Source organism: Pseudomonas sp. xss_2 (assembly GCF_043104195.1).
Lineage (GTDB): Bacteria > Pseudomonadota > Gammaproteobacteria > Pseudomonadales > Pseudomonadaceae > Aquipseudomonas > Aquipseudomonas urmiensis.
Genome location: NZ_JBICKL010000045.1, coordinates 218,602 through 273,595 on the forward strand (window position 1 = coordinate 218,602; position 54,994 = coordinate 273,595).

At 62.9% G+C, this 54,994-nt stretch carries 54 protein-coding genes (2 of these 54 running past the window's edge); 22 read left to right on the forward strand and 32 right to left on the reverse strand.

Annotation, left to right across the window (positions count from 1 at the left end; genetic code table 11):
• Positions 1-650: the 3' portion of a CDP-diacylglycerol--serine O-phosphatidyltransferase gene (gene pssA, locus ACF8K2_RS08850; RefSeq protein ID WP_392464386.1), read on the forward strand. It extends 688 nt beyond the left edge of the window; only the last 650 of its 1,338 coding nucleotides appear in the window; the start codon falls outside the window, past its left edge; it ends in the stop codon at positions 648-650.
• Between the two features lie 36 nt (positions 651-686).
• On the opposite strand, the gene ACF8K2_RS08855 is transcribed toward pssA, so the two are convergent.
• From ACF8K2_RS08855 to ACF8K2_RS08865, 3 genes are all read right to left on the reverse strand, one after another.
• Positions 687-1,193, reverse strand: coding sequence for a DoxX family protein (locus tag ACF8K2_RS08855; protein ID WP_392464388.1), 507 nt, complete (start codon positions 1,191-1,193; stop codon positions 687-689).
• Positions 1,194-1,313: 120 nt separating this feature from the next.
• On the reverse strand, positions 1,314-2,600 hold the full coding sequence (locus ACF8K2_RS08860) for a sensor histidine kinase (RefSeq protein ID WP_392464389.1): 1,287 nt from the start codon (positions 2,598-2,600) through the stop codon (positions 1,314-1,316).
• Positions 2,597-3,337 carry a response regulator gene (locus ACF8K2_RS08865; RefSeq protein ID WP_392464390.1) on the reverse strand — a complete coding sequence of 247 codons (741 nt, stop codon included), beginning with the start codon at positions 3,335-3,337 and terminating at the stop codon, positions 2,597-2,599. The genes ACF8K2_RS08860 and ACF8K2_RS08865 overlap by 4 nt, the downstream gene beginning before the upstream one ends.
• A 221-nt stretch (positions 3,338-3,558) precedes the next feature.
• Here ACF8K2_RS08865 and ACF8K2_RS08870 point away from each other — a divergent pair, with 221 nt between their 5' ends.
• On the forward strand, positions 3,559-3,834 hold the full coding sequence (locus tag ACF8K2_RS08870) for a DUF2790 domain-containing protein (RefSeq protein WP_392464391.1): 276 nt from the start codon (positions 3,559-3,561) through the stop codon (positions 3,832-3,834).
• Between the two features lie 10 nt (positions 3,835-3,844).
• Entirely contained in the window at positions 3,845-4,360 is a 516-nt protein-coding gene (locus ACF8K2_RS08875) for a thioredoxin family protein (RefSeq protein WP_392464496.1), read from the forward strand.
• Positions 4,361-4,440: 80 nt separating this feature from the next.
• Here ACF8K2_RS08875 and ACF8K2_RS08880 read toward each other — a convergent pair whose 3' ends face one another.
• Together ACF8K2_RS08880 and aroQ are read right to left on the reverse strand one after the other, a co-directional pair.
• Complete coding sequence (locus ACF8K2_RS08880) at positions 4,441-5,289, reverse strand: shikimate dehydrogenase (protein WP_186553554.1); 849 nt, start codon at positions 5,287-5,289, stop codon at positions 4,441-4,443.
• Positions 5,286-5,735 carry a type II 3-dehydroquinate dehydratase gene (gene aroQ, locus ACF8K2_RS08885; protein ID WP_392464392.1) on the reverse strand — a complete coding sequence of 150 codons (450 nt, stop codon included), beginning with the start codon at positions 5,733-5,735 and terminating at the stop codon, positions 5,286-5,288. Before aroQ ends, ACF8K2_RS08880 begins: the two co-directional genes overlap by 4 nt.
• Positions 5,736-6,032: 297 nt before the next feature.
• On the opposite strand from aroQ, the gene ACF8K2_RS08890 reads away from it, so the two are divergent.
• A complete protein-coding gene (locus ACF8K2_RS08890; protein ID WP_392464393.1) occupies positions 6,033-6,410 on the forward strand; it encodes a glucose starvation-inducible protein B in 378 nt (125 codons plus the stop codon).
• A gap of 168 nt (positions 6,411-6,578) precedes the next feature.
• Here the strand turns inward: ACF8K2_RS08890 and ACF8K2_RS08895 are convergent, their stop codons facing one another.
• The 4 genes from ACF8K2_RS08895 to ACF8K2_RS08910 form a co-directional block, all read right to left on the reverse strand.
• Complete coding sequence (locus tag ACF8K2_RS08895) at positions 6,579-7,265, reverse strand: Crp/Fnr family transcriptional regulator (protein ID WP_392464395.1); 687 nt, start codon at positions 7,263-7,265, stop codon at positions 6,579-6,581.
• Positions 7,265-15,874 (reverse strand): GH36-type glycosyl hydrolase domain-containing protein, encoded by an 8,610-nt coding sequence (locus ACF8K2_RS08900; protein WP_392464397.1) that lies wholly within the window; start codon positions 15,872-15,874, stop codon positions 7,265-7,267. The genes ACF8K2_RS08895 and ACF8K2_RS08900 overlap by 1 nt, the downstream gene beginning before the upstream one ends.
• Positions 15,875-16,515: 641 nt before the next feature.
• Complete coding sequence (locus ACF8K2_RS08905) at positions 16,516-16,812, reverse strand: hypothetical protein (RefSeq protein WP_392464398.1); 297 nt, start codon at positions 16,810-16,812, stop codon at positions 16,516-16,518.
• A 66-nt stretch (positions 16,813-16,878) separates the two neighbouring features.
• Positions 16,879-18,360: a toxin-antitoxin system YwqK family antitoxin gene (locus ACF8K2_RS08910; protein WP_392464399.1), complete on the reverse strand. Its 1,482-nt coding sequence runs from the start codon at positions 18,358-18,360 to the stop codon at positions 16,879-16,881.
• A 305-nt stretch (positions 18,361-18,665) separates the two neighbouring features.
• Here ACF8K2_RS08910 and ACF8K2_RS08915 point away from each other — a divergent pair, with 305 nt between their 5' ends.
• The 3 genes from ACF8K2_RS08915 to ACF8K2_RS08925 all read left to right on the forward strand — a co-directional run bounded on the left by ACF8K2_RS08915 (position 18,666) and on the right by ACF8K2_RS08925 (position 22,901).
• The gene (locus ACF8K2_RS08915) at positions 18,666-19,331 is read left to right on the forward strand and encodes an ABC transporter ATP-binding protein (RefSeq protein ID WP_392464402.1); all 666 of its coding nucleotides are present in this window, start codon (positions 18,666-18,668) and stop codon (positions 19,329-19,331) included.
• Complete coding sequence (locus ACF8K2_RS08920) at positions 19,331-21,784, forward strand: FtsX-like permease family protein (protein WP_392464404.1); 2,454 nt, start codon at positions 19,331-19,333, stop codon at positions 21,782-21,784. The genes ACF8K2_RS08915 and ACF8K2_RS08920 overlap by 1 nt, the downstream gene beginning before the upstream one ends.
• Positions 21,785-21,854: 70 nt before the next feature.
• Positions 21,855-22,901 (forward strand): lipocalin-like domain-containing protein, encoded by a 1,047-nt coding sequence (locus ACF8K2_RS08925; protein ID WP_392464406.1) that lies wholly within the window; start codon positions 21,855-21,857, stop codon positions 22,899-22,901.
• A 47-nt stretch (positions 22,902-22,948) separates the two neighbouring features.
• On the opposite strand, the gene ACF8K2_RS08930 is transcribed toward ACF8K2_RS08925, so the two are convergent.
• Complete coding sequence (locus tag ACF8K2_RS08930; protein WP_392464408.1) at positions 22,949-24,571, reverse strand: methyl-accepting chemotaxis protein; 1,623 nt, start codon at positions 24,569-24,571, stop codon at positions 22,949-22,951.
• A gap of 234 nt (positions 24,572-24,805) precedes the next feature.
• A complete protein-coding gene (locus ACF8K2_RS08935) occupies positions 24,806-26,008 on the reverse strand; it encodes an NAD(P)/FAD-dependent oxidoreductase (protein ID WP_392464409.1) in 1,203 nt (400 codons plus the stop codon).
• 278 nt (positions 26,009-26,286) lie between these two features.
• Here ACF8K2_RS08935 and ACF8K2_RS08940 point away from each other — a divergent pair, with 278 nt between their 5' ends.
• Positions 26,287-26,829: an Rrf2 family transcriptional regulator gene (locus ACF8K2_RS08940; protein ID WP_186553543.1), complete on the forward strand. Its 543-nt coding sequence runs from the start codon at positions 26,287-26,289 to the stop codon at positions 26,827-26,829.
• Positions 26,830-26,927: 98 nt separating this feature from the next.
• Here the strand turns inward: ACF8K2_RS08940 and ACF8K2_RS08945 are convergent, their stop codons facing one another.
• A complete protein-coding gene (locus ACF8K2_RS08945) occupies positions 26,928-27,614 on the reverse strand; it encodes a GNAT family N-acetyltransferase (protein WP_186553542.1) in 687 nt (228 codons plus the stop codon).
• 61 nt (positions 27,615-27,675) lie between these two features.
• A complete protein-coding gene (argC, locus tag ACF8K2_RS08950; RefSeq protein ID WP_392464411.1) occupies positions 27,676-28,635 on the reverse strand; it encodes an N-acetyl-gamma-glutamyl-phosphate reductase in 960 nt (319 codons plus the stop codon).
• Between the two features lie 106 nt (positions 28,636-28,741).
• Here argC and ACF8K2_RS08955 point away from each other — a divergent pair, with 106 nt between their 5' ends.
• Positions 28,742-29,623, forward strand: a complete 882-nt coding sequence (locus tag ACF8K2_RS08955; protein WP_392464413.1) for a LysR family transcriptional regulator — start codon at positions 28,742-28,744, stop codon at positions 29,621-29,623.
• Between the two features lie 29 nt (positions 29,624-29,652).
• Here ACF8K2_RS08955 and ACF8K2_RS08960 read toward each other — a convergent pair whose 3' ends face one another.
• Both ACF8K2_RS08960 and ACF8K2_RS08965 read right to left on the reverse strand, forming a co-directional pair.
• Positions 29,653-29,859, reverse strand: a complete 207-nt coding sequence (locus tag ACF8K2_RS08960; RefSeq protein WP_392464415.1) for a 4-oxalocrotonate tautomerase family protein — start codon at positions 29,857-29,859, stop codon at positions 29,653-29,655.
• A 22-nt stretch (positions 29,860-29,881) separates the two neighbouring features.
• Positions 29,882-30,616 (reverse strand): SDR family NAD(P)-dependent oxidoreductase, encoded by a 735-nt coding sequence (locus tag ACF8K2_RS08965; RefSeq protein ID WP_392464416.1) that lies wholly within the window; start codon positions 30,614-30,616, stop codon positions 29,882-29,884.
• A 124-nt stretch (positions 30,617-30,740) separates the two neighbouring features.
• Between ACF8K2_RS08965 and ACF8K2_RS08970 the strand changes: the two genes are divergently transcribed.
• The 4 genes from ACF8K2_RS08970 (at position 30,741) to ACF8K2_RS08985 (ending at position 33,888) form a co-directional block, all read left to right on the forward strand.
• Entirely contained in the window at positions 30,741-31,652 is a 912-nt protein-coding gene (locus tag ACF8K2_RS08970) for a LysR family transcriptional regulator (protein WP_392464418.1), read from the forward strand.
• A gap of 141 nt (positions 31,653-31,793) precedes the next feature.
• A complete protein-coding gene (locus ACF8K2_RS08975) occupies positions 31,794-32,063 on the forward strand; it encodes a hypothetical protein (protein WP_264234371.1) in 270 nt (89 codons plus the stop codon).
• 89 nt (positions 32,064-32,152) lie between these two features.
• Positions 32,153-32,851 (forward strand): MOSC domain-containing protein, encoded by a 699-nt coding sequence (locus ACF8K2_RS08980; RefSeq protein ID WP_392464420.1) that lies wholly within the window; start codon positions 32,153-32,155, stop codon positions 32,849-32,851.
• A 35-nt stretch (positions 32,852-32,886) separates the two neighbouring features.
• Positions 32,887-33,888 carry a 5'-nucleotidase gene (locus ACF8K2_RS08985; RefSeq protein WP_392464422.1) on the forward strand — a complete coding sequence of 334 codons (1,002 nt, stop codon included), beginning with the start codon at positions 32,887-32,889 and terminating at the stop codon, positions 33,886-33,888.
• On the opposite strand, the gene ACF8K2_RS08990 is transcribed toward ACF8K2_RS08985, so the two are convergent.
• The 3 genes from ACF8K2_RS08990 to ACF8K2_RS09000 form a co-directional block, all read right to left on the reverse strand.
• Complete coding sequence (locus tag ACF8K2_RS08990) at positions 33,826-34,476, reverse strand: TIGR04211 family SH3 domain-containing protein (RefSeq protein ID WP_392464423.1); 651 nt, start codon at positions 34,474-34,476, stop codon at positions 33,826-33,828. The two genes, ACF8K2_RS08985 and ACF8K2_RS08990, sit on opposite strands and share 63 nt — an antisense overlap.
• Positions 34,477-34,694: 218 nt before the next feature.
• Positions 34,695-36,068, reverse strand: a complete 1,374-nt coding sequence (gene ppnN, locus ACF8K2_RS08995) for a nucleotide 5'-monophosphate nucleosidase PpnN (RefSeq protein ID WP_186553532.1) — start codon at positions 36,066-36,068, stop codon at positions 34,695-34,697.
• Between the two features lie 100 nt (positions 36,069-36,168).
• The gene (locus ACF8K2_RS09000) at positions 36,169-37,230 is read right to left on the reverse strand and encodes a YeiH family protein (RefSeq protein WP_392464424.1); all 1,062 of its coding nucleotides are present in this window, start codon (positions 37,228-37,230) and stop codon (positions 36,169-36,171) included.
• A gap of 115 nt (positions 37,231-37,345) precedes the next feature.
• On the opposite strand from ACF8K2_RS09000, the gene ACF8K2_RS09005 reads away from it, so the two are divergent.
• Both ACF8K2_RS09005 and ACF8K2_RS09010 read left to right on the forward strand, forming a co-directional pair.
• Positions 37,346-38,224, forward strand: a complete 879-nt coding sequence (locus ACF8K2_RS09005) for a LysR substrate-binding domain-containing protein (RefSeq protein ID WP_392464426.1) — start codon at positions 37,346-37,348, stop codon at positions 38,222-38,224.
• Between the two features lie 49 nt (positions 38,225-38,273).
• Complete coding sequence (locus tag ACF8K2_RS09010; RefSeq protein ID WP_186553529.1) at positions 38,274-38,672, forward strand: hypothetical protein; 399 nt, start codon at positions 38,274-38,276, stop codon at positions 38,670-38,672.
• On the opposite strand, the gene ACF8K2_RS09015 is transcribed toward ACF8K2_RS09010, so the two are convergent.
• Complete coding sequence (locus ACF8K2_RS09015; RefSeq protein WP_186553528.1) at positions 38,669-39,286, reverse strand: LysE family transporter; 618 nt, start codon at positions 39,284-39,286, stop codon at positions 38,669-38,671. The two genes, ACF8K2_RS09010 and ACF8K2_RS09015, sit on opposite strands and share 4 nt — an antisense overlap.
• A gap of 179 nt (positions 39,287-39,465) precedes the next feature.
• On the opposite strand from ACF8K2_RS09015, the gene ACF8K2_RS09020 reads away from it, so the two are divergent.
• The 4 genes from ACF8K2_RS09020 to ACF8K2_RS09035 are packed head-to-tail and all read left to right on the forward strand — an operon-like array spanning position 39,466 to position 42,105.
• On the forward strand, positions 39,466-39,687 hold the full coding sequence (locus tag ACF8K2_RS09020) for an MbtH family protein (protein ID WP_392464427.1): 222 nt from the start codon (positions 39,466-39,468) through the stop codon (positions 39,685-39,687).
• 10 nt (positions 39,688-39,697) lie between these two features.
• Positions 39,698-40,417 (forward strand): thioesterase II family protein, encoded by a 720-nt coding sequence (locus ACF8K2_RS09025; RefSeq protein WP_392464429.1) that lies wholly within the window; start codon positions 39,698-39,700, stop codon positions 40,415-40,417.
• A gap of 57 nt (positions 40,418-40,474) precedes the next feature.
• Positions 40,475-41,026 carry a hydrolase gene (locus ACF8K2_RS09030; protein ID WP_186553525.1) on the forward strand — a complete coding sequence of 184 codons (552 nt, stop codon included), beginning with the start codon at positions 40,475-40,477 and terminating at the stop codon, positions 41,024-41,026.
• A gap of 26 nt (positions 41,027-41,052) precedes the next feature.
• Positions 41,053-42,105 (forward strand): DUF1615 domain-containing protein, encoded by a 1,053-nt coding sequence (locus ACF8K2_RS09035; protein ID WP_392464431.1) that lies wholly within the window; start codon positions 41,053-41,055, stop codon positions 42,103-42,105.
• Between the two features lie 74 nt (positions 42,106-42,179).
• On the opposite strand, the gene ACF8K2_RS09040 is transcribed toward ACF8K2_RS09035, so the two are convergent.
• From ACF8K2_RS09040 to ACF8K2_RS09080, 9 genes are all read right to left on the reverse strand, one after another.
• Positions 42,180-43,085: a metal ABC transporter substrate-binding protein gene (locus tag ACF8K2_RS09040; RefSeq protein ID WP_392464497.1), complete on the reverse strand. Its 906-nt coding sequence runs from the start codon at positions 43,083-43,085 to the stop codon at positions 42,180-42,182.
• Positions 43,086-43,087: 2 nt separating this feature from the next.
• A complete protein-coding gene (locus ACF8K2_RS09045) occupies positions 43,088-43,987 on the reverse strand; it encodes a metal ABC transporter permease (protein WP_392464432.1) in 900 nt (299 codons plus the stop codon).
• A complete protein-coding gene (locus ACF8K2_RS09050; RefSeq protein WP_392464434.1) occupies positions 43,987-44,733 on the reverse strand; it encodes a metal ABC transporter ATP-binding protein in 747 nt (248 codons plus the stop codon). Before ACF8K2_RS09050 ends, ACF8K2_RS09045 begins: the two co-directional genes overlap by 1 nt.
• Positions 44,730-45,647, reverse strand: a complete 918-nt coding sequence (locus ACF8K2_RS09055; protein WP_392464436.1) for a metal ABC transporter substrate-binding protein — start codon at positions 45,645-45,647, stop codon at positions 44,730-44,732. Before ACF8K2_RS09055 ends, ACF8K2_RS09050 begins: the two co-directional genes overlap by 4 nt.
• Positions 45,648-45,663: 16 nt before the next feature.
• The gene (locus ACF8K2_RS09060; RefSeq protein ID WP_392464438.1) at positions 45,664-46,233 is read right to left on the reverse strand and encodes a DUF6162 family protein; all 570 of its coding nucleotides are present in this window, start codon (positions 46,231-46,233) and stop codon (positions 45,664-45,666) included.
• Positions 46,230-46,550, reverse strand: a complete 321-nt coding sequence (locus ACF8K2_RS09065; RefSeq protein WP_186553519.1) for a hypothetical protein — start codon at positions 46,548-46,550, stop codon at positions 46,230-46,232. Before ACF8K2_RS09065 ends, ACF8K2_RS09060 begins: the two co-directional genes overlap by 4 nt.
• A complete protein-coding gene (locus ACF8K2_RS09070) occupies positions 46,547-47,086 on the reverse strand; it encodes a thiamine pyrophosphate-binding protein (RefSeq protein ID WP_186553518.1) in 540 nt (179 codons plus the stop codon). The genes ACF8K2_RS09065 and ACF8K2_RS09070 overlap by 4 nt, the downstream gene beginning before the upstream one ends.
• Positions 47,083-48,288: a PepSY domain-containing protein gene (locus ACF8K2_RS09075; protein WP_186553517.1), complete on the reverse strand. Its 1,206-nt coding sequence runs from the start codon at positions 48,286-48,288 to the stop codon at positions 47,083-47,085. Before ACF8K2_RS09075 ends, ACF8K2_RS09070 begins: the two co-directional genes overlap by 4 nt.
• A 175-nt stretch (positions 48,289-48,463) precedes the next feature.
• A complete protein-coding gene (locus tag ACF8K2_RS09080) occupies positions 48,464-49,789 on the reverse strand; it encodes a lysine N(6)-hydroxylase/L-ornithine N(5)-oxygenase family protein (protein ID WP_186553516.1) in 1,326 nt (441 codons plus the stop codon).
• A 196-nt stretch (positions 49,790-49,985) separates the two neighbouring features.
• Between ACF8K2_RS09080 and ACF8K2_RS09085 the strand changes: the two genes are divergently transcribed.
• A complete protein-coding gene (locus tag ACF8K2_RS09085) occupies positions 49,986-50,420 on the forward strand; it encodes a hypothetical protein (RefSeq protein WP_392464440.1) in 435 nt (144 codons plus the stop codon).
• 50 nt (positions 50,421-50,470) lie between these two features.
• On the opposite strand, the gene pbpG is transcribed toward ACF8K2_RS09085, so the two are convergent.
• Positions 50,471-51,391 (reverse strand): D-alanyl-D-alanine endopeptidase, encoded by a 921-nt coding sequence (gene pbpG, locus ACF8K2_RS09090; protein WP_186553514.1) that lies wholly within the window; start codon positions 51,389-51,391, stop codon positions 50,471-50,473.
• 331 nt (positions 51,392-51,722) lie between these two features.
• Between pbpG and ACF8K2_RS09095 the strand changes: the two genes are divergently transcribed.
• The gene (locus tag ACF8K2_RS09095; RefSeq protein WP_392464499.1) at positions 51,723-52,544 is read left to right on the forward strand and encodes a shikimate 5-dehydrogenase; all 822 of its coding nucleotides are present in this window, start codon (positions 51,723-51,725) and stop codon (positions 52,542-52,544) included.
• Positions 52,545-52,596: 52 nt separating this feature from the next.
• Here the strand turns inward: ACF8K2_RS09095 and ACF8K2_RS09100 are convergent, their stop codons facing one another.
• The 3 genes from ACF8K2_RS09100 to ACF8K2_RS09110 form a co-directional block, all read right to left on the reverse strand.
• Positions 52,597-52,845 carry a hypothetical protein gene (locus ACF8K2_RS09100; protein ID WP_264234388.1) on the reverse strand — a complete coding sequence of 83 codons (249 nt, stop codon included), beginning with the start codon at positions 52,843-52,845 and terminating at the stop codon, positions 52,597-52,599.
• A gap of 101 nt (positions 52,846-52,946) precedes the next feature.
• Positions 52,947-53,468, reverse strand: a complete 522-nt coding sequence (gloA, locus tag ACF8K2_RS09105) for a lactoylglutathione lyase (RefSeq protein ID WP_186553512.1) — start codon at positions 53,466-53,468, stop codon at positions 52,947-52,949.
• Positions 53,469-53,706: 238 nt separating this feature from the next.
• Positions 53,707-54,081: a histone-like nucleoid-structuring protein, MvaT/MvaU family gene (locus ACF8K2_RS09110; RefSeq protein WP_186553511.1), complete on the reverse strand. Its 375-nt coding sequence runs from the start codon at positions 54,079-54,081 to the stop codon at positions 53,707-53,709.
• A 361-nt stretch (positions 54,082-54,442) separates the two neighbouring features.
• Between ACF8K2_RS09110 and ACF8K2_RS09115 the strand changes: the two genes are divergently transcribed.
• Positions 54,443-54,994, forward strand: the 5' portion of a protein-coding gene (locus ACF8K2_RS09115; RefSeq protein ID WP_392464442.1) for an OprD family porin. 738 nt of this gene lie beyond the right edge of the window; 552 of the gene's 1,290 nt are visible here — the first part of the coding sequence; its start codon is at positions 54,443-54,445; its stop codon lies beyond the right edge, outside the window.

A 54,994-nucleotide genomic window follows, 5' to 3' on the forward strand; every position in this document is an offset into this window, starting at 1 on the left:
ATGGCCTGCGGGTCATTCCGCTGTTGGGCATCGGCCGCGGCAACCCGCTCAACCACGCCATCTGCTCGCTGCTGGCGGCGGCGCGCGCGCAGATCATCATCAGTACCCCGTACTTCAATCCACCCCGCGTGGTGATGAGCGAAATCGACCGGGCCTTGGCCCGCGGCATTGGCGTCGAGATCATCGTCGGTCATCGTACCGCCAATGATTTCTACGTCGAGCCAGGAAAGCCTTTCAGTGCTAGCGGGGTGTTGCCCTATTTGTACGAAGACAACCTGCGGGCCTTCGCCCGACGTCGTCAGGCGGCCATCGACAGCGGCCAGTTGGTGTTGCGCATCTGGAATGATCCGGGGCATACCTTTCACGCCAAAGGCTTGTGGATCGACCAGCGTTATAGCCTGCTCACGGGTAACAACCTCAACCCACGCGGATTTAACCTGGACCTTGAAAATGGTTTGTTGATCGACGACCCACACGGGCAGTGGCTGATACCTCGCGAGGCTGAACTGCAGGGGATCAGGCAGCATGCGCCTGTACTGCGTTCGGCCAGCGAGTTGGGCGAGCCCGGCGAGCATCCGCAACAGGTGCGCAAGTTCCTCAAGAGGCTGCGCTTGAGCCGTCTGGAGCCGTTGATCAAACGCGTCCTGTAGACACGTCGACGGCCCCTTTAGCAGGGGCCGCGATGTTTACCGAGCGTTGAGCGGGCAGTAACCGAGCTTATGCCACAGCCAATGGTCCAGGCTCAGCCAGCCCGCGCCCTTGAGCGCCAGCGGCAGCAAGGCGACCAGATAGATAAGCGGAAGCTTGAAGTTGCCATAGCCCTGGTCAGTGATCGCATAGCCCCGGGCCAGTTCCGCCAGCCCCGACCATTCTGCCGGCCAATGCACTGCCGCCGTGGCCACCACTGTCACGCCGATCAATACCAGCGAAGCGAAACGGGTGCCTAGCCCGAGCAGCAGCAACAGTGGGCAGATCAGCTCCGCCCACATCGACAACTGCCAGTTCAGACTGGCGGGTAGCAGGTTGAAAGGCAGGGGAAAGTTGGATTGGATGTCGGCAAACCAATTGCTGCCATTGAATTTTTCCAGGCCTGATTCAAAAAACTCCCAGGCCAGGAAAAGTCGCAGAGGCAGATCTGCGCTCCAGTCGCCGAAGCGGTTGAGCGCGGGCAGGGCACGGGTCAGGCTGGTCATTGGGGGTGGCTCCGGTCAGCGAAAAGACTGACTCGGAGTTTGCGCGGGCGGGGTATCTGCAGTGTGTCGAGGCGCTGCAGTTATGTATCGCAGTGTAGGTATGCGCTTGTAACCCAGCGGTCAACGCAATTCGATCTGGGCGCAGAGCCCGCCATTTTCGCGGTTACTCAACGTCAATGTACCGCCCATGGCCTGCACCAGTTGCTGGGCGATGGCCAAGCCCAACCCAGTGCCACCGGTGCCACGATTGCGCGAGCCCTCTACCCGGTAGAACGGTTTGAGTACGTCATTGAGCTCCTCGGCAGGAATTCCGGGGCCCTCATCGAGTATCCGAATCACCGTGGCATTGGCGTGTTGAGTGACCTCCAGCTGAGCGGCACCGGCAAATTTCAGGGCGTTGTCCAGCAGATTGACCAGGACTCGGCGCAGGGCGTGCGGGCGGGTTTGCAAGGTCGTCTCGGTGCTGCCCAGGCGCTCAACCTTGGCCCCGCTGTCCTGATAGTCGAACACCACGCTGTCGAGAAAGGCATCCAGGTCGATCCGGCACGGCGCTTCGGTGCCCACGTCCATGCTGCGGGCGTAGGCGACGCCTTCGCGTACCAGGTGCTCCATGGCGCTCAGGTCGCTCCACAGCTTGTCCTTCTCGACCCCGTCGTCCATCACTTCAACCCGCAGCTTCATCCGCGTGATGGGCGTCTGCAAATCATGGGAGATTGCCGCCAGCAGCTGCATGCGCTCCTTGAGGTAGGCAGCGATGCGCGCTTGCAGGGCATTGAAGGCTGCGGCGGCGTACCTGACTTCGCGCGGCCCGCTTTCATCCAACTGCGGCCCGGGCGTGTTCGGATCGAGATTGTCCACGGCCTGGGACAGCCGGGTCAGCGGGCCAATCGCCAGACGCACCGCCAGCCAGGTGCACAGCAGCAACACTGCCAGCTGGATCAGCAACACTACTGGCAACCAGCTGGCCACCGGAACGGTGGCAGGGGTGACGTCGATGGTCAGCGGCGCGCCGTCAGCCAGGCGCAGATGTGCCTGGAAGTGCGTGAGCGGGCCGGGGATTTCCAGAAACGTCAGGCGGTAGTCCTTGCCGATGGCCTTGACGATCGACTCGGCCGCCATCGGCGGGTCTTCGCTGGGCATGGCCGATCCGGTTTGGCCAGAGTCGAGCCTATAGCGGTAGGTGCGCCGCTCCAGTCGCGGTAGCCAGGCCGGGCGCTCGGCAGCCGGGAGGCGATTGAGGATGGCGACTGAGGTGGCGACGTCCAGCTCAAGGTTGCTGAGCATCATCGAACGGCTGCTGATGTAGCGCTCGTACGCCTGCAAACCGAATGACAGTCCGTAGGCCAATACCAGCCCGGTGAAAAATATCAGTGCAAGGCGCGAGGCGAGGGTGCGCGGCCACTTCATGAGGGCGACTCAAGCAATTGCACCGCTAGCGAGAACACGTAGCCTTCGCTGCGCACGGTCTTGATGCAGGTCGGCTCTCGCGCATCGTCACCCAGCCGCTGGCGCAGGCGGCTGACCAACAGGTCGATGGAGCGGTCGAAGATGTCCGCCTCGCGGCCTTGGGTCAGGTTGAGTAACTGTTCGCGGCTGAGCACTCGCTGCGGATGGTCGAGAAACACCCGCAACAGGCGGTATTCGGCGCCACTGAGGGCCACCAGGGTGCCTTGGTCATCAAGCAGGTGACGCGCCGTGGTGTCCAGGCGCCACGGGCCGAAACGCAACATGCGGCTGCTTTCGCTGATGGTCAGGTTCGGCGGCAGCATGCGCGTGCGGCGTAGCACGGCATTGATCCGCGCCAGTAGCTCTCGGGCGGAGAAGGGTTTGGTCAGGTAGTCATCGGCGCCCATTTCCAGGCCGACGATGCGGTCGGTCTCGTCGTCGCGGGCGGTGAGCATCAGTACCGGCACATTGCGATGCTTGCCCGCGCGCAACTCGCGGCACAGCAACAGGCCGTCATCGCCGGGCATCATGATGTCGAGCACGATCAGGTCCACTGCATCGGCCTCAAGGAAGGCGCGCATCTGCCGGCCGTCGGCGGCGATGCTGGTGCGCAGACCATTTTTCTTCAGGTAATTGCCGACCAACTCACGGATCTCGCGGTCGTCGTCGACGATCAGGATGTGATCGACGTGTTCCATCGTGCGGGCCCTGCCTTAGTTTGAGTAAGCCAAGTGTACTGGCCGTCGGCGCGCTTGCCTGCCGAGGATTGTATTGCAGTGTATCTGGCTTGCTGCTTGATACAGGTGCATGCACGTCTCGCGCTTGGCCGACACATCCGCGATACCTCGCAGGCATGAAATGGCTCTCGACTGAAGGGGAAACACCTCCCCATCAGCAAACCGCGTGTAGGAGAGATGCCATGAACTTCAAGACTCTGATTAATGCCAGCTTGGTCGCACTGCTCGGTTTTGCGGCCATCAGCGCTCAAGCAAACACCCAGCAGATGGACGATAGCAGCGTGATGCAGTATCGCTATGGTGACCGGCTCGATGTGAAGAAAGTCCTGTCGGTCATGGATGACCAGAGCAATGCCTGCGGGGTAGTCAACACACGTATGGTCTACCTCGACTCTCACGGTCAGCAGCAAACCCTGCAGTACCGCACCTATGCCAGCGGCGGCTGCCATGAAAGTTAATCCAGGCGTGCTGCTCAAAGCCGGTGCGGTGGTGCTGGCCTTGACCGGCCTGGGGCTGGCGGGTCATCTGCTGGCCAAGGACAGCTACGGGGCGATGCCATCATTGAGTGGCGCCAGCCAATGGCTCAATTCGCCTCCGCTGGACGCACCTGCGCTCAAGGGCAAGGTGGTGCTGGTCGACTTCTGGACCTGGGACTGTATCAACTGCCAGCGCAGCCTGCCCTATGTCAACGACTGGGCCAGGCGCTACGCCGACCAGGGCTTGGTGGTGATCGGTGTGCACACCCCTGAGTACGACTACGAGCATGATGTCGGCACGTTGCGCGAGAAGCTCGCCAAATTAGGCATCGGCTACCCGGTCGCGGTGGACAACAGCTATCAGGTGTGGAATGCCTGGGGCAACCAGTTCTGGCCGGCGCATTACTTTGTCGACCGGCAAGGTCAGGTACGCCATGCGCATTTCGGCGAAGGCGACTATGCGGGGCAGGAGAAGGTGATACAGGCGTTGCTCGATGAGAAAAACTGACGCTTCAGTTACCGGCCATTCGCGGGACGGTTGCACGCTCGGCAAGCCGTGGGCGTGGACCTATCCCGCGACATGGCGCGTCAGGCAAAGCTGGCGAAATGCGCCTGCATCCGGTCGGCATTGGCCACTTGGCCGCTGAACAGCTCAAAGGCTTTCACTGCCTGGAAGACCGCCATGTTACCGCCGTCCAGGGTACGGCAACCCAGCGCTCGCGCGTGGCGCAGCAGGGCGGTTTCCAGTGGGAAGTAGATGATCTCCGCTACCCACAGCCGCGCATGCAGCAGTTCCACCGGCAGCGGCGTTCCGGGTAGTTTGGCCATACCCACCGGTGTGGTATTGACCAGCCCATCGGCCATCGCCAGCGCAGTGGGCAGATCTGTACCAAGGCGGGCCCGGCCTGCGCCGAAATGCTGATTGAGGTTATCTACCAGCGCCTGGCCGCGCGCTGCATCGACCTCGAACAGCACCAGATGCTCGACCCCTTCACCCAATAAGGCATGCGCCACAGCAGCCCCAGCGCCGCCAGCACCCATCTGCACCACGTGGGCGCGTGGCACGTCGGGCAAGCCGCGCCGCAAGCCTTCAGCGAAGCCCAGGCAATCGGTGTTATGGCCGATTCGCTTGCCATCTTTGAGCACCACCGTGTTGACCGCGCCGATACCGCGCGCTTCATCGGACAGCTCATCGAGCAGTGGCAAAATCGCCTGCTTGAATGGGTAGGTGATGTTCAGCCCGGTGAAGCCGGTACGCTGCGCGGCATCGAGCAGACCGGGCAGGGCGCTGTCGTCCAGGCCAAGCTGGTCTGCATCGATCAACCGGTACAAGTAGCGCAATGACTGCGCGTCACCTTCGCGCTCGTGCAGCGCTGGCGTGCGTGAGGCCTGGATACCACGGCCGATCAAACCGGCAAGAACACTCTGCTGGCTCATGCCGCGCGCTCCCCGAGCAGCTCTGCGAAGTGTGCCAGGGCCAGGCGATAGCCTTGGCTGCCAAGGCCGCAGATCACCCCGACCGCAATCGAGGAGACGAACGAGATATGGCGGAACGGTTCGCGCTTGTGCACGTTGGACAAATGCACTTCGATCACGGGCAGTTCACAGGCCACCAAGGCATCACGAATGGCCACCGAAGTATGGGTCCAGGCACCGGGGTTGATCAGGATGCCATTGCAGCGACCGCGGGCGGCATGGATCCAGTCGATCAGTTCGCCTTCATGATTGGTCTGGCGAAATTCGATTTCCATATCCAGCTGGCGAGCGGTGTCGGCGCAGCCGTTGGCAAGCTCGGCAAGGGTCTCGCGGCCATACTGCTCGGGTTCTCGGGTGCCGAGTAGATTGAGGTTAGGGCCGTTGAGCACGAGGATTCGGGGCGTCATGGCGGGCATCGCTTTGTTGTTGTTGGATGTCTCGATATTTGTACTATCTAGTTAATTCGTCAATCTTGAAAATGCATCTGCTGTTTAAAATGGGCGATTATCGAACCCCCGAAAGGGTTGAATCATCGGCACATCCTGATGACCTGCGCTCTCGATACTCGCGCGCAAAAGTCCCTGCACCGCGGCATTTGCGGCCTTTCGTCTGCGCACGCAAAGATAAATAGGATTACCCGGATCGACGCCGAGTCTCAGCTGTACACACAGGTTTATCTGTGTTCCTGAACGAGGTACACCATCATGGCTGGTAATCAAGGCAACAAAGGTGGCGACATGGGCAAAGGCGCCCAGGGCAATCAAGGTGACTGGGCCAAGGATCAGGACAAGGCCTCGCAAGCGGGCCGTCAGGGTGGCCAGATGTCCGAAGGGGGAGCGGGTAACGATCCTCAACGTCAGTCGGACATGGGCAAGCAGGGCGGTAAACAGAGCGGTGGCGACTGGTCCAAGGACGCTGACCGTCCAGCTGACGCAGGGCGTCAAGGTGGCCAAGGTTCGGGTGGCGGTATGGCCGATGACCCGAACCAAGGTACTCACCGTGACCGCGATGCTGGCCGTGAGCGCGATGCTGGCCAGCAAGGCAATGCTGACCGCAACATGGATAAAGATCAGGAACGTTGATCTTCAGTTCTGCGACCGGGGCTGTTTTGCGTCTCGGTCGCAGAGTGACGCGTTAGCCGCAGGCCCTTTGCCGGGCTAGCTCGTTCCTGCGGGGTAAATATCGGATGCAGTCCATGTATCCGGTAAGGGCCACGCAGGTGCGGGCTATCCCGCCAAGGGGCTTTCACGTCAAGGCGGGTCGGTTATTGCACGCTGCGGCAGATAGGGCAGTAGGCGCTCGGTTTCTTTCCTCACCACCTCGTAGCACTCGCAGCTCAGCGCTTCGAGCCGGGCACGGTCCACTACTTTGATATGGCCGCGGCTGTACTCGATGATGCCCAGACGCTGCAGTTTTCCCGCAGCATCGGTTACCCCTTCACGGCGCACCCCCAGCATGTTGGCAATCAATTCCTGGGTCATGCGTACCTGATCACTCTGCAGGCGATCCAGCGACAGCAGCAACCAGCGGCACAGTTGCTGGTCGATGGAGTGATGACGATTGCACACCGCGGTCTGCGCCATCTGGGTAATCAGTGCCTGGGTATAACGCAACATCAACAGCAGCAGTTCGCCGTGACGGTTGAATTCGTCCTTCAGGCGCTGCCCGGGCAAGCGGTAGGCGTGGCCGGCGCTTTGAACGATTGCGCGGCTGGGCGTGCTTTCTCCACCCATGAACACCGCGATGCCCACCAGGCCTTCGTTACCCACCACAGAAATTTCCGCTGAGGCGCCATTTTCCATCACGTACAACAATGAAACGATCGAGTCTGTGGGAAAGTAGACATGGCGCAGGGCATCGCCCGACTCGTACAGCGACTTGCCCAAAGGCAACGTCACGAGCTGAGCAAGATTAACCCAACGCAGGTCAGCAGGCATTACAGATCAAGAGGCTGGGTCGATGGCTGGCACTGGACAATCACTTGATGCAGCCCTGCATCATCCACCAAGTGCAGCGTGTTGACGGCCAGCGGCTGGCCATCAAGGCTCAAGCTCAGTTCAGCGCCGCTAACGTTGTTGCGCACCTCGATGCGATAGTCGGTGGCGCCGAAGCGGTAATGCACCGTGTAACCCGGCCAGTCGGCAGGCAGCAGGGGACGGATGTGCAAGGTATCGCCCGCGCGCTGCAGGCCGAGCAGGCTTTCCACAAGCAAACGGTACATCCAGCCGGCAGAGCCGGTGTACCAACTCCAGCCGCCGCGGCCGGCATGTGGCGCCACCGCGTAGACATCGGCCGCCATGACATACGGCTCGACCTTGTAGGTATCGATCCGTGCAGTGCTACCTTGCCCAACTGGGTTGATCAGGCGCAGCAGCTCCCAGGCCTTGGCTCTGTCGCCCAACTGGGCAAACGCCATGCTGGCCCAGATGGCGGCATGGGTATATTGCCCGCCGTTCTCGCGTACCCCAGGCACATAGCCCTTGATATAGCCGGGGTCCAGGGTGCCTTGGTCGAACGGCGGGTCGAGCAACTGCACTAAACCGAGGTCGCGGCGCACCAGCAGTCGATCAACGGCGCCCATGGCAATACGCGCACGTTCCGCCGAGGCCACGCCGCTGAGTACGGCCCAGCTTTGTGACAGCGAATCGATGCGGCACTCCTGATTGGTCGCCGAGCCCAACAGTTGGCCATCATCGAACCAGGCACGACGATACCAACCGCCATCCCAGGCGTGTGCTTCAAGGTTGCTGGTCAGGGCAGCGGCCTGCTTGGCACACTGCTCGGCGAAATGCCGGTCACCCTGGCGCTGGGCAATCCGGGCGAAGGCTTGCAGCACATGATGGCCGAAGAAGCCCAACCAGACACTTTCTCCCAGGCCTTGCTCGCCAACCCGGTTCATGCCGTCGTTCCAGTCGCCGCTGCCCATTAGCGGCAAGCCGTGGGCGCCACACTGCAGGGCTTGGCCGAGGGCGCGTTGGCAGTGTTGGTAGAGGCTTTCGACCAAGGCGGATCGAGCCGGCAAGTCGTAATAGGACTCTTCACCGGGGTTGAGCGGGCGGCCCTCGATGTAGCCCACCGCTTCGTCCAGCACGCTACGGTCGCCCGTCACCTCGACGTAGCGGCTGGTGGCCAGGGGCAGCCACAGCAGGTCATCGGAACAGCGTGTGCGCACCCCACGTTGCAGCGGTGGGTGCCACCAGTGTTGGACATCGCCTTCGACGTACTGATGGGCCGCGCAGGTCAGCAGGTGCTGGCGCGCAGCGGCGGGGGCGGCCTGCAGCATGGCCATGCTGTCCTGCAATTGGTCGCGAAAGCCGATAGCGCCGCCCGACTGATAAAAGCCGCTGCGCGCCCAGAAGCGGCAGGCGATCACCTGGTACATCAGCCAGCCGTTGACCAGTACATCGAGCGCAGGCTCTGGTGTCTTCACCTGTAACGTGCCCAAGGTCTGGCGCCAATAGGCTTGCACCTTGTCCAGCTCAGCCATGGCGGTGCGCAGGCCGCGGTACTGCAATATCCGTTGGGTGGCAGCGGTTGCGTCCGGCTCCGCGCCGAGGCGAAACACCAGTTCGCGGCTTTCGCCGGCTTGCAGTTCCACGCTGACCTGTAGTGCCGCACAAGGGTCCAGCGCGCCGCCGATGCGCCCTGACAAGCGCGCTTGACGCAGCCCGGCAGGTGCTCGCAGATGGCCGTTGCGGCCGAGAAATTCGCTGCGATCACAGGTGATGCTGAGGTAGGGCAGGTCGCAATCCAGATACGCCACATGCCGGCAAAACTCGATCGAAAACGCATTGCGGGCAAACAGCGCGCCACTGATCGGATCGGTTTCGCTGACCACGTGCATGGCTGACTTGCTGGGCAGATCGCCCAGCACCCATTCGACAAAACAGGTGACGGTAAGCCGCCGCGGCCGGTCGGCGTCGTTATGCAGTTTGAGGTGGGAGAATTTGACCGCGGCATCCAGGGCAACATATACCCACAATTCGCTGCGCAGGTCTTGCTCGACGTACTCGAACACACTGTAGCCAAAGCCATGGCGGGTGCGGTAACTGCCGGGGCCGGGGCTGGGCTGGGGGGTGGCTGACCAGACTTTGCCGCTGTCTTCGTCACGCACGTACAAAGCCTCGCCGCTTGGGTCGCTGACCGGATCGTTGTGCCAAGGCGTAAGCCGGTATTCATGGGCGTTCTCGCGCCAGGTGTAGGCGCTGCCGGATTCCGAGATCACGCTACCCAATTGTGGGTTCGCCAGGATGTTGACCCACGGCGCCGGGGTAGGCCGATCGGGCAATATGGGAATGATGTATTCGCGACCATCGCTGCTGAAACCACCATAGCTATTCGCTAGCAGCAGCGGCGCAGGGTTTGCGCGGCTTGGGCGGCTAGCGGGCTGTTGCCTAGGTGCTGAAGTGGCCACCAGGCCTGCGGGGGTAGCTGGCGCCCGTCGACGGTGCATCTGTTCTGCCAAGCTGCCATGACTGTCACTGAGTACCAGTCGCGCCACCGACAGCAGCAAGGTGCGGTCTTCATCGCTGAGCTGCTGCGCCGGGCGCACGAAGATCCCCCCCGAGCGTTCGAGCAGGGCCGCCTCGCTGCCGGAGGCGACCACGCCCATGATCAAGTCTTGCAGTTGTTGGCGGTAGCCTGCCTGGTCTTCATTCCAGATCACCAAGTCCAACGCCAGGCCCTTCTGCCGCCAATAGGCGTGGGCGTGGACCATCTGCTTGACCAGCTGGATGTTGGCAGGATCGGCAATCTGTACCAGCACGATCGGCAGGTCACCGGAGATGCCCTGGCCCCACAGCCCAGACTGATTGCGCCGGTTGCTGGCCACTAACGCGCTGTTGGCGCGCAGCGTGGCGTGGGCGTAGATCACCGAGGCGGCCATTTGTTCGAACAGGCGGGCATCGGCCAGCGAGCCGTTGAGCTGGCGCAGCAGCACTTGGCTGTGCGGCCAGGCCAGGTCGAAGACCCGGTCGGCCAAGTGCCGGTCGCGGTACTTGGTGATCAATTGCAGGCAGGCTTCGCGGCTATTGGCGAGCCCTGTGGCGAGGTCGAGAGTGGCGCTTTGGCCGGGCCCCAGGGAAATCCGGCAGCGAATCGCGACGATCGGGTCAAGCACCGCGCCGGCGCTGCCGGACAGCTGCTCGACATCTGCTTGCAAGGCGGCCGGGGCGATCAGCGAGCGGCCACGGCCAATGAAACGGGCGCGGTCGGTTTCATATGAGATCGCTGTAATATCAGCGCCGTGCACCGCCAACACGTGGCACATCCAGGGGACGGCCTCCTGTTGCGAGCGTGGTCTACGGCTACAGACGATGGCCTGCAGCGGGCGGATCAGCTCGGTCTGGACGAACAATTTGCTGAAGGCTGGGTGCAGTGCATCGCTGATCGCCGGCGCCAGCACCACTTCTGCATAGCTGGTCAGCTCCAGGGTGCGCCGTACTGACGCATGATTGGTCAGGTGCAGGCGACGCAATTCGATGTCGTCCTCAGGCGACACGGCCATTTCGGTATGGCAGTCGAAATCCATTTCGCGCAGGCGAAACTCGGCCCGACCATCGCTGAAGATCGCTTCCTGACTGTGTGGCTTGTGCAGGGTTGGCTGAAACGTCGTGGACCAGAAGCTCTGGGTGGCGACATCACGCAGGTAGCAGAAGCTGCCCAGGCTATCGTGGCTGATATCTTCGCGCCAACGGGTGACGGCCAGCTCGTTGCAGCGGCTGTAGCCACCGCCGGCGGTGTTGACCATGACATGGTAGCGACCGTTGGACAGCAGTTGCACGGCGGGGTAGCGCCGGTTCGGGTCGCTGAATACGCGCAGGCGCGACTCGCTGGCACTACCGGTGTCATCCAGGGCTGGGGCTTGTGAAGTGTGCAGGTACTGCGCAGCGGTTTTCGGCACGCGCTCCTGTAACAGCAGCATGCTGGCCAAAAACTGCGGATCGCTGGCAAAGCGCCGCTGCATGGGCTGGTCCAACAGCAGCGAGGTCAGAGCAAGCAAACTCATGCCCTGGTGGTGGGCCATGAACGAGCGAATCACCACCGCCTCCTGCCCCGGTGGCAGTCGCGCCGGGGTAAAGTCGACCGCCTCGAACAGTCCGAAGCGGCCGGCCAGGCCGGTTTGCGACAGGTGCATCAAGTTGCGGCAAGCGGCCGCCGGCGCCACCATCAGGGCCAGGGCACTGGCGTATGGGGCGACTACCCGCTCTTCGCCCAGCCCACGTTTGAGGCCCAAGCCAGGAACGCCGAAAGCGCGATATTGATAATTCAGATGGCTATCCAGTGCATTGTAGGCCGACTCCGAGACTCCCCAGGGCAGGCCCAACTGCTTGCCGTGATCGATCTGCCGGGTGACCGCCGCCTGGCAGCTCTGGTCGAGCAGGGTGCCTGGGTAGTTGGGCATCACCAGCATGGGCATCAGGTACTCGAACATCGAGCCTGACCAGGACAGCAGCACTGGCACCCCGGCATTGCTGGTCAACAGGCGGCCTAAGGCCAACCAGCTATCTTGGGGGACTTGGCCCTGGGCGATGGCGACGAAATTGGTTAGGCGCATTTCTGAGGCCAGCAGGTCATAGAACCCCGCGTCCGGGCGGTGCTCAGTGGCGTTGTAGCCAATCGTGAACAGGTCGCGTTGGTGGTCGTAGAGAAAGCGCAAATCCATGTTTGCCAAGGCATCGATGCGCCTGGCTAGCTGCCCAGCCTGGGTCATGCGTGCGCGGGCCAGGGCTTGCACGCTGGCCACGCCAGGCTGTTCGGCAATTGGCCAATGGGCGACGGGCAAGTCTGCCAGCTGGCGCCAGCTGCCTGGCAGCGACAACGGCGGGTCATGGCTTTGCGGCAAGGCAACGCATTGCAGCTCGCTCATCACATCCAGGCATTGCGCCTGCAGCGTCGCCAACCAGAAGCTGCAGTCGCTGGCGTCGCCGGTTTCAAGCCTGGCGGCGGCGAATTGGCTGACGCGTTGCAGCAGCTGAGCCTGTTGCGCCGGCGTCGATTGCAGGTGCAACTGCAAGGCTTGCTCGCGCAGCACGTTGACTTCATCCGTCGCGCGGCCAGCGCTGGCCAAGGTGCTGCTGAGCACGTCGAGGGTATCCACCAGGCCTTGGCTCAGACGCCGCTCCAGCAACGGCGCGTCAGCCAAGGCCAACAGTCCTGCACGCAAGGTCAGCAGGAGCCCTGCGAGGTTGCCGCTGTCCACCGTGGAGATATACAGCGGCGCCAGTGGGCGTAGGGTCTGGGTGTCGTACCAGTTGTAGAAGTGACCCTTGTAGCGCTCCAGGCGCTCCATGCTGTCAAGCATCAGTGACAGCCGCACAAGCAGGCGCCCCGCGCTGAGGTAGCCAAAATCGTGAGCTGCCATGTGCGCAAGCAATGCCATGCCCAGATTGGTCGGTGAAGTGCGGTGAGCGATGCTGGCGTAGGGCGCTTGCTGGATGTTGTCAGGCACCAGCCAGTTGTCTTCGCTGCCGACATGCTGGTCGAAAAACGCCCACGTGCTGCGGGCCAGGCGATGCAGAAATCGTAGCTCATCGGCCGATGGGCTGAACCCACTACGAGTAGGGCTGCGGCTGAGCCACCAGGCCAGCGCCGGGCCAAGCAGCCACAAGCTGAGGATCGGTGTGGCGACCAGCAGCGCCTGTAGGTTCGCCAGCAGGGCGACGGCCAGCAGCACAGCGATGGCCGGAGAGATCCACTGGTCCTGGTAGAGTGCGCGCAGGCTGTTGACGCTGCCCCGTGCATCCTCCCGGGAGGGGTTCCATTGCAGCAGGCGGCGCTTGCTGACCAGCAGGCGCCACAGGGTGCGCACGATCGCATCCAGGCTGTAATAGGCTTCGAAGGGCAGCCATGCCAGGCCCAGCGCGCAACGTATGAAATGCGCTCGCGAGGCACGCAATGCGGCTTGCAGGTGCTGCCCTAGCGGCACATCGGTAGTTTTGCCCAGCACTTCCAGCAGGGTGTCGAGCAGCGGCCGGGTCAGCAGCAACGCCAGCACCGCCAGGGTCCACAGGGCTGGCGCCGAAGAGGCCAGCCAACCCCACAGCAACACACTGACAAAGGCCGCAGGCTCCAAGCTGCGGCGCAGGTTGTCGGCAATTTTCCAGCGCGACAGTGCACTCAGCGCAGCGCGCCTGGGCCACGGCAGCAGCCACGGCAACAACTGCCAGTCGCCGCGGATCCAGCGATGGCGGCGTTTGACGTCAGTGCTGTAATGCGGCGGATACTCTTCGTACAGTTGCACATCGCTGAGCAGGCCCGAATGGGCATAGCAGCCTTCGATCAGGTCGTGGCTAAGCACCCGGTTGTCGGCAAAGCAGCCCTCCAATGCTTGCTCGAACGCGTCCACGGCATAGATTCCTTTGCCGATGAACGAGCCACTGAGAAACAGGTCCTGATAGACATCGGAAACCGCCTGGGTGTACGGATCGACACCAGCGTCGCTGCCGAACAATCGGGCATAGGCCGAACGCGACGCGCTGGGCAGGCTGATACCGACCCGGGGCTGCAAGATGGCGTAACCTGAGCGGATACGCCGGCTGTGGCGCTCGAAACGGGGATGGTTGAGGGGGTGTTGCAGGGTGGCGATGAACTGCCTGGCGGCATTGCGCGGCAGTTGGGTGTCGGTGTCCAGGGTAATCACATAGCGCACGTCGCACAGTTTGGCGATATCGCCGACGATCAGGACAAAGTGTTCGCGCCCCTGGCCGCGCAACAAGGCATTGAGCACCATCAGCTTGCCACGCTTGCGCTCGTAACCCATCCACAGTCGCTCGCTGGCGTTCCACACCCGGGGGCGATGCAGGAGCAGGAAGCGCTCGCTGCCAGTACTGGGATACTTGCGGTTCAAGGCGTCGATGGCTGCACTGGCTGACGCCAGCAGGCCGGCGTCTTCGGGCAAGTTCTGCTGCTGGCCATCGAGAAAGTCCGTCAGCAGCGCAAAGTGCAGGTGCTCGTCGCGATTGGCCAGAAATCGAACTTCCAGGCCCTCGAGCAACTCTTGCACATCGTCTTCATTGGCCAGCAGGCTAGGGATCACCACTAGCGTTCGAGCCTGCGCCGGTATCCCGTCTTTGTAATCCAGTCGCGGCAGGAAGGACGGCTTGACGGTCAGCGTGACCAGCCAGTTGACTAGTCCGATGGCCAGGCGACTGGTCATCAGCAGGATGGGCATGGCCAGCAAGGCCAGCACCCAAGTGGGCCAGCCGTCCTGATCAATGGCCTGCAGGAATACCCAGGCCAACAGCCCTGAGAGCAGCGCCGAGGGCACCAGGTAAAACGCCAGCGGCGCCCGGTGCAGCAGCCGTTGCCAGCGCTCGGCAAGTGCTACCCGGGCAGCGACGCGCTGCTCTAACAGCGCACGCCCAGGACCGAGTAGATAGAAACCGACATGATCGGTTGGATCGTCGGCGCTGGCGTCTGGCACATGCGACAGGTCGATGGCCGTCTGCGCCACAACTGCTTCGCTGGAGGAGCTATGGCGGGCGAGCTGCTCGATGACATGCCGGTAATGGTCTCGGCTGGCAAAGTCCATGGCGCTGTACACTGCGGCGCGATCCTGGCTGAGAATGCGTTCAACCAGGCTCAGTTGCTCGACGAACGCCCGCCAGTCAGTGGTCGACAGCAAGCGCAGGCTGCCGATACTGTTGCTGATCGAGACCTGATCCATGGCTTGCTGTTGGGCATCGAGTTGCACCTGGCGCTCGATGCTCAATGCCGACTCGCTGAGCATCTGTTCAATCCAGGCCAGCGGCTGGGTCAGGGTGGCGCTCTGCCCGTGCAGACGCCTGGCTAACTCGGCGACAAACGCTGCGCTCAACACCGGCCCGGATCGAACCATGTCGGCTACCACCAGCACCACACTCTTGGTGTCGCGCTCAGCCATCTCGCTGAGGCGATCAGCCCAGCTGTTGGCCAGGTCACGGTCGGCCCAATTGGCCATGACCCTGGCTGCGACCCTGCGCAAATTCTCGATCAGTGCCAGGCGCAGCATGATCGGGATCGCCCACAGCTCACCCAGGGTCAAGGGCGTGACGGTCTGATAAGCCTCGACAAAGCCGCTCAGGCTTTCTCTGTCGAACCGCCCATCACCGTGGGAGATGGTTTGCAGGGCAATGTCATAGACCCGCGGTAGACCGCTGGATGCACCGTTATCCAGACGCGGCAGCTGCCGACTGTAGCCGGGGGGGAGGTGGCTTTTGGCTATGCGGATGTGCGCTTCGACCAGGTAGAAATTGTCCAGCAGCCACTGCGCGGCCGGCATGTCCCGCCGTGACGCCGGCAATGTGCTGGCCAGCGCGGCGCAGCTGCTGGAAAGGGTTCGCTCGTTGTCACTCAGGCGCACAAGCAAGGCATCATCGGCCGGCAATTGGCTCACTCGGTGCAGCTTGGCCAGGACGCAGCCGTGGTCGGCCATCTGCTCGGCGCTAAACAGCTCCGAGCGCAGCAGACTTTCAGAGCTGAACACGCGAGGCACCGCGCGCCAACGCTGCAAGGCGAACGGCATGCGCTGGAGCAGACGGGTTGCGCGAAGCCAGGGATTAGCCATGGAGTCCTTGCTGACACAGGTTCAATCGCTCGTGGCCATTGTGCTGCTGAGCCCCAGCGGGGTCTGTTCGGTAGCGAACATACCCGCATGCTTATAGCGCTCAACCTAGAGCTGTACTCACTGGCCACTGTTGGCCGCGGAGCTGCTCATGGTCGTTTCACGCCAAGTGCCCTGCGTCATCGATGCTGGATTCCGGCCCCGCGAGCGCACCGGACACGACGCCGATGCTGCGCAGCGCACCCTGCTGGCCGAACAGACGTTGGGCAACGTCGCGCATGATCTGGCCTATTCATCGTTCGGCAGATAGCCAGGGCTCATCAGGGCGAGGTGACGGTGCAGTCTTCTTGGCGTGGCGGGACTGCCTTCACTTTCAGCTTTCCACGTTGCTGCCGCCGCTCAATGGATGAATCGGACTTTCCTGATTGCCCTTGGCGCGGTGAGGCAACATCCTCCATCGCCTGTCAGCCGATACCGCGAGTCTTTAAGCCTGCGGCATCCCAGGCAGCACTCTACAGTTATCTAAACACCTGGTTGTTTCAATGGTAGCTGCGTGCGGGTGGCCCTCCGGCCAGCCGGGTAACTGACCTCATAGCCCGGTCTAGCAGGCTCGTACGTAGCCGCCGCCTATCCTCAGCGCTGCATCATTTGCACTTGGCCATCACCACCTGGCAAGTGCGTGGCTCGCCGCCTGAGCGACCGGCATAGCGGATGCAGCTGTCCATGGATTTTTTCCGCGCCATGCTCAAGGTGTCACCGAAGGCAAGGCCACCTTCACCGCTGGTGGGCACTGCCTTGGCGAAGCAACTAGAGCCGACGTTGGCAGTGGCATACCGGGTGGCTGTGTGCTTGCTCGAGCAGCCAGCACTGAGCGCCAGGCTGCCCAGTAGCAGGGGCGCGAGCCACCATGACAAGCGAGGCAATGTTGCAGAGCGGGTCATGGTGGGTTCCTGTCTGAGCGCCAAGAGGCGCAGCGGGTTATGGTTTCTTCAGTCTAGCCCCATTGCCTACAGGCAGTCCTGCTCGAACTCCTCAAGCATGTCGGCGCGAATCAAGGCATCCGGGTCTTCAGCGTGTACAGCATCTACCTTGCGTTGTACGCAGCTGTCCTGATCATTGCTGGCGGCAGCGACAGGGGCGGCAGCGGCTTGGGCGCTGGCAGGTACGTTGCTGGCCTGCATCGGCTGGCCAGGGGCGGGGATATCCACCAACTGCTCGTAGCGGGTGGCGAAACCTGCGTTGTAGCGACTCGGTTTACTGAAATCAGGGTCGGCTTGTACCGGGCTCCCCCAAAACTCGTTGCCGTCGAACAGACCCATCTTGCCAGGGTATTGATTGCGCTGATCGGCCGGCAGGCTCACCAGGATCTGATTGACTGAGCCTGCGTTCCAGAAGATCACTGCCTGCAGTTCGCCGTTATCACTGAACAGGCGCTCCTGGCCATGTTTGAGTACGTCCTGTTGCGTCGGCTCGTAACTGTCGCGGCCAATGCCCTGGAACTGGCTTTCCTGGCGGCCAGCCACCCACACCGTGGCAGTTGCGCTTAGCAGCTGGCCATTGCGCCATTGCAGTTGGCGAATCAGATTGCCTTGGTCATCCCAGTATTGCTCCTCGCCATCATTGCTCAGATCGCTGGCGATGAAGCGGTTGACGTCTTCCTTGAGTGCCACCCGGCTGACGTGATGGACATGCTGGCCGCTGTAGTTGTATTCATCGACGGTGCGAGTACGCAGCTTGTCATGCTCGAATACGCTCAACTCCGTGACGTTGCCGCGTGCGTCGATGCGCTTCTGCACGCCGTGCATTACACCATTGTCGTAGTTTTCTTCACGGGCCACGTAGAAGCGACTGCCGTCGATGCTGTATTCCTTCTGCGGCCCGTGCTGCTTGCCGTCAAGGTAGGTACGGTGCTGGGTGCCACGGTTGTCGAAACCGCTTTGCAGGCCGTTGTCCCATTCCAGCTCGGCGATCAGTTGGTCCCCCTGGTTGTCCCAGGCGCGCTCGCGGCCCTGTTTCTTGCCTGCGCTGTAGTGCACCTCGAGCACGCGCTCGCCGTTCTGCGGGTTGAACTGCTCTTGTACGCCGTCCTGCAGGCCGTTTTTCCAGTGGCCGACGGCAGTTTTCTTGCCGGTCTTGGCATCGAACTTCTCTTCTTTGCCGTCGCGCTTACCCGCTTTGAACTCGCCGCTGGCGATCAAGGTGCCGGCGTTGTCCGAGCAGCGCATTTCGCCGTCAGGCAAACCCTTCTTGAAATCGGCTGCACAGGTGCCGACATTGAACAACCCCAGTACCGAGATTGGGTAGTTGAGTACCCGTCCAGTAAACGGATCTTCGGCGTGGATCTTGTACAGCAGACCCTGTATTTCATGGGTCTGACGGGCATCGATCTCTTCGCTGAAGCATCCGGCGAGGTTGAGGCAGGCCAAGGTGATCGCACTCAGTGCGAGGCAGCGGCGGGCGTTGGAAGACACCAGAATCTCCTTATTCACGGGCCGGCACCTGCCGGTCTAGAAAGCGTGAAGAACGCGCAGTGTAGGCAAATGAGCGCAGTGATTCCAATTTGATATTGCCAGCTGCCGAGGCCCCTGTTGCAGCGCGGGGCTGCGGCCCACCTTGGGCGTGCAAAGGTTGGCAGGGCTGCTATGCCTATTGGTTGAAGCATTCGTGGTGAGCGTGCTCAGCCGGGCTGAACCCCGTGCGCAGCAGGCATCCACGTGCGGCCTGCGCCACCCCGCAGATGGGGTGCTGGCCCGGTGCCGATCCTCCTCCTGCCTTGCCAAAGGAATTGCCTTAGATGCTGGTCGTCGCGCAGCTCCGCAAGTCGTTCAGCACTGCCCAAGGCGAGTTGGCGGTGCTCCAGGGTGTCGATTTGCGCCTGGCACGTGGCAGCAGTCTGGCCCTGATGGGCGAGTCGGGCAGCGGCAAAAGCACCTTGCTGCATCTGGTCGCCGGCCTTGATCGCGCTGACAGCGGCCAGATCCTGATTGACGGTGAACCGCTCGCGGGGCGCTCCGAGGCGGCCATGGCCCGTTGGCGGCGTGAGGGGATCGGGCTGGTGTTTCAACAGTACAACCTGATCAGCAGCCTGGATGTGGCCGCCAATCTTGCCTTCCAGGCGCGCCTGGCCGGGCGCCATGATGGCGCTTGGGCGGGGTATCTGGCCGAGCGCCTGGGGCTGCTTGAAGTGTTGCAACGCTATCCGGAACAGCTGTCGGGTGGCCAGCAGCAGCGGGTTGCGATCGGCCGGGCACTGGCGGCACGCCCGGCGCTGGTGTTAGCCGACGAACCCACCGGCAGCCTGGATGAGGCCAGCAGTGACCAAGTGCTGCGGTTGATGCTGCAATTGGTCAGCGAGGCGGGCAGCAGTTTGCTGATGGTGACCCATAGCCAGCGACTGGCCGAACAGCTGCAACAGCGCTGTGTGCTTCACGCCGGCCGGGTCCAGGTCGGCCAAGGATAATGGGCAGCTTGGCGATTGCCCTGCAGGCACTGCTCAGCCACTGGCGACGGCATTGGTTGCAGTGTTTCAGCATCTTCACCGGGCTATGGCTGGCCACGGCGCTGTGGACCGGCGTGCAGGCGCTCAATAGCCAGGCACGCGCCGATTATGCCCGTGCCAGCGCCGTATTGGCCGGGCCTGCGCAGGCACAGCTGGTGCCGCGTAGGGGCGAGCGTCTTGAACAGTCGCTCTACGTGCAACTGAGGCAGTTAGGTTGGCAGGTCACGCCAGTGCTGGAAGGGCGCTTGCGCCTGGCGGCTGACATGCCCCTGAGCGTTCGCCTGATCGGGATCGAACCGTTGAGCTTGCCTGCTGCGACGGTGGTTGCCGGCGTCCAGGCCGAGGCATTCGACCTCGCGGCGTTCATCGATCAACCAGGGCAAGCCTGGGTGAGCCCCGATACCCTGCGTCAACTGGGTATGCAGGCTGGGCAGCAAGCGCAGACCCGCGATGGCCGGCAGTTACCGCCATTCGTCCTTCAGCCGGAGCTGGCCCCGGGCGTGGTGATCGTTGACATTGGCCACGCTCAAAGGCTGCTGCAAGCGCCAGGACAGCTCTCACGCTTGCTGTTAAGCACTGCCCCGGCGCCTTTACCCCCAGCAATCGCTGATCAAGTGACGCTGCAAGCGGCCAGCGACGATGGCGACCTGCAGCGTCTTACCGACAGCTTCCACCTCAACCTCACCGCCCTTGGCCTGCTGGCTTTCGTGGTCGGACTGTTCATCGCCCATGCCGCTATCGGCTTGGCCCTGGAGCAGCGCCGGAGTTTGATCCGCACCCTGCGGGCGTGTGGCATCAGCCTGCGCAGCGTGCTGACCGGGTTGGCTTTGGAGCTGGGCGGGTTCGCAGTGCTTGGCGGGCTGGCCGGGGTGGTCAGTGGTTACCTGTTGGCCGGGCTGCTGCTGCCCGACTTTGCTGCCAGCGTGCGCGGCTTGTATGGCGCGCAAGTGGCCGGCCAGCTGAACCTGTCGCCGCAGTGGTGGTTGGCAGGTGTTGCAGTAAGCGTGCTGGGGGCGCTACTGGCGGGGGTTGGCAGTGTGCTGCGCGCCGCTCGCTTGCCGCTGTTGGCCTTGGCGCAACCCCAGGCTTGGCGTCTGGCGCAACGAGCAGGGTTGCGGCGACAGGCTATTGCTGCGGGGGTTTTGGGTGTGCTTGCGTTGGGCTGCTGGCAATGGGGCAACAGCCTGCCCAGCGCCTTTGTGCTGCTGGCCGCATTACTGCTGGCCGCCGCGCTGTTGTTACCGGCCCTGCTGGAAGCGGCGCTCGGCGCCTTGGCGCGGGTCTGCCGACGACCGTTGCCGCAGTGGTTCATCGCTGACAGCCGCCAGCAACTGCCGGCATTGAGCTTGGCCCTGATGGCGTTGTTGCTGGCCCTGGCTGCCAGCGTGGGTGTCGGCAGCATGACCGAAGGCTTTCGCCGAACCTTTACCGGCTGGCTGGATCAGCGGCTGTCGGCGGACCTCTACCTGACCCCCCGCGACACCGCGCAAGCGCTGCAGATCAGCGCCTGGCTGGCGCAGCAGCCAGCGGTCAGCGCGGTGTTGCCCAGCTGGCGCCTGGAGTGGCGGCTGAGGCAGTGGCCGGCCCAGGTTCAGGGGATCATCGATCATGACTACTACCGCACGCACTGGCCGTTGTTGGCGCAAAGCCCCCAGGCCTGGGAGCAGCTGGCGCAGGGCGCGGCGGTGATGCTGAGCGAGCAACTGGCGCGGCGCCTGGGGCTGGGGCTGGGCGATCGCTTGCCATTGCCCGGGCAGACACTGACGGTAGTCGGCATCTACGCTGACTATGGCAATCCCAAGGGGCATGTGTTGATCAACGCCGATGCGTTACGCAAGCACTGGCCGCAGGCGACGCTTGGCAGCCTTGGCGTGAATGTGACGCCTGAGCAGCTCACGCCGCTCAAGCACGCCTTGCAACAGCGTTTCGCCCTGGACGATAGTCGGGTGATCGAGCAGGCCAGCTTGAAAGCGTGGTCGACTGAGATCTTCACCCGCACCTTTGCCGCCACCGCCGCGCTCAATAGCCTGACGCTGGGTGTCGCAGGCGTGGCGTTGTTCATCAGCCTGCTGACGCTGGGTCAGACCCGCCTGAGCCAGTTGGCACCGCTGTGGGCATTGGGCGTGTCGCGCGGGCGGCTGGTCTGGCTATCGCTGGGGCAGACCTTGCTGCTCAGCAGCGTGACCGTGCTGCTGGCAATGCCCCTGGGGCTGCTGCTTGCCTGGTGCCTGGTGGCGGTGGTCAACGTGCAGGCATTTGGCTGGCGGCTACCGTTGCATGTGTTCCCAGGGCAGTTGCTGCAACTGGCCATGCTAGGTGTGCTGACCAGTTTCCTGGCCAGTGCCTGGCCGCTATGGCAGCTCGCCCGTCGCCAGCCGAGTGACCTGTTGAGGCAGTTTGCCAATGAAGGCTAGGGCGTGGACTAGAAATTGCCGACTGGCGATCAGGCAATGGGAAAACAGCCGAGCAAGCGCAGTCGCCTGGTTGTTGCTCGCTAGCTTGCTGCTCGGCGGCTGCGAGCCGCCTGCGCCGGAGCCCAAGAGCTTTGCTGGCCTGGGCCAACAAGCGGGCGCCTATCGGCCAGTGACGCCCAACCCTGAGTTGGTCTTCCCGCGCGACCATGGCGCCCACGACGGCTTTCGCATCGAATGGTGGTACATCACGGCTAACCTGCAAGATGCCCAAGGCCGCGATTGGGGGGCGCAGTGGACGCTGTTTCGCTCGGCACTGCGCCCTGGCCCGGAAACCGCCAATTGGAACAGCCCCAACCTGTGGATGGGCCACGCCGCGTTGACCGGCCCCGGCAGCCATCAGGTCAGCGAGACCTTGGCGCGTGGCGGCGTGGGGCAGGCCGGCGTCCAGGCGCAGCCGTTTCGCGCCTGGATCGATGATTGGTCGTTGCAGGGCACCGACGGCATCGGCCAGCTCGATATGCGCGCCAGCGGCAAGGGCTTTCGCTACCAACTGAAACTGGTCAGTGGCGGGCCGTTGGTGCTGCATGGGGTAAAAGGCTACAGCGAGAAGTCGGGCAAGGGCCAGGCGTCCTATTACTACAGCCAGCCCTTTTACCGGGTCAGTGGTGAGGTTGAGCGTGAGGGACAACGGGTTGTCGTCACCGGCCAGGCGTGGTTGGACCGGGAGTGGAGCAGCCAGCCGCTGGCGCCCGGGCAGTCGGGCTGGGACTGGTTCTCGCTGCACCTGGCCAGCGGCGCCAAGCTGATGCTGTTCCAGGTCCGCGAAGCGCAGGGTCAACCCTATCGAGCCGGGACCTGGATCAGCGCCCAAGGCGAGGCGCAGCCCTTGCTTGGCGAGCAGATCGAGCTCCAACCGTTGGCATTCACCCTGCAGGACAATGGCAAGCGCCTGCCGACCCGTTGGCGCATACGCTTACCTGCTCAGGGGTTGGATGTGCAGGTGGAGGCGTTGCACAGCAAGGCTTGGATGACCACCCGCTTCCCGTACTGGGAAGGGCCAGTACGGGTGAGTGGGGGTGTGCAGGGCAAGGGATATCTGGAGATGACCGGATATTGATCAGGTTCGGGTCGAAGATCTGCGCACTATCATTCGCCCCAACCGTTTCAGACCTTGAACTGTGCCACCATCCCGTTCAAGTCCACTGCCAGGCGCGACAAATCCTGTGCTGCGGCGCTGGTCTGATTGGCCCCGGCAGAGGTCTGCATGGCCAGGTCGCGGATGTTCACCAGATTGCGATCGACCTCCCGCGCCACCTGCGCCTGCTCCTCCGAGGCACTGGCAATCACCAGATTGCGCTGGTTGATCGAGGCGATCGCCTCGGCAATCACTTCCAACGCCTGGCCAGCCGACTGCGCCACCTCCAGCGTGCCGTTGGCCCGGCCGCGGCTGTTGTGCATGGCATTGACCGCCCGCTCGGTGCCGTTCTGGATGCCGGCGATCATCTGCTCGATCTCGGCGGTAGACTGTTGGGTGCGATGGGCCAGCGCGCGCACCTCGTCGGCGACCACGGCAAAACCACGACCGGCCTCACCGGCACGCGCCGCTTCGATCGCCGCGTTGAGCGCCAGCAGATTGGTCTGCCCGGCAATCGAGCCGATTACATCCAGCACCCGGCTGATCTCGTTGGCGTTGTTGGCCAGCAGTTCGATTTCCTCGGAGGTGCCGCTGACATCATCGACCAGTAGCTGAATCGAACTGAGCGCCTGATTGACCTGGTCGCGACCGTCACGGGTGGTCTGGTCAGCACCTTTGGAGGCGTCGGCGGTGCTCACCGCGTTGTTGGCCACTTCCTCGACCGCCGCCGTCATCTGGTTGACGGCGGTGGCCGCCTGGTCGATCTCCGCGCTCTGCTGATGCAGGCCGCGGCTGGTGTCTTCGGTGACGGTGTGCAGCTCTTCGGAGGCCGAGGCCAGTTGGTCGGAAGAGGCGGAGATCTTGCGCAGCGTGTCGCGCAGGCTGTCTTGCATCCGGCTCAGGGCGCCGAGCAACAGCGCCGGCTCATCGCGTCCGCGCAGTTGAATATCCTGGGTCAGGTCACCGGTGGCCACCCGTTCGGCGACTGCCACGGCCGCGGCCAACGGCACGACGATGCTGCGGGTGAGCAGGGTGGCAATGGCTGCCAGGGCGATGACGATGATCAGCAGCGAGACGATGATGACCGTGAAGGCTTCATCGGCCACATCACTGCTGCGCTGCGATGCAATCTCGGCGCCTTTGCCGTTGTAAGCGATCAGCGCGTTCATGGCCTTCATCATCGCATCGGCGTGTTGCGTCAGCGGGCCACTGATCTGCGCCTTGGCTTGGCTGAGGTCACCGGCAGACAGCGCTTGCAGTACCTGCATTTGCTGATCGATGTAGTGCTGGTGGGCGCTATTGAAGGTGTCGAACAGGGCACGGTCATCGGCAGCGATAATGGTGTCTTCGTACTCCTTCAGGCTGCCTTGCAGTTGCGCGTTGATCCCGTCGAGCAGGGCCAGGCTGCGCTGGCGTTCGTTGGCGTCATCATCCAGTGCGGCGCGCAGGGTGACCGCGCGGGCGCGGCCAAGGTTGGTGCTGATATCGCTCAAGGCGATGACGGCAGGCATCCAGGTGACGCGGATCTCGTCGGTAGCCTTGTCCATCTGGCGGGTTTCGTACAGCGAGAGAAGGCCCATGATCAGGACCAGGGTCGCCAACAGCGTGAATACGCTGGCTGCCCGATTGCCGATCTTCATATTCCGTAACATGGAATGCTCCTTGACGTTGGCGTGCAGGCGTCAAGAGCATGGGGCAGAGCCGGCTCACCGGTAGGGTGCCAGGCTCTCGATGCGCTGCGAGATGTGTGGTTGATCCTCACCTTTCATGAATCGTTTTTTCTTTAAATGATGCCATAGTGCCATCATTGTTGACCAGTCATTCAATGTAACGACACGTATAAGCAAGCCCGTCATGATCTGACGGGCTTGTTGTGTTGAGTACGCTTAGACGATGGCGATCGCCGGGTCTGCAGCCGCCAGGGCGGTAGCGCGATCAGCCGCTGGCGGGTAGATCCATACCGAGTTGATCTGGCGCTTGAGGTCTTTGCCTTCCTGCCCTTGCAGCTTCAGTTCACGTTCCCAGCCTTCGCTGAAGGCCGCGCCCCAGCCGCCCAGGTCCAGGCAGGTCACGTACTTGGGCTGGCGGTAGATCACAGGCGCTACTGCCAACAGATCGGCCGCGGCGTTGTTGCCGCAGTGGCGGCCCATCGGGATGGCATGCTGGCAGGTCATCAGGGCATGGTTGCCCAGCTCATCCACCGCAGCCCAGGCCACGTCACCGGTCGCGTAGATGTGCTGCTGGCCGATCACCTTGAGGTGGTCGTCGACGCGCAGGCGGCCAAAGCTGTCGCGCTCGCCGCTCACTTGGGCAGTCAACGGGCTGGCCTTGACGCCCACGGTCCAGATCACCGTCTTGCTGGCGATGTACTCGCCGTTGTCCAGGGTCACGCCACCGGCGTCGACCGCTACCACCGAGCTGCCAGGCAACCATTGGACACCGGCTTGCTCGCATGCGGCGACGATCGCTGGGGTGATACCTGCGCCCAACGCCGCACCGACCTTGGCACCACGATCGACCACGATCACCTGCAGCTTGGTATCGCTGCCGAGGATGGCACGCAGCCGCGCCGGCATTTCAGTTGCGGTCTCGATGCCGGTGAAGCCACCCCCGCAGACCACCACGGTATTGCGCGCTGGCGAGGCGGGCAGGGCAGCCAGGCCGGTCAGGTGCTGCTCAAGGCGCACCGCCGACTCCATCTGGTCGACATCGAAGGTGTGTTCGGCCAGGCCCGCCACCGCAGGGCGCGCCACTTGGCTGCCGGCCGCGAGGATCAGGCGGTCGTAGCGGATTTCGCGCTGTTCGCCGTGGCCATCACGATAGCCGACCAGGCGTTCGCTGGCGTCGATGCGCTCGGCGTTGCCCTGGATGAAGTTGACCCCCACTACGTCGAACAGGGCCGCCAGCGGCGCTTTCATCGCCTGCACGTCGGGCTCGTAGAAACGCGGGCGGATGCGCAGTTCGGCCTGAGGCGCGAGCACGCTGATGCTCAAGTCGCCACGCTTGACCTGGTCGAACAGACGGGCGGCACTCAAGGCGCTCCAGACTCCGGCAAAGCCGGCACCGATGATCAGGATGTTGGATTTCATACAGATGCTCCGCGAGGTTCAGGTGTAGGGGAAAGGGGCTTCGACCGCGTCTGTGCGCTTGCCGAATAACTGCGACTCTATTGGTCGCAGTTAAATTGGACAAGTGTTTTTTTACACCCAGGCCTGATGGGACTGCTGGAAAATCCTGCTGAGGGTCCATGGATCTTGGGTTTCAGGTGGATATGAATTGTGTAGGCAGGCGACCAGTGGCGCAGGCAAGCTTTGCGTGCTGCTGAAGATCGGCGTACTATTTGCGACAAAGTTGGTCGGAGATTGCTATGTCGCTTTACAGTGCCGGCGTTGAATACGGCATCCATTGCCTGCTGTTCCTGGTGGACGAGCGCGGTGACAGCCGTGAATCCAGCGTTCGCGACCTGGCTGAGTTGCAGGGTGTGCCCCAGGAGTACCTGGCCAAGGTCTTTACCAAGCTGGCACGCGCCGGCCTGGTGGCGGCCACCGAAGGTGTGCGCGGCGGCTTTCGTCTGGCGCGGCCGTCAGATGAGATCACCGTGCTGGATATCGTCAACGCTATCGACGGGCCTAAGAAGATCTTCGACTGTCGGGAGATTCGCGAGCGCTGCGCGGTGTTCGAGGGTTCGGCGCCAGGCTGGGCGACCGAGGGCACCTGTGCGATTCATGCGGTGATGCTTGGTGCGCAAAAGCGCATGGAGGAGGCACTGGCCCAGCAGACCATTCTTGACCTGGCGCGGCGCTTTGGGCGTAAGGCTCCGGCGGAGTTTGGGCAGAAGGTCAATGACTGGATGGGCGAGCGACGCGAAGGCAAGGCTAGTGCCTCGGATATCCCGCTGACCCCGGTCTGAGTAGGTTGTCAGTGCCGGCCTCCTCGCGGGGCAAGCCCGCTCCCACGCAGCGCTACCCATAAATGCGTGGCAGCGGGTTTACCCGCGAAGAGGGCACATCAATGCACGGTCTTGCGCTGCCTGACACACGCTTGCGCCTGCTCTGCCAACTGATCCAGCCGCTCATCGCGCGACTGCTCGGCCTCGATCATCGCGTCTTCGCCTTGCTGCTTGAGCAAGTACGCATGAATCTGGCGCACCTCCAGTGTCTGGTAGATCGGCGCAATATCCAGCCTGCCGACCAACGCTCCACTGGCCTGGCCGGTACTGCTCATCAATACCTGCGGTCCGCTGGCCGCCACTACCTGCATGCCCATTTGCTCGAACCACGGCACACAGCCTGCGAACGCATTGAGCTCGACGCACGCGTAACGTGATTGCAGGTCAGCCAGCAAACCGCGGGCAATGCCCTGGCGGCGATGGCTGGGCAGTACCGCCAGAAACGCCAGCACGCAGGCTTGCGGGTTGTCCTGGGCGGGCAGGGCGAGAGCGAAGCCGAGCAGTTGGTCTGGCGCCTCGGCATCCAGGGCGAGCAGTAGCTGCACCGCCAGGCCGCGGGTGCCGTCCATCGCTTGCAGATATTGGTGCACTTCCAGGCCGACGCCGTATTGATAGAGCGGGTACAGCGGATTGTCCGTGCTGATGGCGACACTGCTCAGCTCACCGACGTGGTCGATCACCAGTTGGCGGATCTGGTTCTGGAAGGATTCGGGCGGCACGCTGTCGAGGCGGCGGAGGATGAACATCGCGGGTAAGGCTCCGGCTGGCAGAAACACCCCGCGCCAGGTGTGGCACGGGGTGAACATTCTACCCGGTTTTACCGAAACGGCCTCGTTCCTCGAGCGCGGCGAGCATCAGGTCAAGGTTCTGCACCGCAGCGCCCGAGGCGCCCTTGCCGAGGTTGTCGAACACCGCAGTGAGCACGACCTGACCGTGTTCAGGGTTGGCGAACAAGGCCAGGCGCAGATCGTTGGTATCGTTCAGCGCTTCGGGGTCGAGCGCAGCGGCAGGGCCGTGCTGGTGCAGGGGCATCACCTGCACGTGACGGGCGCCCTGGTAGTGCTGCTCAAGGCAGGCTTGCAGGTGCTCGGCGCTGACCTTGCCGGGAAGCAGGCGCAGCTGCACGGCAATGCTCAGCACGATGCCCTGGCGATAGTCGCCATAACCCGGCATGAACACCGGGCGCGCGCTGAGCCCTGCGTGCTGCTCGATCTCCGGGACGTGCTTGTGGGCCAGTTCCAGGCCGTACAGCTGCAGGGTCGGTAGCTTGCCCTCGCGGTGCTGCTCGTGACGCTCTACTGCCGCGCGACCACCGCCTGAATAGCCTGAGATGGCCTGGACCGTGAACGGATAGTCGGCAGGCAGCAGCCCGGCCTGGATCAACGGCCGCAGCAGGGCGATCGCGCCGGTTGGGTAGCAACCGGGGTTGCTCACGCGCTTGGCCTGGGCGATGCGTTCAGGTTGCTGCGCATCCAGTTCGGGCAGGCCGTAGACCCAGCCTGGCGTGGTGCGGTGCGCGGAGCTTGCATCGATAACCCGCACCTGCGGATTGTCGATTGCGCCAACAGCTTCGATGGCGGCGGCGTCGGGCAGGCACAGCAGGGCGATGTCGGCGCTGTTGATCGCTTGGCTGCGCCGTTGCCGGTCTTTGCGCTCGGCCTCGGGCAAGGTCAGCAGGCGCAGGTCGTTGCGCCCTTGCAGGCGGGCATGGATTTGCAGGCCGGTGGTGCCTTGGTCACCGTCGATGAAAACCAGGGGTTGGGTCATGTTCAGAATCCGTGGGAAAGGGCGATGGGCGTATCCTCGCTTGTGGCTGGACGAAAGAAAATTTGAATATCATGATGCTGATATTCATTAATCCTGAATGATAGCCATGCGTGAAATCAGCCTCGACCGTCTACGCACCCTGGTGGTAATTGCCGACTTTGGCTCGTTCGCCCAAGCTGCCCGCCAGCTCAACCTGGCGCCACCGACCATCAGCCTGCACGTCGCTGAACTTGAGGCGCGCGTCGGTGCGCCGTTGCTCACGCGCACCCGTGGTCAGGTGCGGCCGACTGCAGTCGGTGAGACCTTGCTGGAGCGCGCCCGACGCCTGCTGGCCTATGCCGACCTGGCGCTGGATGAGGTGCGTCGGCAGGTGGAGGGCCTGACCGGGCGGGTGCGCCTGGGCGCCTCGACCGGGGCCATCGCCCATTTGCTGCCGCAGGCACTGCAGGTGTTGCGGGTCGAGCATCCTGGAATCGATGTACAGGTACAGGTGCTGACCTCTGGGGCGTCCTTGGCACGGTTGCGCGAGGGCAGCCTGGATATCGGCCTGGTCGCCTTGCCTCAGCTCGCCGGCCGTGGCGTGCGGATCACGCCGTGGCGACGCGACCCGATCATGGCCTACGTACCCAGCGACTGGCACCCGCCTGCACGGGTTACACCGGCGTGGCTGGCGCAGCGGGCGTTGATTCTCAATGACAGCGGTACCCAGCTGTCGCGGGTCACCTCGGAGTGGTTTGCCGCGGCGGGCTTGTACCCAGAGGCGCGGATCGAGCTGAATTTCAACGATGCGATCAAGAGCCTGGTCGCGGCGGGGTATGGCGCGACCCTGTTGCCGCAGGAAGGGGAGGCCGCCGAGTTGGATCGGCGGGTAACGCGCAGGCCAGTGCGGCCGGGGTTGTGGCGCCAGCTTGGGATAGCCTGCCGCGAGGGTGAGGTGGAGCGCGCCACGGGGTATGTGTTGCAGGCTTTGCAGCGGCTGCGCCAGTAAGATTGTGGCGCAGCCGCGCGGCGCCAAACTCAACCTCGCTCGCGCTGGCACAGCGCCGTGACCGTCTCCCCGGCAACCCCCCAATTATCGGTAGGTACCTCCTCAATAACCACAAAAGTGCTCGCAGGCGGCTTGTTCAAAACCTGTTGCAACAGCCGGGTCGTACCTTCGATCAATTGGCGCTTGTGTTCGGCGGTCACGCCTTCATCGGTGACGCGGATATGCACATAAGGCATGGTGATCTCCTTAACCTTGTGTTCAGTGCCAGGTGCCGGCAGTACTGCCGCCATCGACTGGCAGAATGACGCCGCTGACAAAGCGTGCATCGCTCAGGTACAGCACTGCATCCACCACATCCTGCGCGGTACCGGTCCGGCCGCTGGGCGACAGGCCGCCCAGCTCCTCAATGGTGTCGCCATGCATCGGCGTGGCGATGATCCCCGGTGCGACCGCATTGACCTGCACGCCGCTGCCCGCTAACTCCAGGGCCAGGCCTTTGACCGCCTGGTTCAGGCCGCCCTTGACCAACACCGGCAGCAGGGCCGGAACCCGGGTGTCGGGCTGTAGGGCAATCGAGGCGGTGATGGCGATGATCTGCCCGTGGCCTTGCTCGGCCATGATCCGGGCTGCTGCCTGCGCTGGGTAGAAGAAGCCCTTGAGGTTGGTTCCGATCAGCGCGTCGAGGTCGCTCTCGGTGTACTCGGCAACTGGCTTGGCAATGAAAATCCCGGCGTTGTTGATCAGGATGTCGATCTGGCCGAAGGCTTGCCGTGCGCTGTCGAACAGGCGCTGGGCGGTGGCTGGCAGGGCGATGTCACCGGCGACCGTGACAAAGCGCGCTGGATGGCCAAGGCGCGCGGCGGCCTCGTCCAGTCGCGCTTGGGTGCGGGCATTGCCGACCACGTTATCGCCGCGTTCGAGGAAGGCCTGGGCGAGGGCGAAGCCCAGGCCGCTGGATGCGCCGGTGATGATGACGGTGGCTGGGGTGTTCATGTGGGCAATCTCCAAGTCAATGAGCCGGGGCTCGGTGTGGAGATGACTTTAAACAGCAATGCCGGCTTGAAAAATGAGCCGTATGGCATTTCAATCTATACATCATGTAATTAATTGAACCGTCATGACCCGTCATTTCGATGATCTGCAACTGGGTAGCCTGGAGTTGTTCTGTCTAGCCGCCGACAGCGGCAGCTTCACGGCCGCCGCCACTGAAGCGGGGGTGACGCCGGCAGCGGTGAGCCGCAGTGTGGCCCGCTTGGAGGAGCGACTGGGCGTGCGCCTGTTCGTGCGTACCACCCGCCAGATGCGTTTGTCCGAGGCCGGGCAGGCCTATTACCAGCAGTGTCGCCAAGCGCTTGGGCAACTGCTGGAGGCCGAGCGCCAGGTGGCGGGTGGTCAGCTTGAGCCCAGTGGCCGCCTGCGCGTCAGTGCGCCGACGCCTTACGCCCATCACCGCCTGCTGCCGCTGCTGCCGGGGTTTGCTCAGCGCTACCCCCAGGTGCAGGTGGACATTCACGTCAGCAACCGCAACGTCGACTTGGTCGAGGAGGGTTTTGACCTGGCCATACGCGGGCGCGAGCCTGCCGATTCCAGGCTGGTCGCGCGGCGCCTTGAGCAGGCCGAGTTGGTGGTGGTCGGCACGCCAGGCTATCTGGCCAGGGCAGGCGTGCCGCAAGTGCCGGAAGATCTGCGCGAGCACGACTGTATTCAGTTCGAGATCCCCAGCTCCGGTCGCCGGGCGAGCTGGAGCTTTCGCCGCGATGGGCAGGCGTTCGAACTGGAAACCTCAGGCCAGTGCACCTGCCTGGGGGATTTTCTCGCCACCACCACCCTGGTGCGCCACGGCGCCGGGCTGATGCAGGCGTATCGCTTCACCGTGCAGGAGGCGCTCGACAGCGGCGAGTTGCAGGAGGTGCTAGCTGAGTTCGGCGGCACCTTGCGACCGTTCATGCTGATCTACCCGCATGCCCGCCATATGCCTTCGCGGCTGCGCGTGTTCATCGATTATCTGCTTGCCCAGAGCCGCGACTAACTACGCACTGCCGTCTGGCCGAAGGCCATTGCTGGCAAGCGCTGCACGACTATGCTTTTCGCTGTGCCTGAGGGGCCGCAGCGCGCCCCAGGTAGTCAGCAGTACGCCAGTAGTCCCGGTTTTTCCCCAGGAGACCTCTCCATGAAATCCATGACACTGTTTGTGATTGCATCTGTTCTGAGTGTTGCCGCGGTTGCCCAGGATGGCCCGGCGGAAAACTGCGACGCCAAGATCAAGGATCTGGAATCCATCCACTCCGCCGACGGCGCGGCGCTGCATGGCGGCAAGGTCGATGAGTTTCGCGCCCTGCTCAAACAGGCCAAGGAAGCCCAGATGGCTGGCGACATGCAGAAGTGCCAGGCCTCGGCCGACCGCGCCAAGACCATCTACAACACCGCGCGCGGCAAGTAGCGCTAATGCCGCTGCAGCGTCGCTGGGCATTTCGGCGGCGCTGCAGTCTCCTGTAAGCTCGCCCTTTGCCGACTTCCACGAGACTGCGCATGAACCCGGCCAAGCCCATCCTCGACAGCCTGCTCACCGGCGTTGCCGTGCCGTTTACCCGCCCCGGCTCACGCAGCGGTATCGACAAACAGCCGCGCCAGGGCCGGTTGAAAGTGACCTCGCTCGGCATCGATGGTGATGAGCAAGGCGACTTACGGGTGCATGGCGGGGTCGACAAAGCCATTCATCATTACCCACGCGATCACTATCCAGACTGGCTGGCCGAACTGGGTGAACATGCACTGTTGAAACAGCCGGGGGCGTTTGGCGAAAACTTCAGCAGCGTCGGTTGGCGCGAGGCGGATGTCTGCTTGGGGGATCGCATCCGCGTAGGTACGGCCTTGTTGGAAATCTCCCAAGGGCGCATGCCGTGCTGGAAACTCAATGATCGATTCGACGTCGCGCAGATGGCCTTGCGGGTGCAGCAGAGTGGGCGGACCGGCTGGTACTACCGGGTGTTGGAGGAGGGTGAGGTCGAGGCGGGAGATGAACTGCACTTGGTCGAGCGACCCTATGCCGACTGGTCGGTTGCGCGGCTATCGGCGGTGTTGTTCGACAAGCGCCTGGAGACCGAGCTGCTCAGCCAATGCCTGGCATTGCCGCTGGTGCCGTCCTGGCGCAAGACCTTGCAGCGGCGCCTGGAACAGCGTCAGGTCGAAGACTGGGGCTCACGCCTGGAGGGCCAGTCGCGTGACTGAACAGCTGTGCACGCTCATTGCAAAAGGAATGCCCCATGGCTTATGAAATTGACGACCGCCTGGTGATTGGCGTGGCCTCCAGCGCGGTGTTCGACCTCAGTGCCTGCGATGCGGTGTTTCGCCACGAAGGCGAGGCGCAGTATCGCCTGTACCAGCAGCAGAACATGCACGTGCCGCTGGCGCGCGGCATTGCCTATCCGTTCATCAAGCGCCTGTTGGCGCTCAATGACCTGTGCGCCGACCCGCAAGACCCGCTGGTAGAGGTGGTGCTTTTGTCGCAGAACGACCCCGATACCGGGCTGCGGGTCATGAAGACCATCGAGCATTACGGCTTGAACATGACCCGCGCCATCTTCATGCAGGGGCGTTCGCCTTACGAGTACATACCGGCGTTGAACATTGCCTTGTTCCTGTCCGCCGACAAACAGCATGTGGACGCCGCGATCCAGGCCGGCTATCCGGCCGGGCAGGTGCTCGATTCGCAGTTCGATGACGATGAAAGCGATGACGGCCTGCGCATCGCTTTCGACTTCGATGGCGTGCTGGCTGGCGATGAATCAGAAGCGGTGATGCAGCGCGATGGCCTGCTGGGCTTTCATGCCCATGAAGTGACCAACGTCACCCAGCCGCATAACCCAGGGCCGCTCAAGGAGTTTTTCGTGCGTATTGCGCGGATCCAGGCGGCCGAGGAGCAGTACAAGCTGGAGCACCCCGGTTACGCCAATCGTCTGCGCGTGTCGATCGTCACCGCGCGCAACGCGCCGTCGCACGAGCGTGCGCTCAATACCCTCAAGAGCTGGGGCGTGATGGCCAACGATGCATTCTTCCTCGGCGGCATCGAGAAGCGCCGGGTGTTGCAGGTGCTCAAGCCGCATATCTTTTTCGACGACCAGTCGGGTCATCTGAGCGGCACACGCACTGTAGTGCCTTCGGTCCATGTGCCGTTCGGGGTGACCAACCAGCCGCTCGCGGCCTCAGAACCAGCGGTCGTTGCGCTTGCGGGCGCGGGTCAGGGCCGGCAGGATCAGGCCCAGTAGCAGGCCGGCGCCGGCAATGCTGCCGCCGTAGACCATGTAGCGCATCATCACTTGCTTGTTCTCGTCACCCAGGCGCGCCTGGGTGTCGCGCAGGCTCGACTGGGCCTGGTCGAGCTGCTCGTTGAGGCCTTTGTTGCGCTTTTCCAGCTCATCGATCAGCGCCTTGCGCGAATCCAACGTTTCCTGCATGCCTTGCACGCGGGCTTTCCAGCTGTCATCGATGGTCTTGAGCTGTTCGGACAGCTGCGCCACTTCGCTATCGAGCTGCGGCAAGCGCTCAGCTTGGCCAGGAACGGCTTGCAGGTCGCTGTTTAGAATCCACACCAGATCGCCGCTCTGGCCGCGCACCTGGCTGTACTCGCCCTGGCTGCCGATCAAGGTGACCTTTTGCCCCGCCTTGAGGGTGCCGACGATGCGATGGCCGTTGGTCGGGCCACTGCGCACGTAGGTGCTCAGGCTGTCGCTGACCCAGCGCGCATCACTGCTCGGTTGTTCGGCATGCACAGGAGCGGCGAGGGCGATAAGGGCGGCAATCAGGCTGCCACGCAGGGCAGGGAGGGCAGGCGGGGTTGGGCGGGATTCAGGCATGTTGGTCTTCGCTGAAACTGGACAGATGCAGGCCCGGTGAATGGACCCATGAACCGGTCGGTGAATTGACCGTCAGCGAAAGACCGTTTTTTTCAAGGCAGGTTCACTGCTCAGCGTAGGAAATGTCAGCAGAGTGTTGCGGAATCGTACAAGCACGGCGGGCTGGCCTCATCGCGGGACACGTCGCAGCGATGAGGCCAGTGAAGGCCCTACAACTATCAGGTCACGACCTGATAGCAAGGCACATAAGCCGCCCCACCCGGCAACTTCATCCGGTGCTGATCAACGAACGCCTGCAACAGCCGTCCGAGCGGATCGAGCACCGCACTGTCACCGCGTATCTGATAAGGCCCATGCTCCTCGATCAGGCGGATGCCGTTGTCCTTGACGTTACCGGCAACGATCCCGGAGAACGCCCGGCGCAAGTTGGCCGCCAGCTCATGTGCCGGTAGCTCACGGCGCAGGGCCAGGTTGGCCATGTTCTCGTGGGTTGGATCGAACGGACGCTGGAAGCCTTCTTCGATCTTCAACAGCCAGTTGAAGTGGAATGCATCGTTACGCTCACGGCGGAACTGCTTGACCGCCTTGAGCCCCTCGACCATCTGCCGGGCGACTTCGGCCGGGTCATCGATGATGATCTGGTAGTGCTGCTGGGCCGCTTCGCCCAGGGTCGCGCCGACGAAGGCGTGCAACTGCTGCAGATAGGCCTCGGCACTGCGTGGGCCGGTCAGCACGACCGGGAATGGCAAGTCGTGGTTGTCCGGGTGCATGAGAATGCCCAGCAGGTAGAGGAACTCTTCTGCCGTACCGGCGCCGCCGGGGAAGATGATGATGCCGTGGCCGACCCGCACGAAGGCTTCCAGGCGCTTCTCGATATCGGGCAGGATCACCAGTTCGTTGACGATCGGGTTGGGCGCTTCGGCGGCAATGATGCCTGGCTCGGTCAGGCCCAGGTAGCGGCTGCCATGCATGCGCTGCTTGGCGTGGGCAATGGTGGCGCCCTTCATCGGCCCCTTCATCACGCCTGGACCGCAGCCGGTGCAGACGTCCAGCTTGCGCAGGCCCAGCTCGTGGCCGACCTTCTTGGTGTACTGGTATTCCTCGGTGCTGATCGAGTGACCGCCCCAGCACACGACCATCTTCGGCTCCACGCCCGGGCGCAGGGTGCGGGCGTTGCGCAGCAGGTGGAAGACGTAGTCGGTGATGCCCTGGGAGCTTTCCAGGTCGATGCGCTGGCTGGCCAGCTCGCTTTCGGTGTAGACGATATCGCGCAAGGCGCTGAACAGCATTTCGCGGGTGCTGGCGATCATCTCGCCATCGACGAAGGCATCGGCTGGAGCGTTGAGCAGCTCCAGGCGTACTCCGCGATCTTGCTGATGGATGCGTACTTCGAAGTCTTTGTAGGCTTCAAGGATGGTCTTGGCGTTGTCGACATGCGCGCCGGTGTTGAGGATTGCCAGGGCGCATTGACGGAACAGGGTGTAGAGACTGCCGGTACCGACTTCACTCAGTTGCTGGACTTCACGTTGCGACAGCGTTTCGAGGCTGCCTTTGGGGCTGACGGATGCATTGATTACATTGCGTTGGGGCATCTAAGTCTTTCCTGTGCATGTAAAACTCCTACTTAGCCAACACCATACCGACAATTTTGCGCCGCAACGAGAGGGGCAGGGAAAAACCTGCCCCCGTTGATCATCCGAACAGCCGTTGGACACCGAGGGTGATCGCCAGGCCGCCGAACACCAACCACAGATTGAGGATCGCCCCCGTTGCCAGCGCGCGCGGGCCGGCCTGGCGGATCTGGCTCATGCGCGTCTCCATCCCCAGGGCGGTCATGGCCATGGTCAGGGCGAAGGTGTCGAGCTGGTTGATCGCGCTGACCGCGCCGCTTGGCAAGATCTGCAGCGAGTTGACCAGCACCAGGGCGAGGAAGCCGAAGGCAAACCATGGGACAGGGATCTTGCCATTGCCTTCGGCCTGGCCTTGGCGTTTCGCGCGGCTGATCCATATGCCCACCACCAGCAACACCGGTACCAGCAGCATTACCCGAGTCATCTTGACGATGGTCGCGACGTGGGTCACTTCAGGGCTGACATTGCTGGCAGCGCCCACCACCTGTGCCACCTCATGCAGGGTGCCACCGAAAAACAGCCCCGCGCCGAGCGTATCGAGTTGCACCCAGCCGCTATTGATCAGCAGCGGGTAAAGCAGCATCGACAGGGTGCCGAACAGCACCACGCTGCCGACCGCCATGGCGCTCTTGTGCGGCTTGGAACGCAGCGCCGATTCGAACGCGAGCACGGCCGCAGCGCCACAGATGGCACTGCCGGCGGCGGTGAGCAAGGCAGTATCGCGATCAAGTTTGAACAGTTTCATCCCCACCCCCAGGCCAATCAGTAGGGTGCTGGAGACGACCAACAGCGACACCGTCAGCCCCGACCAGCCGACCTGGGCAATCTCCTGCAAACTCACGCGCAGACCGAACCACGCCACCGCGATGCGCAGCAGGCCGCGTGCGGAAAAATTGATGCCGGCCGCCCAACTGGGCGGCACTCCCTGGCGCAGCGCGTTGCCGTACAGGGCGCCAGCGATGATGCCGACAATCAGCGGGCTGATGCCCAGGTTGGCAAAAAAGGGCAGGGCGGCCAGTTGGGTAACTGCCAGAGCGAACAAGGCGACAAACAAAATGCCATTGAGCCGCCCACGGGTATCGTGGGTAGGCGCAAGGCTGGGGGTGGCTGGGACCGTGGCCATGGTGTGTCCTCCGATCGAGGTGTTGCTGAGATGGCCTTAGGTTAATTCGGTTATAAGCTTATAAAAAATCGTCATTTGGGATGGCAAGTATCCGCTAAGCTGATATTTTTAATGGATGACCCCAGAACAGCTGATAACCTTCGCCACCGTTGCCGAGCACGGCAATATCAGTCATGCAGCACTCGCCCTGCATTTGTCGCAGCCTGCCGTGTCCGGGCAGCTCAAGCTGTTACAGGAGGAGTTTGGCGAGCCGCTGTACCAACGCGCCGGGCGTGGTGTACGCCTGACCGCTGCGGGCGAGCAACTGCTCGGCCACGCCCAGCGGCTGCGCGAAACCTTCCGCCAGGCCCAGGCGCTGCGAGATGCACTGCGCGGCCTGGAGCGCGGTACCCTGCGCATTGGCGCCAGCACCACCCCGGCCAGCTACCTGTTGCCTTATCTGATCGCCGATTTCCGCCAGCGCTATCCAGACATCGTGGTCACCACTGAAAACGGCAACACCGCTGAGATCGTCGCAGCGCTGGGCTCACTGGACATCGCCTTGATCGAGGGGCCACCGGGGCAGGAGCTGCCATTGGGCACGCGTGTCACTGCCTGGCGCGAGGACGAGATCGTCGCCATCGTGCCCAGTGATCATCCGCTCGCCGCAGCGGGCCAAGCGCAGACCTTGCAGGCGCTCGGTGACTACCCGCTGGTGCTGCGCGAAAGCGGCTCCGGCGTACGCCAACTGGTCGAGCGGGCTTTTGCTCGCTGCGGTGTGGCGATGCGCGTGGGGCTGGAGATTGCTGGGGTGGAAGGGGTCAAGGAGGCGGTGCGCGCGGGGATGGGGGTAGGCTTTGTCTCGGCGATGTCGATCCGTCATGAAGATGGCGCGCTGCGTCAGTTGCGCATTGCTCCTGAGCCCCTGACGCGACGGTTCTCGATATTGATGCCGCACGCCGCAACGCCGTCGCGGGTGGCAGCACGCTTCTTCCAATTGTGCGCTGAGCAGTGACTGGGCTAGCCTGCGCTGATAACTCGTGCAGGACGGCTATGCTTTTCCCATGACCAGCCCCTCCCTACGCCAACCCTGCCCGCCAGGCGCCTGCATCTGTGGTCGCGAACGCCTGGAGCAATGCCCTGCCAACGCGCAGCGTATTCTGCTGCTCACCCGCCAGGAAGAAAAACGCCTGCTCGAACGCTTGGAGAACCTCAAGGACTTGGACGACCTGCATCGCCTGCAACTGCGCTTGTACGATCAGTTGGGCATTCGCCTGAGCATTGCCCCTGGCCATAACGAAGTGCGCACCATGCGCGGTATCGTCATCGAACTGGCCGAGCAACCTGGCCTGTGCCGCAAGACCCGCCAGGCCATCCCCGCAGCGATACGGCGGGGCCTTGAGCGTAATCCTGAAGTCGCTTACCGGCTGCTCGACGTTCACGACCTGTTGCGTGATGCCTAGCGCATCGCCGCTAATTTGATGCCAAACCCGACCAGGCATGCCCCGGCCAAGCGCTCAAGCAGGTTCGACACCTTGGGGCTGGCGCGCATGCGCTCGGCCAGGTGATGGGTCAACAGCACGGCGACCAGGCCATAGAGCAAGGTCAGCGCCGCTACCGTCACCGCCATGAAGGCGAAGGTCACTACGCCCTGGTGGCGCACCGGGTCGATGAACAGCGGGAAGAACGCCATGTAGAACATGATCGCCTTGGGATTGAGCAGGGTGATCAGCATGGTCTGGCGCAGGTAGCGACCGTTGTCCATCCGGCTTTCCCGTGGTGCGCCGCCCGGTTTGCTGAAGACCATGCGCAAGCCCAGCCAGGCCAGGTAGGCGGCGCCTGCCCACTGCACCACGTGGAAGGCTGTCGGGTAGGTTGCCAGCAGCGTCGCGACGCCGGCCACCGCCAGCCACATCAACACCTGATCGCCAAGAATCACCCCGAAAGTCGCCGCCAGGCCACCCTTGATGCCGCCTTTGCCGGTGGCGGTGATCAAGGCGAAGTTACCCGGCCCAGGGATGGCCAGGAGGATGAGGAACGCGATCACGAATGCGCCGTAGTCGGTCACGCCAAGCATGCTGATGACTCCAGGGTGGGCTGGGTAAGGTAGGACAACGATATATGCCATCATCGGCGGCGTTTGCAAAGGCACAGTGTAGGCCTGAGTTGACTAATTTTTCTGAAGCTTCCTACGTTTAGTGAAGAGCCGCCCTGCGCCGGGTGCGCAGCGGCCTTCATCATTCAAGGAGACAGGCAATGACTTCCGTATTCGACCGCGACGACATCGTGTTCCAGGTAGTGGTCAACCACGAAGAGCAGTATTCGATCTGGCCCGACTACAAGGCGATCCCCGCCGGCTGGCGCGCCGCTGGCAAGAGCGGAGTGAAAAAGGACTGCCTGGCCTACATCGATGAAGTCTGGACTGACATGCGTCCGTTGAGCCTGCGCCAGAAGATGGCAGAAGCCGTGGCCCAGTGAGGCGTTATCGGTGACTGCAGTGAATCTGTTGTGCCTGCCTTACTCCGGTGCCAGCGCCATGGTTTACAACCGCTGGCGGCGCAAGCTGCCGGCCTGGTTGCAGGTGCGGCCGGTTGAGCTGCCTGGGCGCGGTGCGCGCATGGGCGAAGCCTTGCACACCGACATGCAGGCCCTGGCCAGGCAGCTCGCCAGCGAGCAGCGCCTGGCCGCCAGCACGCCCTACGCGTTGCTTGGCCATAGCTTGGGCGCGCTGCTGGCCTTCGAGCTTGCCCATGAGTTGCAGGCACTGGGCTGTGCGCCGCCGCTGGCGTTGTTTGCCTGCGGCACTGCGGCGCCGACCCGGCGCGAGGACTACGACGGCAAGAACTGGCGTGTTGAGAAAAGCGACGACGAGTTGATCGCCGAGCTGCGCGAGCTGCAAGGCACTCCGGAAGAAGTCTTGGCCAATGCTGAGCTGATGAGCCTGACCCTGCCCATTCTGCGCGCTGACTTCCTCCTGTGTGGTCACTATGCCTACCGTCAGCGGCCAGCGTTGCGCTGCCCGCTGCATGTATTGGGCGGCGCAGATGACCGGGCCAGTGAAGAGCAGCTGTTGGCCTGGGGCCAGGAAACGCTGGCTGAGTTTTCCTTGCAGACCTTCCCAGGCGGGCACTTCTTCATTCATGAGCACGAGGAGCGGGTCCTGGCCGTGTTGGCCCAAGCGCTCGCCCCGCATCGCCTGAGCGCTTGATTGACGGCGTCTCTTGCATGGGCGAGGCTTGAGCTTTTCCCAGGCAAGAGGCTGACAATGCTGATCGATCCGCACAAGGCCACGCTGTTGGTGGTCGACATCCAGGAAAAGCTCATCGGCGCCATGAGCGATCCACAGGGCACGCGCGCGCGGGCACGCTGGCTGCTCGCGGCGAGCGCCGAGCTGGAGCTGCCGACAGTGATTTCCGAGCAGTACCCCAAAGGCCTCGGGCCGACCTTGGCTGAGCTCAAGGCGGCCTCGCCTGGCGCCCAGATCGTCGAGAAAAACCACTTCTCCTGTGTGGCCGCGCAATGCTTACCGGCCAGTCTGCTCGAGCGTGAGCAGGTGATCGTCTGTGGTATGGAAACCCACGTCTGCGTGCTGCAGACCGTGCTGGGCCTGCGTGCGCTGGGCAAGCAGGTATTCGTGGTCGAGGACGCCTGCGACAGCCGCACCCCGGCCAGTAAAGCCGCAGGCCTGGCGCGCATGCGCGATGCTGGCGCCCAGCTGGTGACTGGCGAAATGGTGCTGTTCGAGCTGATGGGCAGCGCCAGCCATCCGCTGTTTCGCCACATCAGCAAGACCTACCTGGTCGGTGAACAGCCCTGAACGCGCGTATTGCAACGGCAGGGCTGATGGTGCTGGCGCTGCTGCAGGGTTGTGCCGGGCGGCGCGAGGAACAACAGGCTGCTGACCCTGCCCAGGTACGTGCCCAGTTGATGCGCCTGCTGCCTGCCCAGGTCAAGGACCGCCAGGGCTGGGCGCAGGACATCCAAACCGCCTTCCAAGCCCAGCACATCACCGCAAGCAAGAGCAACCTCTGCGCGGTCTTGGCGGTGACCGAGCAGGAGTCGACCTTCAGCGCTGACCCGCAAGTGCCCAATCTTGGGCGGATCGCACGCCAGGAGATCGATCGACGGGCAGCCCGCCTGCACATTCCCCGGCTGCTGGTCGATGGCGCGTTGAATACCCCCTCTGCCAACGGCAAGACCTACCAGCAACGCCTGCTCGCCGTGCGCAGTGAAAAGCAACTGAGTGCGCTGTTCGATGATTTCATCGCCGGACTGCCGCTTGGGCGCACCTTGCTCGATGGCCTCAACCCGGTGCACACCGGCGGGCCGATGCAGGTCAGCATCGCGTTCGCCGAACGCCATGCCAAGGACTACCCGTACAGCTATGCCGGGACGATTCGCCAGGAAGTGTTCAGTCGGCGCGGCGGCATGTATTTCGGCATCGCCCATCTGCTGGGCTATCCGGCCAACTACCAGCGCCAGCTGTATCGCTTCGCCGACTTCAATGCCGGTTGGTACGCCAGCCGCGATGCGGCGTTCCAGGGTGCCTTGAGCCAGGTGACGGGGATTAAGTTGGCGCTCGATGGCGACTTGATCGCGCCGGGGGCCATCATGCCCGGCAGCACCGAGCAGGCAGCGCGCAAACTGGGGCGCCAGCTTGGCCTGCGCAATACCCAGATTCGCAGCCAGCTGGAGGAGAGCGACAGCCTCGAGTTTGAACACACCGGGCTGTATCGCGGGGTGTTTGCCCTGGCCGATGCCAAGGCGGGCAAGCAAGTGCCACGGGCGGTGTTGCCGGGGATCGAGCTCAAGAGCCCGAAGATAACCCGCAAGCTGACCACGGCGTGGTTTGCAGGGCGAGTGGATGAGCGCTATGAACGTTGCATGAGGCGCTAGCCCGGCGGCGCGCAATTGGCGCATAAGGTGTTGCAGCGCCGCCGAAGAGGCCCGTGAGGGCCTCTCTACCTACATCAGCCTTGACTCAATGCCACGACCACCTGCTCGACACTGGCTTTGAGCCCGGCCAGGGTATCTTCAGGATCGCTATCGACCACCAGCAGCTTGGCGCCAGCGGCCTTGATCACCTCAGCTACAGCCGGATCAGGTTGGCGGTGGTGCAGCACCAGCGCCACGTCCTGGCCCTTGAGGTTATCGGCCAAGGCCTTGAGCGCCGCCTCATCCCATTTGTCCTCGGCCGGCAACGGCTGATCGACCACATCCAGGTTCAGTCCGCTGGCCAGATAGCCCAGGCGTTCCGACAAGCTGACCACGCTGAGATTGTCAGCCTCGGCCAGGCGGCTCTGGCTGCTTGAAATCAGTTCCAGCATCTGCCGCTTGATGTTGGCGAGGTTGGCCTGGATCTTGTCCTTGTCAGCGGGCGACAGGCGCTCCAGGTCATTGGCCATGACATCGGCCATGCGCCCCAGGTTGGTCGGGTTGAGCCAAGGGTATCCAGCGAAGGCATCGTCACCCTGTACCGCGATGCCTGGCAGGGCGCCGTCGACCGGCCGCGCTGCATCGATCTCGACGATGCGGATGTTGCTGCGCCGGGCCATTGGATACAGCGGGTCATCGCGCCAGATCGAGCGCAGGCCAATTACCGCATCGGCCTGCTGCGCGGCTTTGTGCAGGCTCGCCCCGCCACGGCCGCTGAAGTACGAAGGCTGGCGGGTCGCCGGCAGGTTGGCCGGCGCGGCACGCTTGAGCTGCACCGAGGTGCCGTCGAGCAGGCTGGCGGCCAGGCTATGGGTCACCGGCAAGGTGGTCAGCACGCTGGTGGCGGCGCTGTTTTGCGCGCGCGCCGCAGGTTGCGCCGCCAACGCCAGGCCAGGCAGGCCAGCCAGGGCGAGGGCCAGGGTCAGATGCTTGAGGTTCAGGGTCATGCCGGGTTTCCTTGCAGGCGGGGGACGAGTGCGCGGGCCAGCGCGGCGAGGCCGAAGCAGGCACCGGCGACCAGGATGATCGCAGCGCCCGACGGCACCGGCAGGTCGAAGACGATCGGCAGCAGGATGCCGCACAGGGTGCTCAAGGTCGCGATCACTACCGAGATGAAGAAAAAGCCCTTGAGCGACTGGCTCACCAGGCGTGCGGCAGCGGCGGGAATCACCAGCAGCGCGCCGACCAGGATGGCGCCAATGACTTTCACCGAGGCCACGGTGACCAGGGTCACCAGCACCACGAACAGGTAGTCCAGGGTCTTTACCGCAACCCCCCGCACTGCCGCCAGCTGCGGGTTGAAGCTGGCCAGCATGATCCGGTTGTACAGCGGCAGGGCCAAGGCCAGCACCAGGATCGCAACGATCCCCAGCACCACCAGGTCCTGGGCGCTGACCGTCAGCACCGAGCCGAACAGCACGTTTTCCAGGATGTGCACGTTGATCTTGCCCGCCAGCATCAGCAGCAGGCTTGCACCGAGCGCCAGCGACACCGACAAGAACACCCCGATCAGGGTGTCCGGCGACAGCCCGGTGCGGTTACGCAGGAAGTTGAGCAGGATGCCGAACAGCAGGCAGTAGCCGAACAGGCTGCCATACGGGCCGGTGTAGGGCTCGCCGAGCAGGATGCCGATGGCCACCCCGGTCAAGGCGGCGTGGCCGACTGCTTCGGAGAAGAAAGCAAAACGCTTGACCACCACCAGGGTGCCCAGGCCGCCCAGCACCGGGCCGATCATCAGGCCGGCGATCAGGGCATTGATCACGAAACCGTAGGCCAGCGCCTCCGGTAAGTAGCCAGCGCTGGCCCATTCCTGGACCAGTTGGCGGAAGGCTTCAAAGCTCATCAGGCGAGGCTCTCGCTGCGGGGGTGAACGGAGAACAGCCCGAGCAGGCGTTCTGGGGTCAGGGCCTGGGCCGGCGGGGCGTCGAACAGCACCTTGCGGTTCAGCCCGGTGACCCGATCGGCCAGGCGCAGCACCGCTTCCAGGTCGTGCTCGATCCACAGCACGGTGGTGCCGGCCTGGCGCCAGCTGTGCAGCAGTTGCTCGAACACCTGGATGCCGGCCTCGTCCAAGGCCGACATCGGCTCGTCCAGCACCAGCAGTTGCGGCTCAGGGATCAACCCTTGGGCGAGCAGCACGCGCTGGCGCTCGCCGCCAGAGAGCGCGCCCATGCGCCGTTTGCGCTTGTCGAGCATGCCGACCCGCGCAAGCGCTGCGTCGATGGCCGGTTGCACGCGCCGCGACAGGCCGAGGAAGGCCGGGCGGCGCTGGCACATGGCGGCCATGAAGTCGTCCACGGTCATCGGCAGGCCCCGATCGAACTCCAATGCCTGGGGCACGTAGCCGATCACTTCGTGCTCGCTCGGCCAATTCAAGGTCAGCTGCCCTTGATGGGGCATCTGCCCGAGCAAGGTCTTGATCAACGAGCTCTTGCCGCCGCCATTGGGCCCGACGATGGCGTGCACGCTGCCTGGTGCGACGTTGAACGCGACCTGTTCAAGAATGCGCGTGCGGCCCAGGGTCAGGTCGATGCCGGCAAACTCGATGCGCGGTCCGCTGGCGACGGTGAGGTTGGCCGCCGCAGTCATGCGCGGTTCTCCTGGATGGCCTTGACCACGGTATCGAGGTTGCGCTTCATCTCCACCTCGTATTTTTCCTTGGTGTATTCGCCGTAGGAAATGTGCGTCAGCGGGTACAGGTGCACGCCGGATTCACGCTGGATGGTTTCGACGTAGGCAGAGGGGAAGTCCATCTCCGAGAAGATCACCTTGACGTCCAGTGCCTTGAGCTGGTCGATGGTTTTCTTCAGCTGCGCAGGGCTGGGTTCGATACCGTGGGCTGGCTCGACCACGGCAGTGACTTCCAGGCCAAAGTCGCGCACCAGGTAGTCATAGGCGGCGTGGATGGTGGCCACGCGAAACTCGGCATTGGGCGCCTCGGTTACCTTGGCCAGGGCGTCGGCGCGCAGCTTGCGCAGGCGCTTGGCATAGGCGCGGGCGTTCTGCGTGTAGAACTTGGCGTTGTCCGGGTCGATCTTGCCCAGCTCGCGGGCGATGTTGTTGACCTGGGCGATGGTGGCGCTGATCGACAGGAAAGTGTGCGGATTGACCACCTTGCCGGCGCCGCGTGCAGCGATGCCGGTGGCGGCCAGCAGCGGCACGTTGGCGTTCGATTCGATGGTCTTGATCTGCGGTTTTTCGCTGGCGGCGATCATCCGGTCGGCAAAGTCATCGTGGCCGACGCCATTGAGCACGATCACGTCCAGGGTGCCGATACGCTTGATGTCTTCGGCGCGCGGCTCGTAGGCGTGCGGATTGAACCCGGCCGGAATCAGCGGCACCACCTCGGCCTTGTCACCGACGATGTTGCTCACGTAGCTGTAGTAAGGGTGCAGGGTGATGCCGATTCGCAAGGGTTTGCCGTTCTCGGCCTGGGCCAGGGCCGGCAGGGCGCAGACCAGGAGCAGGGCGAAGACGCGGCGAACGAAGACGGAGCGCAGCATGGGGGAGTCCTTGGATTCAGTGACGGTGTTGGCGGGTGACCCCGGCGTCGTAGTGGCTGACGATTTGCTGCCAGCCGGCGGCGATCAGTGCCTCCTGGCCCAGATCGTCCGGTACCAGCGCTGCGCTGTCGCGGCGCAGCCAGACGTCGGCCTGGCCATCGGCTTGAGCGGGCAGGATCAGCAGGAAGCTGCCGGCCACCTTGGCGTCCTGGCTGCTTCCCAGGTAGGCGCCGGCGGCAAGCCACTGCCACTGATGACGGCCACGGCTGTCGCTGCTGGCATCGTTGACGAAGGGCGGCAGGCCCTCTTCGGCGAGCGCGGCGACCGCTGGCGCTGCAGCGTTTTCTTCACGCAGCATCTGGATCTCGTCAAACGCTACCCACAGGTCTGTGAAAACACCTTGTTCGGCGGCATTCAGGTCGCGGCGGGCATCGATCTGGTGGCTGGCGATGCTGACCTCGTCCTCGCGTTCGCCGCGCAGCCCGACCACGGTGGCCGCCAGCAGCACGATCAACAATGCGCTCAGCAGCACATACAGCGTTTCATGCCCGGCACCGGCCGGGCGGATGACCTGGGCGCGGCTCATGGCTCGCCTATATCGGCATAGTCGACTTCAACCACATGGCCCGGGCCGGCATCGAACAGCACGTAGAACTCGCCGTCGGGGCGCTTGAAGGTCAGGGTCGAGTCATCGCCCAGTTTGCTGCCGACCAGCACCTGCTCGTCATAGCCGATGACATCCAAGGTCACACCCGGTGCGCCGCTGCCATCGGAGAAACCGCCGGTGCATTTGATCTGGTCGCTGCCGACCGGCTCGCATTCGCACATCGGGTTGTGCGCCAGGGCAGGAGCGGCAGCGACGAGCAGCAGGGGCAGGGCCAGCCTGCGCATCAGGTGTTTCATTTCTTGCCTCCTTGTTTTTCGAGCCAGGCCACAGTGGCCGGCGATGCTTTGGCCAGCGCCACCGGCGCCTGGTGCATGCTGCCGTCCCAGCCTTCGATGGTGATCCAGATCTGCGCATCAGGTTTGGTGCGCGGGGGCACCGGCAGTGAGGTCGCCATGCGGTACGGTGCGCCAAAGAAGATGGTGCCCGCAGCGCGCAGGCTGCGCGGCTTGCCTATGCGCAGGTAAACCGCCTTGACGTCCTTGAGGCAGGCTTTGCACAGCGCTGCGTTGAACAGTTTGAAATAGCCTGCCGGACCGTCTGCCCTGGGGGCTTCATCGCGCATTTCGGCCAGATCCAGGGTGTACGGGCCGACCTGGATGGCGCTTTGCTGATTGGCCCCCAGGCCGCTGTCGCCCCGGAACATCGCCGCATCGGCAAAGTACTTGGGCATAAAGCCCAGCGGAATCAGGATCAGCAGGATGTTCAGGTGAAAGCGCCACTTCAGCCAAAATTGCTTCAACGGGCTTGCGGGCAGGGCTTGGGCCTTGCTCATGGCTGGACCTCCACAGGGGTTTCAACGCGTGCTTTACGTGAGGCAGGTGCACGTTCGCTGCGCTTGAGGGCGGCGGCGGTCGCCTGGGCGGTGCGCTTGGTCCAGATCAGCAGGCCGCTGAGGACCATCAAGGTCAGGACCAGGCCGAAGAAGAACCAGACCAGCTTGATGGCCAGGCCGCCAAAGTCGCCGGTGTGCAGCGGGCGCATCGATTCGGTGACGAACTCCAGGGTCGAGCGGTCCTCGAGCAGGAACTTACTGTCGACGGTACGCGTGTAGGGGTTGACCGCCGCGGTCTGGTACATCAGCGGATACCAGCCGCGACCGCCCATGCTGACATGGCTATAGGACGTTGCGGGCATCATGATAAAGCTGATATCCAGGCCTGGGATGGCGGTGGTTGCAATGCGCGCAGCCTCATCCAGGTCAATGCGTGGCGCCGGGCTGCCATCAGCGGTCTGCGGCACATCTTCGCGGGAAATCACTGGCACCACCGGCTCGGTGGAAATGGTGATGTGATTGTCAGACAGGATCGCCTGGATCAGGAACCAGATACCGGTAATCGAAATGACCGCAATAAACCAGATTGACCAGACCCCCGCCAGGCGGTGCACATCACCCCAAAAGATGCGCGAACCGTGGCCGGTGCGCAGCGGCTTGAAAAAGCCTTTCCAGAACTTCTTGTAGACCACCAGCCCCGTTACCAAGGATGCCAGCATCGGCAGCCCGAGCAGCGATACCAGATACCAGCCCCAGCTAAAGCCGTTGGTGAAGGGCACCAGCCACCAGCCATGCAACGCGCGAGTGAACGCCTCGAAGTTGAAGTCGGGCACCTTGCCCTGGATAGCACCGGTATAAGGGTTCACATACAGCGTCGGTGTGGTGCCATCAGGGTTGGTGACATTGGCGGTCAAGGCAAAGTGCGAGCCGTCAGGCTGCACCAGCCTGCGCACGGCCATCTCCGGCTCGGCCTTGTGCATGGCATCGAGAATCTGCTGGAAGCTCAAGCGCTGGGCGTCGTCACTAGGCTTGCTGGCGCGCACGTCCGGGTTGGCCAGCCAGACGATCTCCTGGCTGACCACCGCGAGCATGCCGGTGAAGCACACGATCAGGACAAAGAACCAGATCGGCAGGGCGAGCCAACTGTGCACCAGAAACCACAGCTTGGACTTGGACTTCTTAGTTTTGGTTGATTGGGCCATCGGTCATCTTCTGAAAATGAGGGTCGAGCGCATGCTCAACCTGTAAGGCTGCATTATTAAGGACGAATGAGAATCAAAATCCTGCCTTTTTAAATGCAAGCAAATGTTTCAGAAAGCGCAAGCCGGCATGCGCGTTGAGGCGACATGCCGGCTTGAGGCCCAGCGTCAGGGCGGTTCAGGCACCGGTCAGGGCGGCTAGCGGTTGTGCATTGCCTTGTCGGGCCAGATCCTTGTACAGCGCCTGGCCGATTTCTGCGGCCCTTGCCGGCAACACCGAGAGCAGGGTGTCGCTCAGGCCGTGGGTGGTCTCGCAGAAGCCTTGCAGGTAGACCGACGCTTGCAGGTCCGGGCTTGCCAGCAGGCGGTAGTTGCGGTCGGCGCTGAAGTCATCCAGATAGCCTTCCAGCGGCGCCAGCAACTCGCGGTGCGAGCGACGCTCATAGCCGGTGGCGAGGATGACCGCATCGTAGCGGTGGGTCTGCTGATGGCCGGTAGCCAGGTCACGCAAAGTCAACTCGATGCCATCGCGCGTCGCCACGACCGCTTCGACATTGCGTCGGCATAGCACGTTATGCCGGAACTGGTGGGAAACCTTCTGCCGATAGAGGATGCCGTAGATGCGATCGATCAGATCCAGGTCGACCACCGAGTAGTTGGTGTTGTGGTATTCGCCGATCAGTTTGCTGCGTTGCTCGGCCGGTTCGTTATAGACCAGGTCGGTGTAGTCGGGGGCGAAGATCTCGTTGACGAACGGGCTGTCATCGGCGGGCTTCAAAGCGGTGGCGCGCAGGATCATGTCGACCTTGACCGAGGGGTAGCTGTCATTGAGGTCGATGAAGGCTTCGGCGGCGCTCTGCCCGGAGCCGATCACTGCGATGCGCATTGGCTTGCCCTCGGTGCAAGGCAGTTTGGCCAGGCTGCTGAGGTACTTGGAGTGGTGAAAGACCCGCGGGTCGTCCTTGAACGCGGTGAACTTCTCGGGGATCTTCGGCGTGCCGCCGCTGCCGATTACCACCGAGCGGGTGCGCCGGCTATGCTCGCGGCCATTGGCATCACGCGACACCAGGCGCAGGTGTTCGACTCGCCCACCGGTCACTTCAGGCTCGATACGCAACACCTGTTCGCCGTACACCGCTTGGGCCGCAAAGTGCTCGGCTGCCCAGCGCAGGTAGTCGTTGTACTCGAGGCGGCAGGGGTAGAAAGTGCCCAGGTTGATGAAGTCGGCCAGACGCTGCTTCTGGTGCAGGTAGTTGACGAAGCTGTAGGGGCTGGTGGGGTTGCGCAGCGAGACCAGGTCCTTGAGGAAGGAGATCTGCAGCTCGCTTTGGGTGGCCAGGGTGTCACCGTGCCAGCGGTAATCGTGTTGCTTGTCGATGAACAGCGCATCGAGCGCGTGGCCTTGGCTTTGGGCAAGCTCTTCCAGGGCGATGGCCAGCGCCAGGTTGGAAGGGCCGAAACCCACGCCGATCAGGTCTTTGATTGTTTCTGGGGTCTGGCTCATGGCTGCGATTCCCTAAAGTTCGAATGTGGACGCCTGCCGGGGTCCGGCTCCTGCGCCTGATACACAGTGGGAACGAGCCAGCTTTCAGGGAATTTAACCGGCGACTGTTGCCAGGATGGGCTTGCGCCCTCAAGAACTGCACCGCCCGGCCGATAAGTGAGTCAACGCAAGGACCCCCTCAAGGCAGGTTAAGAACATGGTTGGAATTACTGCAGTTACCATCAACAGTAATGCTTCGCTTGATGCCGCGGCGAAAACCGCTCAGGTAAGCGAGGCCGAGCAGGGTGAGAAAGCGGGCGCAACCGCCCAGGCAGACCTGGGCAAAGTCGCCGGTGGCGGCCAGGCGCCGGCAGCAGGTGCCAGTGAAGAGAGCAGTGAGCCGGCGCACATCAAGCAGTTGCGCGAGATGATCAAGCAGCTGCAAAAGCAGATGGCCGAGGAACAGAAGCAACTGGCTGATCTGATGGCGCAGAACACGGACGATACCGTCAAGTTGGCGGCCGTGACCGCCAAGCAGGCCAGTATCGCCACGCTCAATGGCCAGATCATGGCCGCTACCGCGCAGTTGCTCGAGGCACTGAACAAGACCGGCGGCAGCAGCGCGGGCGGTATGGTCAATACTCAGGCGTGACAGCCGATCGGGCCGCCGCGCGGCCCGTGTGCACAGGGTGCGCGACAGGCTCAGTCCGCCGCCACGCGATTGCGCCGCTCAGCCTTGTACTGCATGGCCACCGCAGGTGCCGGTTTGGCGGCGCCGGTCTCCAGCCACTGGCGCATGCGGCTGGCATCGGCAAAGTGGGTGTACTTGCCGAATGCATCGAGAATCACCATCGCGACCGGCCGGTTGTCCATCTTGGTCAGCAGCACCAGGCAATGCCCGGCTTCATTGGTAAAGCCGGTCTTGGTCAGCTTGATATCCCAATTGCTCTTGTTGACCAGATGGTCGGTGTTACGAAAGCCCAGGGTGTAGTTGGGCTTGCGGAACGCTACGGTTTTTTCGCGGGTGGTCGACAGCTCGCTCAACTGTGGATATTTGCGCGAAGCCATCAGCAACTTGGCCAGGTCCCGTGCAGTGGAGACGTTCAAGGTCGACAGGCCGGTGGGCTCGACATACCGGGTGTGGCTCATCCCCAAGCTGCGGGCCTTAGCGTTCATGGCCTTGATGAACGCGTTGTAGCCGCCTGGGTAATGGTTGGCCAGGCTGTTGGCGGCGCGGTTTTCCGACGACATCAAGGTGATCAGCAAGGTCTCGCGGCGATCGAGCTGGCTGCCCAAGCGAACGCGGGAATAGACGCCCTTCATCTCCGGGTTGTTGGCGATGGTCATGCTGAGCATTTCGTCCATGGGCTGCTTGGCATCGAGCACCACCATCGCGGTCATCAGCTTGGTGACCGAAGCGATGGGGACCACGCGATCAGCGTGGCTCGAATACAACTCCTTATTGGTGTTCAGGTCGATCAGCAGGGCGCTGCCAGAGGCCAGGTGCAGTTTCGAAGGGTCGCGTTGAACCTGGGCCGGGGGTTGTGCAGCAGCGGTCGACGGAAGGGTCGCAGTTCCTGTGAGCAACAGCAGCAGGCTGAGGATGGACAGGGAAGTTTTCACGTTGAGGCTCACTAAAAGTTGGTATGTCGTTGGCTGTGCAAGGGTTTCCCCCAAAAAACCGTTGCATTGTGGAGTATGGTCGAAGTGCTGTCGATTGCTCGCTCAGAGCCGGCCATGAAATGAAAAAAGCTTCATGCTGGATCGGTTCTTCAGACGCCGTTCGTCGTCTGATCTTTTGCTTGGCGGGTGTTGGTTTGCGGCTCATTGTGGGGCAAGCCCGTTCCTGTAAGCCTGCGCTGAGCCTATGTCTGGCCCTGCGATGAACTGAGGCGCGCCGGTGGCGCTGTCTGCTAGGCTGCGTAATCGATTCAGTGACGGTCAAGGAGTAACCCTGGCGATGACCCCTAGCAGAGACACCGTACTGTGCATTTCCCTGGCCGGCCGCCCCGGCACCTTTGGTGTGCGCTTTCACAATCACCTCTACCAGCAGTTGGGGCTGGATTACTACTACAAGGCCATGACCACCCAAGACCTGCCCGCTGCGGTGGCTGGGATCCGCGCTCTGGGGATCCGCGGCTGTGGGGTGTCGATGCCGTACAAGGAAGCGTGCATGGCCTTGGTCGACGAGATCGATCCGTCGGCGCAGGCCATCGAATCGGTCAACACCCTGGTCAACAGCAACGGCCATTTGAAGGCCTACAACACCGACTACCTGGCAGTGCGCCAGCTGCTTGAGCAGCATCAGGTGGACCCGGCGACAGCTTTTGCCTTGCGTGGCAGTGGTGGAATGGCCAAGGCCGTGGCCAGCGCCTTGCGTGATGCCGGTTTTCGCGAGGGGCTCATCGTTGCCCGCAATGAGCAGGCTGGGCGGCAGCTGGCGGATGTCTGCGGTTATCGCTGGCAGGCCGAGCTGGGTGATCTGGCGCCGCCCATGTTGGTCAACGTGACGCCAATCGGCATGGCTGGCGGGGCTGAGGCCAAGCAGCTGGCGTTTGCTGAAACGGCCATTGCCGCAGCCGAGCGAGTGTTCGATGTGGTCGCGATGCCTGCGCTCACGCCGCTGGTGCGCAAGGCGCAAGCGCTAGGTAAGCCGGTGATTACCGGGCTTGAGGTGATTGCCTTGCAGGCGCTGGAGCAGTTCGTGCTGTATACCGGGGTCAGGCCGACAGCTGAGCAGGTCGAATCCGCCATCGAATACGCGCGCGCTACCTGAATACTCGAACCGCCGCGAAGGGCCGCGAAGCGGCCCCAACTAGTGGGCGATATCAGAGCGTTCGTCTATCACCATCGAGCTTCTGATCCACCAGCCACTTGCCGTGGGCCAGAGACGCATGCTGGGCGTTGTTCAGATCAGACAGCAGGGCCATTTTCAGCGGAAGCGCCAAGCGCCTGCTGGTGTGGCCTTCAGGGTCGGTAATCAGGCATCCAGCGGCATAGGGCAGGGGTGACCCAGGGTGGGCCATGACGCTGGCGGTGATGGTGTGGTCGCGGTATTCACAGTGAAGGGTTTGCATCGTCCTTACCTCGCTGTGGTGTGGAAGCGGTTACTTCCATATACCACAGCAAGGGGCCGGTAGTTCCCGGCCCGACGAGCGCGCCCCGGCGGGCGGCGTGCTTACAGCTCGGTTGGCTGGATCACTTCGACCCAGTAGCCATCCGGGTCCTTGATGAACGCCAGGTGGTTCATGCGGCCATCGGCCAGGCGTTTCTGGAACGGCACGTCGAGCGCTTCGAAGCGCGCGCAGGCGGCCACGACGTCTGGCACCGAGATGCAGATATGGCCGAAACCACGTGGATCGCTGTTGCCGTTGTGGTACGCGAACTCAGGATCGTTCTCGGTGCCGTGGTTGTGGGTCAACTCCAGTACGCCTGGGATCGACTTCATCCACTGGTGGCGGGCCGCGTCATCGGCAGGGATCTGCGCCGGGTCGACCAGGGCCAGGAAGTACAGGCTGAACTGTGCTTCGGGGAAGTCGCGCTTGTCTACCAAGCGAAAACCCAGGACGCGGGTGTAGAAGTCCAGCGACTTCTCGATGTCCTTGACCCGCAGCATGGTGTGGTTGAAGACGAATTGAGCGGTGGCGGTGTCCGGCTGAGCGGTAACGCCAGGCAGGGTGTTCAGATCGTTCAGGCTCATGGGGGCTCCAGAGACGGGGCCGGGCCCTAGGCTTTGTATCCTGGGGCGCCAGCGGTAAAGACAGGCCGGCCATGATACGGGACTGAAGCGATTGCGCAAAATGAAAGCGCCCTGCACGAGGGCAGGGCGCTTGAATTAGAGGCCCGCGTGTGCGGGCGCAGATGGGGTCGCTAATCCTTTAGCTGGTTCGATAGTGCGCCAGGCGCTGTGAAAAAAGTGTGAAGTGTATGTGCACGTTTCATGGGCGCAACCAACTTTCTACCGTCTTGGCGCCATACTCCTCTTTCCAGGCTTTAAGGCCCCGGTGATTGCCACCTTTGGTCTCGATGAGTTCTCCGGTGTGCGGGTTCTCGTAGACTTTCACTACCCGGGGTCGACGCTGCTGTTTGGGCGCCGCGCCCGGCGTCTTGGAAGCCACCTTGCTGCCGGCTTTAGGGTCGAGGATGGCAACGATATCGCGCAGGCCCTTGTCATAGCTTTTCATCAGCCCGAGTAGTTTCTGCTCGAATTCGATTTCGCGTTTGAGGCCGGCATCCTTTTTCAGCGCTTCCAGTTGGGCAATCTGTTCCTGGAGGGCTTTTTCGGCAGCACGAAACTCTGCAAGTCTGGACACTGTCATCACTCCTGTAATTCAACTGTGGCAAGGGCGTGACGAACATTGAAGACGCGTTAAACGCCGGCCACGTGGGTGGGTACAGCTGTTCGCTGTGGTCGAGTGTAGTAGTCGCTGGCTAGTGGGTAAACCGTAAACTTTCAATCAATTGATCTGGAACTAATTTAGTTTTTCGAACGGCAATTTATAACGTCTACGGGTGCCAACCGCCAGTTGTTTAGACCATGGTCCAATTGCCCGCGCCAGAGGCTTTGGGTGAACATTCAAGATGCTGGTCGATATGTCTTCGGCTGTGCTGCAGTACCGCGGCCATTGACGGCGGCGGATTTGTTTTCGCCTTTCTTTTTGGATGTTCCCTCGCATGTTTGCCCCCCTCCCACTCGCCCCCGGGCGTCGTGTTGCCGGCCTGTTCTTGCTGTGTGCCGGTGTCAATGCCCAGGCCGCCGGTTTTGTTGAAGACACCACGGCCAAGCTTGAAGCCCGCAATGTCTATTTCAACCGGGATTTTCGTGACGGCCACAGCAGTTCCAGCCAAGGCGCGTCCAAGCGCGAAGAGTGGGCCCAAGGCTTTATTCTCAATGTGCAGTCTGGTTATACCCAAGGGCCGATCGGTTTTGGTGTAGATGCGCTGGGCATGCTCGGCTTCAAGCTCGATTCAAGCCCGGCCGACAGTAACAGTGGTTTGCTTCCCTCCAGCGGGCATGACCCACGCCGCTCTGCCGACCAATACGCAAAGCTCGGTGTGGCCGGCAAGGTGAAAGTTTCCAACACTGTACTCAAGTACGGTTCGATGATGCCGGATGTGCCGTTACTCAAGTACAACGACGGCCGTTTGCTGCCGACCCTGTTCCATGGTGCGTTGCTTACCTCCGAAGAAGTGCATGACCTTAAGTTCACCCTGGCGCGCTTGAAC

What these genes read in the sequence shown, in the direction of transcription:
- ACF8K2_RS08855 (WP_392464388.1), bottom strand. Translation starts at nt 1,193, where the DNA reads ATGACCAGCCTGACCCGTGCCCTGCCCGCGCTCAACCGCTTCGGCGAC.
- ACF8K2_RS08860 (WP_392464389.1), bottom strand. Translation starts at nt 2,600, where the DNA reads ATGAAGTGGCCGCGCACCCTCGCCTCGCGCCTTGCACTGATATTTTTC.
- ACF8K2_RS08865 (WP_392464390.1), bottom strand. Translation starts at nt 3,337, where the DNA reads ATGGAACACGTCGATCACATCCTGATCGTCGACGACGACCGCGAGATC.
- ACF8K2_RS08870 (WP_392464391.1), top strand. Translation starts at nt 3,559, where the DNA reads ATGAACTTCAAGACTCTGATTAATGCCAGCTTGGTCGCACTGCTCGGT.
- ACF8K2_RS08880 (WP_186553554.1), bottom strand. Translation starts at nt 5,289, where the DNA reads ATGAGCCAGCAGAGTGTTCTTGCCGGTTTGATCGGCCGTGGTATCCAG.
- aroQ (WP_392464392.1), bottom strand. Translation starts at nt 5,735, where the DNA reads ATGACGCCCCGAATCCTCGTGCTCAACGGCCCTAACCTCAATCTACTC.
- ACF8K2_RS08890 (WP_392464393.1), top strand. Translation starts at nt 6,033, where the DNA reads ATGGCTGGTAATCAAGGCAACAAAGGTGGCGACATGGGCAAAGGCGCC.
- ACF8K2_RS08895 (WP_392464395.1), bottom strand. Translation starts at nt 7,265, where the DNA reads ATGCCTGCTGACCTGCGTTGGGTTAATCTTGCTCAGCTCGTGACGTTG.
- ACF8K2_RS08900 (WP_392464397.1), bottom strand. Translation starts at nt 15,874, where the DNA reads ATGGCTAATCCCTGGCTTCGCGCAACCCGTCTGCTCCAGCGCATGCCG.
- ACF8K2_RS08905 (WP_392464398.1), bottom strand. Translation starts at nt 16,812, where the DNA reads ATGACCCGCTCTGCAACATTGCCTCGCTTGTCATGGTGGCTCGCGCCC.
- ACF8K2_RS08915 (WP_392464402.1), top strand. Translation starts at nt 18,666, where the DNA reads ATGCTGGTCGTCGCGCAGCTCCGCAAGTCGTTCAGCACTGCCCAAGGC.
- ACF8K2_RS08920 (WP_392464404.1), top strand. Translation starts at nt 19,331, where the DNA reads ATGGGCAGCTTGGCGATTGCCCTGCAGGCACTGCTCAGCCACTGGCGA.
- ACF8K2_RS08930 (WP_392464408.1), bottom strand. Translation starts at nt 24,571, where the DNA reads ATGTTACGGAATATGAAGATCGGCAATCGGGCAGCCAGCGTATTCACG.
- ACF8K2_RS08935 (WP_392464409.1), bottom strand. Translation starts at nt 26,008, where the DNA reads ATGAAATCCAACATCCTGATCATCGGTGCCGGCTTTGCCGGAGTCTGG.
- ACF8K2_RS08940 (WP_186553543.1), top strand. Translation starts at nt 26,287, where the DNA reads ATGTCGCTTTACAGTGCCGGCGTTGAATACGGCATCCATTGCCTGCTG.
- ACF8K2_RS08945 (WP_186553542.1), bottom strand. Translation starts at nt 27,614, where the DNA reads ATGTTCATCCTCCGCCGCCTCGACAGCGTGCCGCCCGAATCCTTCCAG.
- argC (WP_392464411.1), bottom strand. Translation starts at nt 28,635, where the DNA reads ATGACCCAACCCCTGGTTTTCATCGACGGTGACCAAGGCACCACCGGC.
- ACF8K2_RS08955 (WP_392464413.1), top strand. Translation starts at nt 28,742, where the DNA reads ATGCGTGAAATCAGCCTCGACCGTCTACGCACCCTGGTGGTAATTGCC.
- ACF8K2_RS08960 (WP_392464415.1), bottom strand. Translation starts at nt 29,859, where the DNA reads ATGCCTTATGTGCATATCCGCGTCACCGATGAAGGCGTGACCGCCGAA.
- ACF8K2_RS08965 (WP_392464416.1), bottom strand. Translation starts at nt 30,616, where the DNA reads ATGAACACCCCAGCCACCGTCATCATCACCGGCGCATCCAGCGGCCTG.
- ACF8K2_RS08970 (WP_392464418.1), top strand. Translation starts at nt 30,741, where the DNA reads ATGACCCGTCATTTCGATGATCTGCAACTGGGTAGCCTGGAGTTGTTC.
- ACF8K2_RS08975 (WP_264234371.1), top strand. Translation starts at nt 31,794, where the DNA reads ATGAAATCCATGACACTGTTTGTGATTGCATCTGTTCTGAGTGTTGCC.
- ACF8K2_RS08980 (WP_392464420.1), top strand. Translation starts at nt 32,153, where the DNA reads ATGAACCCGGCCAAGCCCATCCTCGACAGCCTGCTCACCGGCGTTGCC.
- ACF8K2_RS08985 (WP_392464422.1), top strand. Translation starts at nt 32,887, where the DNA reads ATGGCTTATGAAATTGACGACCGCCTGGTGATTGGCGTGGCCTCCAGC.
- ACF8K2_RS08990 (WP_392464423.1), bottom strand. Translation starts at nt 34,476, where the DNA reads ATGCCTGAATCCCGCCCAACCCCGCCTGCCCTCCCTGCCCTGCGTGGC.
- ppnN (WP_186553532.1), bottom strand. Translation starts at nt 36,068, where the DNA reads ATGCCCCAACGCAATGTAATCAATGCATCCGTCAGCCCCAAAGGCAGC.
- ACF8K2_RS09000 (WP_392464424.1), bottom strand. Translation starts at nt 37,230, where the DNA reads ATGGCCACGGTCCCAGCCACCCCCAGCCTTGCGCCTACCCACGATACC.
- ACF8K2_RS09005 (WP_392464426.1), top strand. Translation starts at nt 37,346, where the DNA reads ATGACCCCAGAACAGCTGATAACCTTCGCCACCGTTGCCGAGCACGGC.
- ACF8K2_RS09010 (WP_186553529.1), top strand. Translation starts at nt 38,274, where the DNA reads ATGACCAGCCCCTCCCTACGCCAACCCTGCCCGCCAGGCGCCTGCATC.
- ACF8K2_RS09015 (WP_186553528.1), bottom strand. Translation starts at nt 39,286, where the DNA reads ATGCTTGGCGTGACCGACTACGGCGCATTCGTGATCGCGTTCCTCATC.
- ACF8K2_RS09020 (WP_392464427.1), top strand. Translation starts at nt 39,466, where the DNA reads ATGACTTCCGTATTCGACCGCGACGACATCGTGTTCCAGGTAGTGGTC.
- ACF8K2_RS09030 (WP_186553525.1), top strand. Translation starts at nt 40,475, where the DNA reads ATGCTGATCGATCCGCACAAGGCCACGCTGTTGGTGGTCGACATCCAG.
- ACF8K2_RS09035 (WP_392464431.1), top strand. Translation starts at nt 41,053, where the DNA reads ATGGTGCTGGCGCTGCTGCAGGGTTGTGCCGGGCGGCGCGAGGAACAA.
- ACF8K2_RS09045 (WP_392464432.1), bottom strand. Translation starts at nt 43,987, where the DNA reads ATGAGCTTTGAAGCCTTCCGCCAACTGGTCCAGGAATGGGCCAGCGCT.
- ACF8K2_RS09050 (WP_392464434.1), bottom strand. Translation starts at nt 44,733, where the DNA reads ATGACTGCGGCGGCCAACCTCACCGTCGCCAGCGGACCGCGCATCGAG.
- ACF8K2_RS09055 (WP_392464436.1), bottom strand. Translation starts at nt 45,647, where the DNA reads ATGCTGCGCTCCGTCTTCGTTCGCCGCGTCTTCGCCCTGCTCCTGGTC.
- ACF8K2_RS09060 (WP_392464438.1), bottom strand. Translation starts at nt 46,233, where the DNA reads ATGAGCCGCGCCCAGGTCATCCGCCCGGCCGGTGCCGGGCATGAAACG.
- ACF8K2_RS09065 (WP_186553519.1), bottom strand. Translation starts at nt 46,550, where the DNA reads ATGAAACACCTGATGCGCAGGCTGGCCCTGCCCCTGCTGCTCGTCGCT.
- ACF8K2_RS09070 (WP_186553518.1), bottom strand. Translation starts at nt 47,086, where the DNA reads ATGAGCAAGGCCCAAGCCCTGCCCGCAAGCCCGTTGAAGCAATTTTGG.
- ACF8K2_RS09075 (WP_186553517.1), bottom strand. Translation starts at nt 48,288, where the DNA reads ATGGCCCAATCAACCAAAACTAAGAAGTCCAAGTCCAAGCTGTGGTTT.
- ACF8K2_RS09080 (WP_186553516.1), bottom strand. Translation starts at nt 49,789, where the DNA reads ATGAGCCAGACCCCAGAAACAATCAAAGACCTGATCGGCGTGGGTTTC.
- ACF8K2_RS09085 (WP_392464440.1), top strand. Translation starts at nt 49,986, where the DNA reads ATGGTTGGAATTACTGCAGTTACCATCAACAGTAATGCTTCGCTTGAT.
- ACF8K2_RS09100 (WP_264234388.1), bottom strand. Translation starts at nt 52,845, where the DNA reads ATGCAAACCCTTCACTGTGAATACCGCGACCACACCATCACCGCCAGC.
- gloA (WP_186553512.1), bottom strand. Translation starts at nt 53,468, where the DNA reads ATGAGCCTGAACGATCTGAACACCCTGCCTGGCGTTACCGCTCAGCCG.